Annotated in this window: 55 protein-coding genes (2 of these 55 running past the window's edge); 20 read left to right on the forward strand and 35 right to left on the reverse strand. The window is 65.4% G+C overall.

The genetic code is table 11. The features are described 5' to 3' along the window. The 5 genes in view from fliG to CUJ90_RS17335 are tightly spaced (at most 58 nt apart) and all read left to right on the forward strand, a layout consistent with a single transcriptional unit that may run on beyond the window. Positions 1 to 981, forward strand: partial view of a flagellar motor switch protein FliG gene (fliG, locus tag CUJ90_RS17315; protein ID WP_073427749.1) — the 3' portion only. It extends 15 nt beyond the left edge of the window; only the last 981 of its 996 coding nucleotides appear in the window; its start codon lies beyond the left edge, outside the window; the stop codon is at positions 979 to 981. Next, the gene (gene fliH, locus CUJ90_RS17320; protein ID WP_208645227.1) at positions 968 to 1,651 is read left to right on the forward strand and encodes a flagellar assembly protein FliH; all 684 of its coding nucleotides are present in this window, start codon (positions 968 to 970) and stop codon (positions 1,649 to 1,651) included. The genes fliG and fliH overlap by 14 nt, the downstream gene beginning before the upstream one ends. Then, positions 1,645 to 3,327: a flagellar protein export ATPase FliI gene (gene fliI, locus CUJ90_RS17325; RefSeq protein WP_114163282.1), complete on the forward strand. Its 1,683-nt coding sequence runs from the start codon at positions 1,645 to 1,647 to the stop codon at positions 3,325 to 3,327. The genes fliH and fliI overlap by 7 nt, the downstream gene beginning before the upstream one ends. A 2-nt stretch (positions 3,328 to 3,329) precedes the next feature. Beyond that, positions 3,330 to 3,779: a flagellar export protein FliJ gene (gene fliJ / locus CUJ90_RS17330; protein WP_073427752.1), complete on the forward strand. Its 450-nt coding sequence runs from the start codon at positions 3,330 to 3,332 to the stop codon at positions 3,777 to 3,779. Positions 3,780 to 3,837: 58 nt separating this feature from the next. Next, complete coding sequence (locus CUJ90_RS17335; RefSeq protein ID WP_073427753.1) at positions 3,838 to 5,337, forward strand: flagellar hook-length control protein FliK; 1,500 nt, start codon at positions 3,838 to 3,840, stop codon at positions 5,335 to 5,337. 134 nt (positions 5,338 to 5,471) lie between these two features. On the opposite strand, the gene CUJ90_RS17340 is transcribed toward CUJ90_RS17335, so the two are convergent. Together CUJ90_RS17340 and CUJ90_RS17345 are read right to left on the reverse strand one after the other, a co-directional pair. Then, positions 5,472 to 6,641: an IS4 family transposase gene (locus CUJ90_RS17340; RefSeq protein ID WP_244143167.1), complete on the reverse strand. Its 1,170-nt coding sequence runs from the start codon at positions 6,639 to 6,641 to the stop codon at positions 5,472 to 5,474. A gap of 1,050 nt (positions 6,642 to 7,691) precedes the next feature. Beyond that, a protein-coding gene (locus CUJ90_RS17345; protein ID WP_244219936.1) for an IS3 family transposase occupies positions 7,692 to 8,821 on the reverse strand; the annotation gives its coding sequence in 2 pieces (ribosomal slippage) (positions 7,692 to 8,563 and positions 8,563 to 8,821; 1,131 coding nt in all). Between the two features lie 304 nt (positions 8,822 to 9,125). Between CUJ90_RS17345 and fliL the strand changes: the two genes are divergently transcribed. From fliL to fliR, 7 genes are all read left to right on the forward strand, one after another. Then, positions 9,126 to 9,626 carry a flagellar basal body-associated protein FliL gene (fliL, locus tag CUJ90_RS17350; protein WP_073427754.1) on the forward strand — a complete coding sequence of 167 codons (501 nt, stop codon included), beginning with the start codon at positions 9,126 to 9,128 and terminating at the stop codon, positions 9,624 to 9,626. 65 nt (positions 9,627 to 9,691) lie between these two features. Further along, the gene (gene fliM, locus CUJ90_RS17355; protein WP_073427755.1) at positions 9,692 to 10,690 is read left to right on the forward strand and encodes a flagellar motor switch protein FliM; all 999 of its coding nucleotides are present in this window, start codon (positions 9,692 to 9,694) and stop codon (positions 10,688 to 10,690) included. Further along, the gene (fliN, locus tag CUJ90_RS17360; protein ID WP_073427756.1) at positions 10,683 to 11,114 is read left to right on the forward strand and encodes a flagellar motor switch protein FliN; all 432 of its coding nucleotides are present in this window, start codon (positions 10,683 to 10,685) and stop codon (positions 11,112 to 11,114) included. Before fliM ends, fliN begins: the two co-directional genes overlap by 8 nt. After that, positions 11,111 to 11,698 (forward strand): flagellar biosynthetic protein FliO, encoded by a 588-nt coding sequence (fliO, locus tag CUJ90_RS17365; protein WP_114163283.1) that lies wholly within the window; start codon positions 11,111 to 11,113, stop codon positions 11,696 to 11,698. The genes fliN and fliO overlap by 4 nt, the downstream gene beginning before the upstream one ends. Before the next feature lie 137 nt (positions 11,699 to 11,835). Then, entirely contained in the window at positions 11,836 to 12,546 is a 711-nt protein-coding gene (gene fliP, locus CUJ90_RS17370) for a flagellar type III secretion system pore protein FliP (protein ID WP_374709863.1), read from the forward strand. Between the two features lie 63 nt (positions 12,547 to 12,609). After that, complete coding sequence (gene fliQ, locus CUJ90_RS17375; RefSeq protein ID WP_011490196.1) at positions 12,610 to 12,879, forward strand: flagellar biosynthesis protein FliQ; 270 nt, start codon at positions 12,610 to 12,612, stop codon at positions 12,877 to 12,879. Between the two features lie 46 nt (positions 12,880 to 12,925). Beyond that, positions 12,926 to 13,708 (forward strand): flagellar biosynthetic protein FliR, encoded by a 783-nt coding sequence (gene fliR / locus CUJ90_RS17380; RefSeq protein WP_073427759.1) that lies wholly within the window; start codon positions 12,926 to 12,928, stop codon positions 13,706 to 13,708. A 79-nt stretch (positions 13,709 to 13,787) separates the two neighbouring features. On the opposite strand, the gene flgL is transcribed toward fliR, so the two are convergent. From flgL to flgB, 12 genes are all read right to left on the reverse strand, one after another. After that, positions 13,788 to 15,011 (reverse strand): flagellar hook-associated protein FlgL, encoded by a 1,224-nt coding sequence (gene flgL / locus CUJ90_RS17385; RefSeq protein ID WP_114163284.1) that lies wholly within the window; start codon positions 15,009 to 15,011, stop codon positions 13,788 to 13,790. A gap of 10 nt (positions 15,012 to 15,021) precedes the next feature. After that, positions 15,022 to 16,995, reverse strand: coding sequence for a flagellar hook-associated protein FlgK (flgK, locus tag CUJ90_RS17390; protein ID WP_073427761.1), 1,974 nt, complete (start codon positions 16,993 to 16,995; stop codon positions 15,022 to 15,024). Positions 16,996 to 17,163: 168 nt separating this feature from the next. After that, positions 17,164 to 17,937 carry a flagellar brake protein gene (locus CUJ90_RS17395; RefSeq protein WP_176035754.1) on the reverse strand — a complete coding sequence of 258 codons (774 nt, stop codon included), beginning with the start codon at positions 17,935 to 17,937 and terminating at the stop codon, positions 17,164 to 17,166. Between the two features lie 247 nt (positions 17,938 to 18,184). Then, a complete protein-coding gene (flgJ, locus tag CUJ90_RS17400; RefSeq protein ID WP_083085880.1) occupies positions 18,185 to 19,198 on the reverse strand; it encodes a flagellar assembly peptidoglycan hydrolase FlgJ in 1,014 nt (337 codons plus the stop codon). 12 nt (positions 19,199 to 19,210) lie between these two features. Next, the gene (locus CUJ90_RS17405) at positions 19,211 to 20,413 is read right to left on the reverse strand and encodes a flagellar basal body P-ring protein FlgI (protein ID WP_422879691.1); all 1,203 of its coding nucleotides are present in this window, start codon (positions 20,411 to 20,413) and stop codon (positions 19,211 to 19,213) included. A 2-nt stretch (positions 20,414 to 20,415) separates the two neighbouring features. Further along, complete coding sequence (flgH, locus tag CUJ90_RS17410; RefSeq protein ID WP_073427764.1) at positions 20,416 to 21,126, reverse strand: flagellar basal body L-ring protein FlgH; 711 nt, start codon at positions 21,124 to 21,126, stop codon at positions 20,416 to 20,418. A gap of 42 nt (positions 21,127 to 21,168) precedes the next feature. Next, entirely contained in the window at positions 21,169 to 21,957 is a 789-nt protein-coding gene (gene flgG / locus CUJ90_RS17415) for a flagellar basal-body rod protein FlgG (RefSeq protein ID WP_073427765.1), read from the reverse strand. 32 nt (positions 21,958 to 21,989) lie between these two features. Continuing rightward, positions 21,990 to 22,748 carry a flagellar basal-body rod protein FlgF gene (flgF, locus tag CUJ90_RS17420; RefSeq protein WP_073427766.1) on the reverse strand — a complete coding sequence of 253 codons (759 nt, stop codon included), beginning with the start codon at positions 22,746 to 22,748 and terminating at the stop codon, positions 21,990 to 21,992. Between the two features lie 20 nt (positions 22,749 to 22,768). After that, on the reverse strand, positions 22,769 to 24,280 hold the full coding sequence (locus CUJ90_RS17425) for a flagellar hook protein FlgE (RefSeq protein WP_114163286.1): 1,512 nt from the start codon (positions 24,278 to 24,280) through the stop codon (positions 22,769 to 22,771). A 43-nt stretch (positions 24,281 to 24,323) separates the two neighbouring features. Further along, entirely contained in the window at positions 24,324 to 25,046 is a 723-nt protein-coding gene (locus tag CUJ90_RS17430; RefSeq protein WP_083085884.1) for a flagellar hook assembly protein FlgD, read from the reverse strand. A gap of 10 nt (positions 25,047 to 25,056) precedes the next feature. Further along, positions 25,057 to 25,482: a flagellar basal body rod protein FlgC gene (gene flgC, locus CUJ90_RS17435; protein ID WP_073427769.1), complete on the reverse strand. Its 426-nt coding sequence runs from the start codon at positions 25,480 to 25,482 to the stop codon at positions 25,057 to 25,059. Between the two features lie 113 nt (positions 25,483 to 25,595). Further along, complete coding sequence (gene flgB / locus CUJ90_RS17440) at positions 25,596 to 26,090, reverse strand: flagellar basal body rod protein FlgB (RefSeq protein WP_114163287.1); 495 nt, start codon at positions 26,088 to 26,090, stop codon at positions 25,596 to 25,598. A gap of 217 nt (positions 26,091 to 26,307) precedes the next feature. Here flgB and flgA point away from each other — a divergent pair, with 217 nt between their 5' ends. The 5 genes from flgA (at position 26,308) to CUJ90_RS17465 (ending at position 29,924) form a co-directional block, all read left to right on the forward strand. Continuing rightward, entirely contained in the window at positions 26,308 to 27,948 is a 1,641-nt protein-coding gene (flgA, locus tag CUJ90_RS17445) for a flagellar basal body P-ring formation chaperone FlgA (protein ID WP_114163288.1), read from the forward strand. A gap of 162 nt (positions 27,949 to 28,110) precedes the next feature. After that, the gene (gene flgM, locus CUJ90_RS17450) at positions 28,111 to 28,464 is read left to right on the forward strand and encodes a flagellar biosynthesis anti-sigma factor FlgM (protein WP_083085887.1); all 354 of its coding nucleotides are present in this window, start codon (positions 28,111 to 28,113) and stop codon (positions 28,462 to 28,464) included. Between the two features lie 94 nt (positions 28,465 to 28,558). Next, positions 28,559 to 29,005 (forward strand): flagella synthesis protein FlgN, encoded by a 447-nt coding sequence (locus CUJ90_RS17455; RefSeq protein ID WP_083085888.1) that lies wholly within the window; start codon positions 28,559 to 28,561, stop codon positions 29,003 to 29,005. A 329-nt stretch (positions 29,006 to 29,334) separates the two neighbouring features. Beyond that, positions 29,335 to 29,517, forward strand: a complete 183-nt coding sequence (locus CUJ90_RS17460; protein ID WP_073427774.1) for a type II toxin-antitoxin system HicA family toxin — start codon at positions 29,335 to 29,337, stop codon at positions 29,515 to 29,517. Further along, on the forward strand, positions 29,514 to 29,924 hold the full coding sequence (locus CUJ90_RS17465; protein ID WP_073427775.1) for a type II toxin-antitoxin system HicB family antitoxin: 411 nt from the start codon (positions 29,514 to 29,516) through the stop codon (positions 29,922 to 29,924). Before CUJ90_RS17460 ends, CUJ90_RS17465 begins: the two co-directional genes overlap by 4 nt. 12 nt (positions 29,925 to 29,936) lie before the next feature. Here CUJ90_RS17465 and CUJ90_RS17470 read toward each other — a convergent pair whose 3' ends face one another. The 20 genes from CUJ90_RS17470 to flhD form a co-directional block, all read right to left on the reverse strand. After that, complete coding sequence (locus CUJ90_RS17470) at positions 29,937 to 30,671, reverse strand: RNA polymerase sigma factor FliA (RefSeq protein ID WP_073427919.1); 735 nt, start codon at positions 30,669 to 30,671, stop codon at positions 29,937 to 29,939. Between the two features lie 28 nt (positions 30,672 to 30,699). Then, entirely contained in the window at positions 30,700 to 31,569 is an 870-nt protein-coding gene (locus CUJ90_RS17475; protein WP_073427776.1) for a nucleotide-binding protein, read from the reverse strand. Continuing rightward, positions 31,562 to 33,511, reverse strand: coding sequence for a flagellar biosynthesis GTPase FlhF (gene flhF / locus CUJ90_RS17480; RefSeq protein ID WP_114163289.1), 1,950 nt, complete (start codon positions 33,509 to 33,511; stop codon positions 31,562 to 31,564). The genes CUJ90_RS17475 and flhF overlap by 8 nt, the downstream gene beginning before the upstream one ends. A gap of 338 nt (positions 33,512 to 33,849) precedes the next feature. After that, on the reverse strand, positions 33,850 to 35,952 hold the full coding sequence (gene flhA, locus CUJ90_RS17485) for a flagellar biosynthesis protein FlhA (RefSeq protein ID WP_114163290.1): 2,103 nt from the start codon (positions 35,950 to 35,952) through the stop codon (positions 33,850 to 33,852). Then, positions 35,949 to 37,169 carry a flagellar biosynthesis protein FlhB gene (gene flhB / locus CUJ90_RS17490; RefSeq protein ID WP_073427779.1) on the reverse strand — a complete coding sequence of 407 codons (1,221 nt, stop codon included), beginning with the start codon at positions 37,167 to 37,169 and terminating at the stop codon, positions 35,949 to 35,951. The genes flhA and flhB overlap by 4 nt, the downstream gene beginning before the upstream one ends. 514 nt (positions 37,170 to 37,683) lie before the next feature. Beyond that, positions 37,684 to 38,985 (reverse strand): DUF3443 domain-containing protein, encoded by a 1,302-nt coding sequence (locus CUJ90_RS17495; RefSeq protein ID WP_114163291.1) that lies wholly within the window; start codon positions 38,983 to 38,985, stop codon positions 37,684 to 37,686. A 14-nt stretch (positions 38,986 to 38,999) separates the two neighbouring features. Next, positions 39,000 to 39,533 (reverse strand): DUF2844 domain-containing protein, encoded by a 534-nt coding sequence (locus CUJ90_RS17500; protein WP_083085902.1) that lies wholly within the window; start codon positions 39,531 to 39,533, stop codon positions 39,000 to 39,002. A gap of 288 nt (positions 39,534 to 39,821) precedes the next feature. Next, positions 39,822 to 40,532, reverse strand: a complete 711-nt coding sequence (gene cheZ / locus CUJ90_RS17505) for a protein phosphatase CheZ (RefSeq protein WP_073427782.1) — start codon at positions 40,530 to 40,532, stop codon at positions 39,822 to 39,824. Position 40,533: 1 nt separating this feature from the next. Next, on the reverse strand, positions 40,534 to 40,929 hold the full coding sequence (cheY, locus tag CUJ90_RS17510; RefSeq protein ID WP_073427783.1) for a chemotaxis response regulator CheY: 396 nt from the start codon (positions 40,927 to 40,929) through the stop codon (positions 40,534 to 40,536). A gap of 238 nt (positions 40,930 to 41,167) precedes the next feature. Continuing rightward, positions 41,168 to 42,256, reverse strand: coding sequence for a protein-glutamate methylesterase/protein-glutamine glutaminase (locus CUJ90_RS17515; RefSeq protein ID WP_073427920.1), 1,089 nt, complete (start codon positions 42,254 to 42,256; stop codon positions 41,168 to 41,170). 5 nt (positions 42,257 to 42,261) lie between these two features. Then, the gene (cheD, locus tag CUJ90_RS17520) at positions 42,262 to 43,110 is read right to left on the reverse strand and encodes a chemoreceptor glutamine deamidase CheD (RefSeq protein ID WP_114163292.1); all 849 of its coding nucleotides are present in this window, start codon (positions 43,108 to 43,110) and stop codon (positions 42,262 to 42,264) included. Beyond that, on the reverse strand, positions 43,107 to 44,072 hold the full coding sequence (locus CUJ90_RS17525) for a CheR family methyltransferase (protein WP_114163293.1): 966 nt from the start codon (positions 44,070 to 44,072) through the stop codon (positions 43,107 to 43,109). Before CUJ90_RS17525 ends, cheD begins: the two co-directional genes overlap by 4 nt. A gap of 204 nt (positions 44,073 to 44,276) precedes the next feature. Continuing rightward, positions 44,277 to 46,193 (reverse strand): methyl-accepting chemotaxis protein, encoded by a 1,917-nt coding sequence (locus CUJ90_RS17530; RefSeq protein ID WP_114163294.1) that lies wholly within the window; start codon positions 46,191 to 46,193, stop codon positions 44,277 to 44,279. Between the two features lie 37 nt (positions 46,194 to 46,230). Next, a complete protein-coding gene (locus tag CUJ90_RS17535) occupies positions 46,231 to 46,761 on the reverse strand; it encodes a chemotaxis protein CheW (RefSeq protein ID WP_028198487.1) in 531 nt (176 codons plus the stop codon). A 42-nt stretch (positions 46,762 to 46,803) separates the two neighbouring features. Continuing rightward, a complete protein-coding gene (cheA, locus tag CUJ90_RS17540; RefSeq protein WP_114163295.1) occupies positions 46,804 to 49,092 on the reverse strand; it encodes a chemotaxis protein CheA in 2,289 nt (762 codons plus the stop codon). An 87-nt stretch (positions 49,093 to 49,179) separates the two neighbouring features. Next, positions 49,180 to 49,557 (reverse strand): response regulator, encoded by a 378-nt coding sequence (locus CUJ90_RS17545; protein ID WP_073427788.1) that lies wholly within the window; start codon positions 49,555 to 49,557, stop codon positions 49,180 to 49,182. Positions 49,558 to 49,641: 84 nt separating this feature from the next. Next, entirely contained in the window at positions 49,642 to 50,649 is a 1,008-nt protein-coding gene (gene motB, locus CUJ90_RS17550; protein ID WP_073427789.1) for a flagellar motor protein MotB, read from the reverse strand. Positions 50,650 to 50,670: 21 nt separating this feature from the next. Continuing rightward, the gene (gene motA, locus CUJ90_RS17555; RefSeq protein ID WP_073427790.1) at positions 50,671 to 51,531 is read right to left on the reverse strand and encodes a flagellar motor stator protein MotA; all 861 of its coding nucleotides are present in this window, start codon (positions 51,529 to 51,531) and stop codon (positions 50,671 to 50,673) included. Between the two features lie 273 nt (positions 51,532 to 51,804). Beyond that, positions 51,805 to 52,365 carry a flagellar transcriptional regulator FlhC gene (gene flhC / locus CUJ90_RS17560; RefSeq protein ID WP_073427791.1) on the reverse strand — a complete coding sequence of 187 codons (561 nt, stop codon included), beginning with the start codon at positions 52,363 to 52,365 and terminating at the stop codon, positions 51,805 to 51,807. Positions 52,366 to 52,416: 51 nt separating this feature from the next. Next, positions 52,417 to 52,737 carry a flagellar transcriptional regulator FlhD gene (gene flhD / locus CUJ90_RS17565; protein ID WP_013589958.1) on the reverse strand — a complete coding sequence of 107 codons (321 nt, stop codon included), beginning with the start codon at positions 52,735 to 52,737 and terminating at the stop codon, positions 52,417 to 52,419. A 712-nt stretch (positions 52,738 to 53,449) separates the two neighbouring features. Here flhD and CUJ90_RS17570 point away from each other — a divergent pair. Next, positions 53,450 to 54,514, forward strand: coding sequence for a glycosyltransferase family 4 protein (locus CUJ90_RS17570; protein ID WP_073427793.1), 1,065 nt, complete (start codon positions 53,450 to 53,452; stop codon positions 54,512 to 54,514). 291 nt (positions 54,515 to 54,805) lie between these two features. On the opposite strand, the gene CUJ90_RS17575 is transcribed toward CUJ90_RS17570, so the two are convergent. Continuing rightward, a complete protein-coding gene (locus tag CUJ90_RS17575) occupies positions 54,806 to 55,108 on the reverse strand; it encodes an H-NS histone family protein (protein WP_007179981.1) in 303 nt (100 codons plus the stop codon). A gap of 291 nt (positions 55,109 to 55,399) precedes the next feature. Between CUJ90_RS17575 and aqpZ the strand changes: the two genes are divergently transcribed. Continuing rightward, complete coding sequence (gene aqpZ / locus CUJ90_RS17580; RefSeq protein ID WP_073427794.1) at positions 55,400 to 56,140, forward strand: aquaporin Z; 741 nt, start codon at positions 55,400 to 55,402, stop codon at positions 56,138 to 56,140. 152 nt (positions 56,141 to 56,292) lie between these two features. Then, positions 56,293 to 56,401 carry the 5' portion of a hypothetical protein gene (locus CUJ90_RS33600; RefSeq protein ID WP_268801984.1) on the forward strand. Its footprint extends 17 nt past the window's final position, so only the first 109 of its 126 coding nucleotides appear in the window; it begins with the start codon at positions 56,293 to 56,295; the stop codon falls past the right edge of the window.

Below are 56,401 nucleotides of genomic sequence, written 5' to 3' on the forward strand. Positions count from 1 at the left end.
GTAATGAAGAGCGCGCTCCTGCTGATGTCGATCGGCGAGGAAGAAGCCGCGCAGGTGTTCAAGTTCCTCGGGCCGCGCGAGGTCCAGAAGATCGGCGTGACGATGGCCGCGCTGAAGAACATCACGCGTGAACAGATCGACGACGTCCTGCAGGAGTTCGTGCGCGAGGCCGAGAAGCATACGGCGCTGTCGCTCGATTCGAGCGACTACATCCGCTCGGTGCTGACCAAGGCGCTCGGCGACGACAAGGCCGGCGCGATCATCGACCGGATCCTGCAAGGCAGCGATACCAGCGGTATCGAGGGCCTCAAGTGGATGGATTCGGCGGCGGTGGCGGAACTCATCAAGAACGAGCACCCGCAGATCATCGCGACCATCCTCGTGCACCTGGACCGCGATCAGGCCTCGGAGATCGTCGCCTGCTTCACCGACCGGCTGCGCAACGACGTGCTGCTGCGCATCGCGACGCTCGACGGCATCCAGCCGGCCGCGCTGCGCGAACTCGACGACGTGCTCACGGGTCTTCTGTCCGGCAGCGACAACCTGAAGCGCAGCCCGATGGGCGGGATTCGCACGGCGGCCGAAATTCTCAACTTCATGTCGAGCAATCACGAGGAAGGCGTCATCGAGAACGTTCGCCAGTACGACGCCGAACTCGCGCAGAAGATCATCGACCAGATGTTCGTGTTCGAGAACCTGCTCGACCTGGAAGACCGCGCGATCCAGTTGCTGCTGAAGGAAGTCGAGTCCGAGGCGCTGATCATTTCGCTGAAGGGCGCGCCGCCCGCGCTGCGCCAGAAGTTCCTCTCGAACATGTCGCAGCGTGCCGCCGAACTGCTCGCCGAAGACCTCGACGCGCGCGGTCCGGTGCGGGTCTCCGAAGTCGAGACGCAGCAGCGCCGCATCCTGCAGATCGTGCGCAACCTCGCGGAAAGCGGCCAGATCGTGCTAGGCGGCAAGGCGGAAGATGCGTATGTCTAATCGCAACTCCACGGCGAAGGAACGGCTCTCGGCCTACCAGCGCTGGGAGATGGCCTCGTTCGATCCGGCGCCGCCCGCGCCGCCCGAACCCGAAGTCGACGACGGCGCGTTCGAAGCCGAACTCGAACGGCTGCGCGAGGCCGCGCACGCGCAGGGCATCGCGTCGGGGCACGTGGCCGGCCAGGCGCTCGGCTACCAGGCCGGTTATGACCAGGGTCATGCGCAGGGCTTCGAGCAAGGCCAGAGCGAAGCGCGCGAACAGGCGGCGCAATTGGCCGCGCTCGCGCAAACCTTCAAGGCCGCGCTCGACGGCGCGCAGGGCGCGATCTCCGAGACGCTGGTCGCGCTCGCGCTGGACATCGCGCAACAGGTCGTGCGCCAGCACGTGCAGCACGATCCGACCGCGCTGATCGCCGCCGCGCGCGAGGTGCTGGCCGCCGAGCCCGCGTTGATCGGCGCGCCCGCACTGATCGTGAGCCCCGCCGATCTGCCGGTCGTCGAAGCCTATCTGCTGGAAGAACTGCAAACGCGGGGCTGGACCGTGCGCACCGATCCGTCGGTGGAGCGCGGGGGCTGCCGCGCGCAAGCCGGCTCCGGCGAAGTGGACGCCGGCATCGACACGCGCTGGGAGCGCGTCGCCGCCGCACTCGGCAAGGTGAGCACATGGTGAAGCCGACGATCGAGGAAATCCGCGCCAGCGATCTGACGCCGCTCGAACGCGAGCTCGCGCTGGCGTCGTTCGGCGCCGAGGCGCTGGCGGAAGAACCGGCGGCGGCCACGCCCGCCGCGGCCGCGGTCGCGGCCATCGACGCCGCGTTGCGCGATGAGGCGGCGGGCCATCTCACGACGGGCACCTCGGGCGCATCGGCGCGCCGCGAATCCGCCACGTCGAACGTTGCGTTGAACGCGGCCTCGCGCGCCGCTTCGACCGTTGCCGCGCATGCGCCCTACGATCCCGCGCTCGACAGCAATCCGCACATGCAAGCCTGGCGCGGCAAGCTCGACGCGCTGCGCGCGCGCAACGCGATCGCCAAGCCGATGCGCGCCTGCGGGCGTCTGACGCGCGCCGCCGGCCTCGTGCTCGAAGCCGTCGGCCTGCGTCTGTCGGTGGGCGCCGAAGTGATGATCGAACTGCCGCCCGGCAGTTCGCTGCCGATGGCCGAAGCCGAAGTGGTCGGCTTCTCCGGCGACAAACTGTTTCTGATGCCGACCACCGAGGTGATCGGCCTTCTGCCCGGCGCGCGCGTCTATCCGCTCGAAAGCGCGCCGATCGCCGACCCGATGGCGGGCGCGAAGCGCCTGCCGGTCGGCTGGGAATTGCTCGGCCGCGTGCTGGACGCGTCCGGCCGGCCGCTCGACGGCCTGGGCCCGCTCGGCGCGCACGCCGACGCGCCGCTGTCCGCGCCGGTCATCAATCCGCTGAACCGCGAACCGATTCACAAGGTGCTCGACGTCGGCGTGCGCGCGATCAACGCGCTGTTGACCGTGGGCCGCGGCCAGCGGATGGGCCTCTTCGCCGGGTCGGGCGTCGGTAAATCGGTGCTGCTCGGCACGATGGCGCGCTACACCAGCGCCGAGGTGATCGTGATCGGGCTGATCGGCGAACGCGGCCGCGAAGTGAAGGAATTCATCGAACAGATTCTCGGCGAGGAAGGCCTCGCGCGCTCGGTGGTGATCGCCGCGCCCGCCGACGTCTCGCCGCTTCTGCGGATGCAGGCCGCGTCGTATTCCACCTCCCTCGCCGAATATTTCCGCGATCAGGGCAAGCACGTGCTGCTGCTGATGGATTCGCTGACCCGTTACGCGATGGCGCAGCGCGAGATCGCGCTCGCCGTGGGCGAGCCGCCCGCCACCAAGGGCTATCCGCCTTCGGTGTTCGCCAAGCTGCCGGCGCTCGTCGAGCGCACCGGCAACGGCCCGGCGGGCGGCGGCTCGATCACCGCGTTCTATACGGTGCTCACCGAGGGCGACGACCAGCAGGACCCGATCGCCGACTCCGCGCGGTCGATTCTCGACGGCCACATCGTGCTGTCGCGCTCGCTCGCCGAGGCCGGTCACTATCCGGCAATCGACATCGAAGCGTCGATTAGCCGGGCAATGACCGCGCTGATCGACGATAACCATCTCGACAAAACGCGTATGTTCAAGCAGATGCTGTCGCGCTATCAGCGCAACCGCGATCTGATCAACGTGGGCGCTTATTCGAGCGGGCGCGACGCGCTGCTCGACCGCGCGATCGCGCTGTATCCGCGGATGGAAGCCTTCCTGCAGCAAGGTTTTCGCGAGTGCGCGAACTTTGAACCGAGTCTCGCGATGCTGGACGCGCTGTTTGCCCAAGGAGCCTGACCATGGCGAAACACTTTCCGATCAAGACGCTCATCGGCCTCGCTCAGGACGATGTCGACGCCGCCGCGCAGCGGCTCGGCCGCGCGCAGCGCGAGCGCAACGACGTGGAGGCGCAGCTCGACGCGCTGGTGCAGTACCGCGACGAATATCACGCGCGCTTCACCGCGACCGCGCAGACGGGCATGCCCGCCGGCAACATGCGCAATTTCCAGGCGTTCATCGACACGCTCGACGCCGCCATCGAACAGCAGCGCAACCTGCTGGTGACGGCCAACGCGCGCGTCGAGGCCGCCAAGCCCGACTGGCAGCGTCAGAAGCAGAAGCTCGGCTCCTATGAAGTGCTGCAGGCGCGCGGTGAAGCCGCCGAAGCGAAAACCACGGCGCGGCGCGATCAGCGCGACGCCGACGAACACGCCGCCCGAATTCTGAGGATGCGCGCCGAAGGCGCATGACGCACGCGCGCCGCCTCGACTACTGAACACACCGTTTGACGGATTGACAGGATTTCCTATGTCGCTTCTCTCACAGATCGGCTCACCGATCGGATCGCTGCGCGGCCCCGCCGGCAGCTCGTCCGCCAGCGCGGCCAACAAGGCCGCGAGCGCGAGCGCCGCCATGCCGTTCGCGCAAAGCTTGCAGCAAAGCATCGACTTGCAGAACAACGCCGCCGCGCGGAGCGCGAGCCAGCAGCAGGCTTCGTCGTCGGCTTCCGCGTCGTCGGGATCGTCGTCGAGCGTGCATGACGCGCCGCCGCCGCCCGATGCTTCGACGCCCGATGCGGACGACGTGAGCAGCGGCAAGGACGATAGCGACGCGACGAAAACGGCGGCGTCCGATTCGTCGTCAGCCGACGCAGCCCAGCAGGCCGCGCCCGAGAAGAGCGCCGCCACGCCGCCGAAGTCCGGCGATACGAGCAGCCGGACCGACGCCGGCACCGCGGCGGCGGCTTCCGCCGCGCAGGCGCAGGCTCAGGCCGACGCGAACGCCGCTGCGCCGGTAACGGCCGCGCCCGCCACGGCCACGACCGATGTCGCCACCACGTTGGCCGGCTCGGCCACGGACGCCACGAGCGTCGGCGCGCCGGGCAAGAAAACCGCCGCCACCGATCCGAAGTCGGCGCAGGACGCGTTGCAGGCGGCGCTTGCCGCGCTGGCCAACGGCCAGGGCGTGGTCCCGCAGCAGGCGTTGGCGAGCGGCGCGGCGGCGAACGCGGCGACGGCGGCAAGCGGCCAGGCCGGCGCAACCGGAAAAGCGAGCGGATCGGCGGACGACAAGGCGCTTGCGGCGGGCCTGTTCGGCGACGGCAAGGGGGCGAAGAACGCCAAAAGCGCGCTGACGTCGGCGGCGACGACCGTGGCCGACCCGTCCGCGGCGACGAAGGCGGCGGCCGACTCGCTGACGGCGAGCGCTGCCGGCGGCGGGCAAGCTGGCGATCCGGGGTCTTTCAAGGCGGCGGCCGATGCGGCGACGGCGGCGCTGGCCGCCACCCAGGCCGCGGCGAGCGCCGCGAGCACGACGGCGGCCGTCCAGACGACGGGTAACGCGGGCGCGGCGCAAGCGGCGAATGCGTTGGCGCCGCAGGTGGGCACGGCCGACTGGGACGAGGCGTTGAGTCAGAAGGTGGTGTTTCTGTCGAATGCGCATTCGCAGAGTGCCGAACTCACGTTGAATCCGAAGGATCTCGGGCCGTTGCAGGTGGTGTTGCAGGTGGCCGATAACCATGCGCATGCGTTGTTTGTTTCGCAGCACCAGCAGGTTCGGGAAGCCGTCGAGGCGGCGTTGCCGAAGTTGCGGGAGGCGATGGAGGCCAATGGGATCGGGCTTGGCAGCGCTAGTGTCAGTGATGGGTTTGCCCGGCAGGGCGGGCAGCAGCAGAGTGCTGATTCTGGGCGGTCAGGTGGGCGTGGTGGTCGGGGTTCGTTTGCCGGCGGCGCTGAGTCTGGGGCCGTGGGGACGGTGGGTGATATCGCCGTTCGGCGGAAGGTGGGGTTGGTGGATACTTTTGTTTGATGGATTGGGCTGCTCGGCGGGGTTTGGGTTTGGTTTGGTTTGCTCCTGGATTTGTTGGCCTTTGCTTGATTTGTTAGTGGTCTATTGGCGTTGCCCCTGTGCGGGGCAATGCTCTCAACTTAAGCCCCGCTGCATCAAGCGAGTTTGTACGCGAGATGGAAGTGGGGCTTGGCTTTTCTGGGTGGTCTTGGATAGGAGCGTGAGGGCTGTATCCGGCATCGGGTCTGGTGGATCATTTCCAGCACACCGGCGAGGCCGTCCAGACAGCGCTGGATGCGCAGAAGACACGCGCCGAGGATGGGCTTGAGTGCGCCCAGTGCATACACCCGGTTAGGACGGCTGGCATGTCTGTCGTCGTGCGGCGCATCGAGATCGCTGAGCAGTGTGCACAGGTTGTCGGCGAGGATTTTTGCGCCGAAGTCCTGCTGTAACGCCAGGTAATCGAGGCCTGTGACGGCTTCCAGCCGCAGCCGGTGCTTGAGTCGTTTGAATGCTTCCTCGACCCGCCAGCGCTGGTGATAGAGCGCGCCGAACGATGCCGCCGGATAACGCCCGCCATCGAGCAGCGAGGTCATCAGCACACGCACGCGACCGCCCGGCGTGACGTCGCGGATCAGGCGCACAGTCGTGGGCGTACGCGCCAGTTCATAGGCGCGGGCATCCGGTTCGCTGGGCGCTTCCAGTGTCACCACATGCTCGGCTTTACCGCTGCGGGTAAAGGCGCTGACGCATTTCCAGTTACGCGCATCGACGCGCATGCAGAACGGGATTTCGCGCTGTGCGAGCGCCGCCACCATCGCGTTGCCGATATAGCCGCGATCGAGCAGCAGCAGGTCGGTATGCGGTTGCAGTACATCGAGGGCTTCGAACAGCATCTGCCGCTCGCCGCCGTCGGCGGGATGAAGTGCAGCGTGCAGGGTCAGTTCGGAACCCGGCAGGAACAGCGCAAACGCGTAGTGATCGGCGCGCAGTTCATGGCCGCGACGCGTGCCCACACGCAGGCGGCTACCGTCAGCGGCGACCAGCCTCAGGCCGTGCCAGCGCATCGAATCGATATGGGGTTGGGCCAGCGAGATCAGGCGGGCGCGGGCCAGTTCGAACAGTTCGGCAGACACTCCCCGTCGCGCCTTGCTGAAGGCCTGTGCGCTGACAGCGCGGGTGCGCCCGCCGCTGCTTCCCAGTGCGCCGAATAGCGCGTCAAGTTCGGCCTGCACACTGGCGCACATGCCGGACATCATCAGCGCGGCCATGCGCGGCAAGGTCAGTGTGCGATTGCGGGTAAAGGCAGTGGGAGAACGACGCACGCGATCGGCGAGCGCCGGATCGAGCAGGAAATCGGAGAACTCAGCCAGAAGCCGCGAGGACGCTGGTATTTGAGTTCATATCGTTGATTTATCAGTGAGTTATGCGATGAAGTTTACAGGGGCAATGCCTCGTTTACAAGCTCTTTGAGGCTTAAGTTGAGAGCATTGCTGTGCGGGGCGGCACCTACTTTCTTTGCCGCCGCAAAGAAAGTAGGCAAAGAAAGCGGCTCACACCGCCAGCTTTGAAGCGGGTCCCCTGGCTTGGAGGGGGCAGTGGTGCATCTGGAATCCGTGCCCTCGCACATTCGACGCCCGTGACAAGGCAGTCATTCTTCCGGCGGCGCTGCGCGCGCCGTCGCGGTGCTTCATTAAACCGCTCCTACGGTTCGGGCGCCCGGCATCGTTGCCGCGCAAAGCGCTGCGTTCCCGTCACGGCGCGAGATCCCATTTCGGCGGGGCCGGCCGATGGTCCAGTGCCGCACTTCCAAACCCGTGGGGCGCCCCGGCGCGCCGCCGACGCGAAGCAGAGGGCCCCACCGCACACAAACGAAGCCATCGGTTTTCGCGTAGCCGCTTCGGACGACGGAACCCGCCGCTTTTCATGCAACCCCTTCCGGCAACCGAAACCGCAGGTTTTGAAGCAGCCTCTTCCGGCGACTGAAACCGCAGGTTTTGAAGCGGTCCCTTCCGACGATCGAGCCCGCCGTTTTTCATGCGCCCCCTCCGGCGACTGAAACCGCAGGTTTCGAACGGCTTCTCCCGCGGACCGAACCCACCGCTTTTCATGCCCCCTCCGGCGACCAAACCCGCGGGTTTTGAAGCAGACCCTTCCGGCGAGCACGCAGTGCGAGGCGGGAAGTATGACGGCCTTGTCACGAGCGTCGAATGTGCGAGGGCACGGATTCCAGATGCACCACTGCCCCCTCCAAGCCAGGGGACCCGCTTCAAAGCTGGCGGTGTGAGCCGCTTTCTTTGCCTACTTTCTTTGCGGCGGCAAAGAAAGTAGGTGTGTAGTGGTCAAGCAAACCTGGACACCCCAAAGGCGAATTTTTAAAAAAGTGAAGCTTCGCACCGTGCCGGTGGCAGACCGCCTGCCGCCGAATGGATGCGCCTGTAGTTATAAAAGTTGTCGATGTAGGCCCCGATGTCGCGCTCGGCCTGCGCGTGATCCGGGTACCCTTTCTCGTCGATCCACTCGTTCTTCAGGCTTCTGAAGAACCGTTCAACCGGCGCGTTATCCCAGCAGTTTCCCTTTCTGCTCATACTCTGAATGATGCCGTTTGCCTTCAGTTCGTTCACGAAATGCGCGCTGGTGTACTGGGCGGAGTGGAACATCAGGCCGGGCGGCGGGCGTCGATGCTCGCGCGCCTTTTGCAAGGCCCGGATAACCAGAACCGTATCCGGCAACAGCGCGAACGCCCAGCCGACGATACGGCGCGAATACAGGTCCATCACGATCGCCAGATAGGACCAGCCCTGAAGCGTTCTCACGTACGTAATGTCGCCCGCCCACACCTGATTGATCGCCGGCGGCTGGAACCGGCGCTCAAGCAGGTTGGGCGCCACCAGCGCTTCACCGTCAGCCCTGCGGTAACGGTGCGTTCGTCGTCGCGTCACGGCCAGTTGCGCCTCACGCATCAACGACCGCGCGCGGTAGCGTCCGATCGCATGGCCCTGGTGCTGTAACGCCTGAGCCATCCTGCGGCTGCCATAGCTGCCGCGGCTTTCGTTGTGAATTTCACGCACGGCCCTGAGCAGGGCCGGCGAAGCCGCAGCCCTGGCGGGCCGCCGCGCGGCAAAGGTGTAGTAGCTGCTTCGCGGCACCTTCAGCAACCGGCACATCACGCTGACTGGCCAGGCCTTCTTCAGCGAACGGATCACCTCGAGGAGCGATCCAGTTCCTTGACGAAGAAGGCCGTGGACTTTTTTAGTATCTCGCGCTCCCTTTCGAGCTCGGTCACGCGTGCCTCCAGCTCCCGGATACGTCGCTGGTCGGCCTTGAACTGCACCTCGGTGCGCGGAGGCTCAGCCTGCTCGGCCCGCCATTGCGCCACCCACCGCCGCAACGCGGTATCGCCAACGCCCAGCGCCTCGCAGGCCCTGGCAAATGAATAGCCCTGCGCGACAACCAGCTGCACCGCTTCGGCCCTGAATTCGTCGGTTATGTTCCGTCTGCTCATTTCTCACCTCGGTTGGAGATTATCCCCTTTAGAGGTGTCCAGAGTCATTGGACCACTACAGTGCCGCCCCGCACAGGGGCAACGCTAATAGACCACTAAGCCAGCAAGGAAAGGCCAAAAAATCCAGGACCAAACCAACCGAACCAACCGAACCAAACCCCCAAACAAAAACCCGCGCCGCCAGGCGCCGAAAGCCAAAAACAAGAGATAGCCCGCATTAACCCTTCTTTTCGACCCATCGCGCCGCAGGCAAATCAACAACAATCACCATCACCAGCACTAACGGCAAGCAACCGCAAACCTCATGGCATCCACGACCGCAAACCAGCAAGCCGCGCCCGCATCGCCGGGCCCGTTGAAGCGCATCATCCTGATCGTCCTCATCGCGATCATCGCCGCGGGCGCAGCCGGCGCGGGGGTGTGGTTCTTCATGTCCAAACGCGCCCCGGCCGGCAACCCGGCTCAAGCCGCGCCCGCCCCGGCTCCGGCGCCGATCTTCTTCCCGCTCGAATCGATGACCGTCAATCTGCAATCGGACGACGGCCAGCAGCACTTCCTGCGCATCGGCCTGACGCTCAAGCTCACCGACGCGAAAACCCAGCAGGAACTCACCGAACACATGCCGGAAGTGCGCAGCCGTCTCCTGCTCGCGCTGTCGAACAAGCACCCCGACGAACTCGCGCCGCTCGAAGGCAAGCACGCGCTCGCCGCCGAACTGAAGACGCTGGTCGAACAGCCGACCGATAAAGGCGCCGCGCCGATGCACGTCCAGGACGTGCTGTTCACCGAATTCGTCGTGCAGTGACGTCCCCAGTGACGTTGTCTAGCGCCGCCATCATCAACCGCCACGGGACGCACGAGGAATAAGCAATGGGCCACGAAGAGTTCATGTCCCAGGAGGAGGTCGATGCCCTCCTCAAGGGCGTAACCGGCGAGTCCGATTCGGAAGCCGAGCAAAGCGATCGTCCGGGCGTCCGCCCGTACAACATCGCGACGCAGGAACGCATCGTCCGCGGCCGGATGCCCGGCCTCGAAATCATCAACGACCGCTTCGCGCGTCTGTTGCGCGTCGGCATCTTCAACTTCATGCGGCGCTCGGCGGAAATCTCCGTCGGCCCGGTGAAGGTGCAGAAGTACAGCGAGTTCACCCGCAACCTGCCGATCCCGACCAACCTGAACCTGGTCCACATCAAGCCGTTGCGCGGCACGTCGCTGTTCGTGTTCGACCCGGATCTGGTGTTCTTCGTGGTCGACAACCTGTTCGGCGGCGACGGGCGCTTTCATACCCGCGTCGAAGGCCGCGATTTCACGCAGACCGAGCAGCGCATCATCATGAAGCTGCTCAACCTGACGTTCGAGCATTACGCGGCGTCGTGGAAGAGCGTGCGTCCGCTGCAGTTCGAATACATGCGCTCGGAGATGCACACGCAGTTCGCCAACGTCGCGACGCCGAACGAAATCGTCATCGTCACGCAGTTCACGATCGAGTTCGGCTCGACGGGCGGCACGCTGCACATCTGCATGCCGTATTCGATGATCGAACCGATCCGCGACATTCTCTCGTCGCCGATCCAGGGCGAGGCGCTCGAAGTCGACCGCCGCTGGGTCCGCGTGCTGTCGCAGCAGGTGCAGGCGGCGGAAGTGGAACTGACCGCGGATCTCGCGCAGATGCCGGTCACGTTCGAACAGATCCTGAACATGCGCAAGGGCGATGTTCTGCCGATCAACATTCCCGAACACATCACGGCCAAGGTCGATGGGGTGCCGGTCATGGAATGCGGCTACGGAATTTTCAATGGTCAGTACGCGCTGCGGGTCCAGAAGATGATCAGCGCAGCCGACACGATGAAGGAAGGTGGATATGAGTGACCTGAACGCAAAGCCCGAGACTGAAGCGGTCAGCGCCGAGGACGAAACGGCGATGGCGGACTGGGCCAGCGCGCTGGCCGAGCAGAACGACAACACGGAAGTCGACGCGACCACGGCCGGCGTGTTCCAGCCGCTGTCGAAAGTCGAGCCGACCTCGACGCGCAACGACATCGACATGATCCTGGACATTCCCGTTCAGATGACCGTCGAGCTCGGCCGCACCAAGATCGCGATCCGCAACCTGCTGCAACTCGCACAAGGTTCGGTGGTGGAACTGGACGGCATGGCGGGCGAGCCGATGGACGTGCTCGTCAACGGCTGTCTGATCGCACAGGGTGAAGTGGTGGTGGTGAACGACAAGTTCGGTATTCGTCTGACCGACATCATCACGCCGTCCGAACGCATCCGGAAGTTGAATCGATGAAACGCGTGGTCCGTCGCGCCGTGTTCGCGGCGAACGTGGCAGCCGCCTCGGCGCTCACGTTCGCACTGGCAACGGCGCCGCTCGCCGCGCAAGCGGCCGACATGAACGCGGTCAACAACGCCGCGAAAATGGCCTCGGGCGTCGGCGCGGGCACGGCTGTGCCGGCGCTCGGCGTCGGCGCGGTGTTGCAAACGATCGTCGGCCTGCTGGTGGTGATCGGTCTGGTGTTCGGCTGCGCGTGGCTCGCGCGCCGCTTCGGCTTGCAGCCGGCGAACCGCGGCGGCCTCGTGAAGACGATCGGCGGCGCCTCGCTCGGCGGCAAGGAACGCGTCGCGGTGGTCGAGATCGGCGATACGTGGCTGGTGCTCGGCACGGCGCCGGGCAACGTGCGTCTTTTGCATACGATGCCGGCGGGCTCGGCCACGGCCGATGCGGCCGGCGGCACGCCAACCGGCGAGTCGGGTGGACCTGGCATCGCCGCAGCGCGCGCGGCGTTGCCGGGCACCTTCGGTCAACGCTTTCGCGACGCCTTGAAAGGCGAAGTCGGCAAACGTTTCAACGGGCAAGGCGGCGGAGTTCGGTAATGCAGTTCAGTCTTCAATCAGCGCGTGAAGCGTCAACCTCGGTGTCACGCCCGGTGCGATCCATCGGTCTCTCCCGCGCCGCCTCCACCGTGCTTGCGGTATTGCGCCGTGTCGCGCCCGTGGCGCTGCCGGCCCTGATGCTCGCGCTGCCGGCGCTGTCGTTCGCGCAAACCGCCGGCTTGCCGGCCTTCAACACGAGCCCCGGCCCGAACGGCGGCACGACCTACTCGCTGAGCGTGCAGACGATGCTGCTGCTCACGATGCTGTCGTTCCTGCCGGCCATGGTGTTGATGATGACGAGCTTCACGCGCATCATCATCGTGTTGTCGCTGCTGCGCCAGGCGCTCGGCACGAGCACCACGCCGCCGAACCAGGTGCTGGTCGGCCTCGCGATGTTCCTCACGCTGTTCGTCATGTCGCCGGTGCTCGACAAGGCCTATACCGACGGCTACAAGCCGTTCTCCGAAGGCTCGATGCCGATGGAGCAGGCGGTCAACCGCGGCCTCGCGCCGTTCAAGACCTTCATGCTGCGTCAGACCCGCGAAAGCGATCTCGCGCTGTTCGCCCGCATCTCGCATGCCGCGCCGATGCAAGGCCCCGAAGACGTGCCGCTGTCGCTGCTGGTGCCCTCGTTCGTGACGAGCGAGCTGAAAACCGGCTTCCAGATCGGCTTCACGATCTTCATTCCGTTTCTCATCATCGACATGGTGGTGGCGAGCGTGCTGATGTCGATGGGCATGATGATGGTGTCGCCCGCCACGATTTCGCTGCCGTTCAAGCTGATGCTGTTCGTGCTGGTCGACGGCTGGCAGTTGCTGCTCGGCTCGCTTGCGCAGAGCTTCGTTTAAGCGCCGCGCGCCACGTTACCCGAGCGCGCCTCCTCACCTTTCAACGCTTCAGGTCGAATCGCCATGAATCAGGAATCCGTCATGACGCTCGCGCACCAGGCCATGTATGTCGGCCTGCTGCTCGCCGCGCCGCTCTTGCTGGTCGCGCTGGTGGTCGGTCTGGTGGTGAGCCTGTTCCAGGCCGCCACGCAGATCAACGAAAGCACGCTGTCGTTCATTCCGAAGCTGCTGGCGATCGCCGTCACGATGGTGATCGCCGGGCCGTGGATGTTGACGACCATGCTCGACTATCTGCGCCAGACGCTCACCAACATCCCGACGCTCGTCAACTGAGCGCCGCGCCGGTCCTTAACCTGCTCCGCCCACCCTCGCCGCCGCCATGTTTTCCGTCACCTACGCGCAACTGAACGCCTGGCTCACCGCGTTCCTGTGGCCGTTCGTGCGGATTCTCGCGCTGGTCGCGACCGCGCCGGTGTTCGGCAACCGCTCGCTGCCGATGCGCGTGAAGATCGGTCTCGCGGCCTTCGTCACGATCATCGTGGCGCCCACGCTCGGCGCGCTGCCGCAGGTCACGGTGTTTTCCGCGGAAGGCGTGTGGATCATCGTCAACCAGTTCCTGATCGGCATCGCGCTCGGCGTGACGATGCAGATCGTCTTTCAGGCGATCAGCGCGACCGGCGATTTCGTCGGCCTCGGCATGGGCCTCGGCTTTGCGACCTTCTTCGACGCGCAGGCGAGCAGTTCGAGCCAGGTGCTGTCGAGCTACATGAACACCATCGCGATGCTGGTGTTTCTGGTGATCGACGGTCATCTGCAAATGATCGGCGCGCTGCTCGCCACGTTCCAGTCAGTGCCGGTAGCGGCCAACATCCTCGGCGCATCCGGCTGGCGCACGCTGGCGAATTTCGGCGGCACGGTGTTTTCGGCGGGCCTGCTGCTGTCGCTGCCGGTGGTCGCCGCGCTCCTCATCACCAATCTTTCGCTCGGCATTCTGAACCGCGCCGCGCCGCAAATCGGCGTGTTCCAGATCGGCTTTCCGCTGACCATGCTGATCGGCATGCTGCTGTTGCAATTGATGATCCCGAACATGATTCCGTTCTTCACGCGCCTTTTCGACGTCGGCATCGATCAGATGGGCCGCGTGGCGGCGGGCTTCAGGTAGCGAAGCTTTCCGCAGCCACCGCAAAAGGAAAAGGGCGGATCCGGCTTGCACCGGCTCCGCCCTTCTTCGTTCCCGCGTGTTAGCTCAGGTACTGGAACAGCGACATGTTCTGGATCTTCACGAAAGCCTGCTGCGCCGCTTGCAGCGCGTTCTGCGTCAGCGTGTACTTGCCGACCGTCTTGACCAGGTCGGTTTGCGTCAGGTCGGAAAGGTTGCTCGCGGTTTGCAGCGTGTTGGTCTGCGTGACGCTCTGCAATGCCTTCACCTCCTGCTCGCGACCGCCCACCGCGGCCTGCGCGGTCACGACGTTGTTCATCGTGTTCTCGAGCTGGGTCATGCTGGTGGTCAGCGCGCTCTGGAAGCTCGCCGTCGAGGCGCCGCCCGACACCGGCGTTTGCAGCGTGGCGATCAACTGGCTCAGATTGGCGAACACGTCCATGCTGCCTTGCGTGGCGGGCGTCACGCTAAAGCTGTCGCCCGCGTTCGGCGCGCCGGTGAGCGTCACCGACTGGCCGCCGAGCGCGATCGCCGAGCCGGCCGTGTACGTCTGCGGCGTGCCGGTCGTGACCGCGCCGGTGGCCGGATCGGTCGCGCTGATCGTGTAGGTGGTCGCCGACGAAAAGTTGATCTGATACTTGTCGGCGTTGGCCGGATTCGTCGGATTGGTCAGGCTCACGCTGCTGATGACGCCGGTGCCGGTATTGCCGGTGGTCGCGGCCGGCACCGCGCTGGTGCCGATCGGCGCGACGCTGCCGAAGATCGAGAGCCCGTTGTCGCCGGTCTGAACGAGGTGCGAGTCGGTGACCTGCACGACTGGCGTGCCGGTGTCGCCCGAATACGTCACCACGCCGGCCGCATTCGTGGTGTACGGCTGCGCGCTGCTTTGATAGCCGGCGAACAGGTAGTTGCCCTGCGGGTCGGTCGAATTGGCGAGCGTCATCAACTGGCTGCGCAAGCTCTGCAATTGCGTCGCGATCGCGCCGCGGTCGCCGTCGTTCAGCGACCCGTCGCCGGCGCGCAGCACCAGCGTGTGAACGGTTTGCAGCACGGTGTTGACGTCGCCGAGCGTGGTGTCTTCCTGCTGCAGCGACGCCAGCGCCGCGGTCTGGTTGGTCGTGAACTGCGCGAGCGTGGTGGCCGTCGAACTCAACTGCACGGCCTGGGCCGCGCCGAGCGGATTGTCGGACGGCGTCGAGAGGCTGACGCCGCTCGAAATCTGCGCGTACAACTGCGACAACTGAGCTTGCTGGTCGCTCATCGTCGCGACGTTCATGCTGAAGTACTGCGTGCTGGAGATGCGCATGTTCAACGCCTCACTGGAAGATGCCGAGCAACGTCTGGAACAGGGTCTGCGCGGTCTGAATGACCTTGCTGTTGGCCTGATAGAGCTGCTGATACTGAAGCAGGTTGGCTGCTTCCTCGTTGATGTTCACGCCCGAGACGGACTGCTGCGCGGTGGTGATCTGCGTCACCAGCGAAGCCTGCGCCGTGCTCGAGGTCTGGAGCTGGTTGGTCTGGTTGCCGATCTGGTTCACGTAGTTCGCATACGCGCCCGTCAGCGTGACCGTGCCGCCCGCCAACGCCTTCGCGGTGGACAGGTTCGACAGCGCGAGCGCGTTGCGCCCGTCGTTGGTCGCGCCGGTGTTCGGGCCGATGGTGAACTTGTCGCCGGCAGCGGGCGCGCCGCTGATCGTCACCGAGACGTTGTTCATCTGGCCGGCGGTCGTATTGTTGATCGTCAGCGTCGCGCCGGTGGCGGACGAATACGGCACCACGGTCGTCGCGCTGGTGATCGGATAGGTGGTCGCGGGCGAGCCCGCCACCGTCACCGTCGAACCCGCCGGGAAGCCGGACAGGCCCGTGCCGTCGTATGACAGCGTGGTGGTCGAATTCGGCATGGTGTAGCCGGCCGTTACGGTGCCTTGCGTGATCGTGCCGGTGCCCGTGTTGGTCGACGCGGCCGCGCCCAGCACCGGCGCGGCCGCGGCGATCGCGGCGGCGTCGGTGGTCGCGGTGGCGAAGCTGTTCAGCGCGCCGCGCGTCGGCTCGACCGTGAACGAGTCGCCGGGATTCATCGTGCCGGTGGTCGAGAAATTCAGACCGTTGATCGGCTGGCTCAGGTTGGTCGCCGAGCCCACCACCGTGCCGCTCGAATTGTCGGTCAGCGTGTAGGTGGTGCCGTTGAAGGCCAGCGTGTAGTCGCCGGTGGTCGGCTGCGTGGGATCGGCGAACGACACGTTCAGCGACGCGTTGCCGGTGTTCTGCGTGTTCGCGTAGACGGTCGGGCCGCCCACCGAAAACAGCGCGCCGCCCTTGGCGCCGGCGAGCGTGATGCCGAGCGCGTTCTGCGCGTTGACCTGCGACGCGAAGCTCACCGCGATCGCGCCGAGTTGCGCCTCGCCCGGATCGAGCGTCTGGCTGCGAAACGCGACCAGACCGCCGAGCGTGCCGCCTTCGATCTTGCTGTCGGGCAAATTCTGCGGCACGGCGGCCGGATTCGCGCCCGCCTGGCCGAGGTACTGCACGGACAATTCGCTGCTGTCGCCGGTCGACTGCGCCGTGCCCAGGTTGTAGCTGTTGCCGGACGACACGAGCGGCTGGCCGTTGCTCATGAACACGCTATAGCTGCCGTTGCTGTTGACGACGTTCACGCCGATCAGTTGCGACAGATTCGACACGGCGAGGTCGCGCTGATCGAGTAGCTGGTTCGGCGGCTGTCCTTGCGTGCTGGCCGCCTGGATCTGCCCATTGAGTTGAGCGATCTGCTCCGAGTAGCTGTTGATCTGCGAAACGGTGTTGGACAGTTGCGTGTTGACGCTCTGGCGCAGCGCGTCGTACTGCTCGCCGGCGGCGTTGATCTGGTTCGCAAGCGTCTGCGCGCCGCTCATCGCCGTCTGACGGGTAGCGAGACTCGACGCGTTGTTCGAGACGTTCTGCAAGCCGGTGAAATAGCCGGTGATCGCGCTCGCAATCCCGGACGTCGGGCTGCCGATCAGATTGTTCAACTGCGAGATCAGCGTGTTGTAGGTCGACAGCGAACTGCTCGAACTCTGCGCGTTGTTCAGCTCGGTGGTCAGATACTGGCTGTACTGGCGCGTCACGGTGACGGTCGAGACGCCCTGCGGCAGATAGCCGGAACCCGTGTACTGGCCGCCGCTTTCCGCGTAGACCGGCGTTTCGATGCTATAGCCCGGCGTCGACGCGTTGCTGATGTTCTGGCCGGTCGTCGTAAGTCCCCATTGGGCTGCGTTCAGTCCGCTGAGGCCGAGATTGATGAGATTGGACATGCGTCATCCTGAAGGGCGACAGCGTACACATGCCGCCGCGTTACTTGAACTTACTGTTTAACGGCCCCGGTAAGGAAAAATTGAGGCCGTTGCGATGCGGGTTCGACGTTTGTTGCAACGTTTGCGAGGCGTGCTTCGCGAGACAGGTGCCGCGACGCTCGCGCCCATTCACCGCACCAGCGAGCGGCGCTTCATTTCGAGTTGGGTGATGAGCCGTTGCAGCGTGTTTTCGGCGCTGCCCGGCAGCGTCAGGAAACGGAAGCCGAGTTGATAGCGCTGGGTGCCGTTCGGCAGCGCGATGGAGCGGTGCGACACCAGTTGCAGATCGAGCAGAAGCCGGCCGAGCGCGCCGAACGACAGCTCGCAATCCTCGAGGTGCGTGCCCATCGGCAGTTCGGCCACGCGTTCGTCCGCGGTGCGCATGCCGACGCCGCCGAGCGACAGATCGTGTACTTCGAAGCGGAACGTGTCGCCCTCGGGCAAACGGCCGCTGCAGGTGTAGGGGTCGAGAATCGGTGCGTCGACGCGGAAATACTCGCGGCGCTGCACGTAGAACAGCACCTCGGGAAAGTCGGCCTCGAATGCGGGCAGGCCCTCGAAACGGGTCTCGCGCGGCGCGGCGGTGACGAATTCCATCCGCACGCCGTCGGGCGCGGCGTGGAACTGGCAGTGCGGCGCGGCGAGCAAGCCCCTGTTCTGCTCCGGCAATGCGCCCCAGTCGAAGGTGAAGGTGCGCCCGCGCACGTCCACATCGAGCAGGCGCGTGACGAGCTGGCCGCCGGCGTATTGAACGGTGAGGAAGTCGCCGCGATTGACGAGGTTGCGCAACTGAACGCCGATTTCGAGCGGGTTGCGACGGCCGAAATCATTCGCACTGTCGTCTAGCGGGGCGTGCGGCTGGCCGGGTGCGTCGGTATGGCCGTTCGACTGGTTAGTATCCATGGGCTTGCCGGTGTGCATGTTCTTGCGGGCGCGTGCCAGGGCTCCTGCCGGGGCTTTCGCGCGGTCTTCGTCGAAGCCGCGGCACGCGCGTTCAACCGGACTTTAAAGCGTATTCCGGTCTCGGGTCTAACTGATTAGCGGCAGCATGCGCCCAAAATTTAGGGGCGTGTCATGAATTATTTGCCGCAAACGTTAAAACCGCGCCAGCCGCCACGCGGCCGGACCGGGCCATCGCATCAGCGGCGCTTCAGGCCATCTTCTGCATGATGGACATCAGCTTTTTCGCGTAATGCGGATCGGTTGCGTAACCCGCGCGCTGCATGCCGTGCGCAAAGCCGCTGACGTCATGCGACGAGTTGATCACCTGCGCGTAACGCGGATTGCTCTTGAGCAGATTCGCGTAGTCGGTCATCGCTTCCTGATACGAATCGTACGCGCGGAATTTCTCGACCACGCGTTGCGGCTTGCCGTTCACGTACTCGGTGGTCAGGGTGGAGACGGTCTTGCCGGCCCAGTCTTTCGACGCCTTGATGCCGAACACGTTGTGGCTGGTCGAACCGTCCGCCTTCTTGATCTCGCTCTTGCCCCAGCCCGATTCGAGCGCGGCCTGGCCGATGATGAAGCGCGCCGGAATGCCCGTGGCGGCGCTCGCGGCTTGCGCCGGTCCGGCGAGCTTGTCGACGAAGGCGTCGACCTTCGGCGAGCTGCCGTCGCCCTTGAGCGGCGGCGTGAGCGCGTTGTTGGCCGAGTAGCCCTTGCCCGTCGCGAGCTGGCCGTTGGCCTGCGCGTTGCCGTAAGCCTTGGCGAGCGCGTTGAGCGCCGCGGTCTGCCCTTCGTCGCCGCCGCTGCCGCCGCCGAGCGCGTTCGCCATGCCGGCGAGACCGCCCGCGCCGCCCGCACCATTCGCGGCATTCGCGCCGCTCACCTGCATGCCCTGATTGCGCATCAACTGCTTGAGCATCGCGTCGGCGACGCCGATACCCTTCTGCGAAAGATGCTGCGACAACTGCTGGTCCATCATCGACGTGAAGGTGGCGCTGTCGTGCGAATCGAACGGGCCGTCGTTGGGCGTCGCGTCGCGCATGCTTTTGAGCATCATCTGCGTGAACACCGCGTCGAACTGCTGCGCGGCCATCTTCATGCCGGCTTGCGGCGACGCCTTGGCCTGCGCGCTCAGCTTCGCGAAGCCTTGCACGTCGAGCGCGAAGCGCTGCGTCAGATCGTTCGCCGAAGCGGCGGAGTGGGTCGTATCCGAATTCATCCTGTGTCTTCCTTAGATGATTTCCAGGTCGGCGCGCAGAGCGCCCGCCGCTTTCATGGCCTGCAGGATCGACATCAGATCCGCGGGCGTCGCGCCCAACGCGTTGAGCGCCTTCACCACTTCGGCGAGGTTCGCGCCGGCGGTCACCAGCTTCAATGCGCCGTTGTCCTGCTTCATCTGAATCTGCGACTGTTTCGCCACCACCGTCTGGCCGTTCGAGAACGCGCCCGGCTGGCTCACCACCGGCTGGGTGTTGATCACCACCGAGAGGTTGCCGTGCGCGACCGCGCAGCTTTGCAGCGTGACCATCTGGTTCATCACGATCGAGCCGGTGCGCGCGTTCAGGATCACCTTCGCGGCGGCTTGCGCGGGCTTCACGTCGAGGTTCTGCAATTGCGCCATGAAGGCGACCTGCTGTTCGGGATCGCTCGGCGCGCGCAACTGGATCGTGCGGCCGTCGAGCGCGGACGCCGTGCCGCCGCCGAAGGCGTTGTTGACCGCCGCCACCACGCGCTGGGTGGTGTCGTAGTCCATGTCGTTCAGTTCGAGCTGCATGGTGCCCGCTTGCGATACCGAGGTCGGCACCGCGCGCTCGACGATCGCGCCGCCGGCGATGCGGCCCGCGGCCAGCGTGTTCACCTGCACCTTGCTGCCGTTCGCGCTCGCGCCCGCGCCGCCGACCGCGAGGTTGCCCTGGCCGAGCGCATACACCTGGCCGTCGGCGCCCTTGAGCGGCGTGAGCAGCAGCGTGCCGCCGCGCAGGCTCTTGGCGTTGCCGAGCGAGGACACCGTCACGTCGATCGCCTCGCCGGGACGCGCGAACGGCGGCAGCACCGCCGTCACCATCACCGCGGCGACGTTCTTCAACTGGATGTTCGACAACGACGATTGCGAATTGCTCGAGCCCGCCGCCTGGTTGTTGATCGAGATGCCGAGGTTCGCCAGCATGTTGGCGAGCGTCTGCGTGGTGAACGGCGTCTGCGTGGTCTGGTCGCCCGTGCCGTCGAGGCCGACGACGAGGCCGTAGCCGATCAGCGGGTTGTCGCGCACGCCCTGGATCTGCACGAGGTCCTTCAGACGTTCGGCATGCGCGGACGTCGCCGCCGGCAGCGCCGCGCAGGCGAGCGCGACGAAGGCCAGAGCACGGCCGACGTGGCCGAGGTGGCCGAGGCGCATGGACCGCGCGAGGCGGGAGACGGAAAAGACGGTACGCATGATCACCACGGCGACACGTTGAGGAAGAAGCGTTGCAGCCAGCCCATGTTCTGCGCCTCGTCGAGATAGCCCTTCGCGGAATATTCGATCTTCGCGTCGGCCACCTGGGTCGAGTACACGGCGTTCAGGTTCGAAATCGTGTTCGGATTGACGATGCCGGAAAAGCGCACGAATTCGTTGCCCTGGTTGATGAGCATCTGCTTCTCGCCGCTCACCATCAGATTGCCGTTCGGCAGCACGCCCGTCACCGTCACGGTGATCGTGCCGTTGAACGTGTTCGACGCGTTCGCGCCGCCGGTCGCCTTGAAGGTGTTGCCGCCGGTCGCGCTCAGGTTGACCTTGCCGAACAGGCCGCCGAGAAAACCGGCGGTCGGCACGTCGAAGTTGGTGTCGCCGCTGCGGTTCGCGCCGGTGCCCGAGGACTTCGTCGCGTTGACGTTTTCCTGGATCACGATGGTCAGGATGTCGCCGACATTGCGCGGACGCTGGTCTTCGAACAGCGGCCGGCCCGCGTAACCGGGGTTGTAGATCGAGCCCGGCGATTGCATCGCGGGCGGCATCGGCGGCAGCGCCGTCATCGGCTGCTGCGTGATGGGCTGCTTCGGCACGAGGCCGCAGCCGCCCAGCGCGGCGAGCAGCGTGAGCTGCGCGAGCGCGAGCGCGGTGCGCGAATGAACCGGGTTACGCGTGAAATGCGGAGTGAAGTGCGACATGCTGATTACCGCCTGTGCTTGCTGCTGTTAATTCCCAGTTCCTCAAACCTGCATCTGGCTGAGCGTCTGCAGCATCTGGTCGGACGTGGTCACGGCCTTGCTGTTGATTTCGTAGGCGCGCTGCGTCTGGATCATGTTCACCAGTTCCTGCACCACGTTCACGTTCGAGGCTTCCACGTAGCCCTGATTCAGCGTGCCCGCGCCGTTCAGGCCCGGTTGCGCGATGTTCGGCGCGCCCGACGAGGCGGTTTCCGCGAACAGGTTTTCGCCCTTCGCATCCAGACCGGCCGGGTTGATGAAGGTCGCGAGCTGCATGGAGCCGAGCTGCTGGCTGTTGGTCGAGCCGGCCACGGTGATCGACACCACGCCGTCGCTGCCGATCGTGACCGAGGTCGCGTTGGTCGGAATCGTGATGGCCGGAATCACCTGGTAGCCGCTCGACGTGACGAGCTGGCCCTGCGCGTTGGTCTGGAACGAGCCGTCGCGGGTGTAGGCGGTCGTGCCGTCGGGCATCTGCACCTGGAAAAAGCCCTGGCCGTTGATGGCCACGTCTTTCGAGTTGCCGGTCTGCTGCAGGTTGCCCTGGGTGTACAGACGCTCGGTGGCGACCTGTTGCACGCCGGTGCCGAGCTGAATGCCGGACGGCAGTTCGGTTTGCTGCGTCGAGTTCGCGCCGGGCTGGCGCACGGTCTGGTACAGCAGATCCTCGAACACCGCGCGCGAGCCCTTGAAGCCGTTGGTGCTGACGTTCGCGAGGTTGTTCGAGATCACGTCCATCTGCGCCTGCTGCGCATTCATGCCGGTGGCGGCGATATAGAGTGAGCGATTCATGATTCTTCTCCGGGGGCTGCCTGAGCAACCCGTTAGCTAAAGCTGAGCAACTGGTTGGCGGACTGGTCGTTCTTGTCGGCGCTTTCCAGCAGCTTGGTCTGCATCTGGAACTGGCGCGCGTTGGTGATCATCGCGACCATCGCGCTGACCGGATTCACGTTGCTGCCCTCGAGCGACGCGGGCGCCAGCGCGACGGCCGGATCGGCGTCGGCGGGGTTGCCGTCGGCGGTGCGAAAGAGGCCGTCGTCGCCGCGCGAGAGCGTCTGCGGATCGGGATTCACCAGCTTCAACTGATCGACCACCACCACGGCGGTGGGCGGATCGCCGGGCGTGAGCGCGGTGACGGAGCCGTCCTTGCCGATGGTGATTTCCGCGCCGGGCGGCACCGAGATCGGGCCGCCGTTGCCGAGCACCACCTGATTGATGGCGTTCACCAGTTGACCGTTTTCGTCGACGTGCAGGTTGCCGGCGCGCGTATAAGCCTCGCCGCCGTCGGCGGTCTGCACCGCCAGCCAGCCCGGACCCTGGATCGCCACGTCGAGCGGATTGCCCGTCTGCTGGATCGGCCCCGGCGTGTAGTCCGCGCCCGGTGTCGACGACAGCACGAAGGTGCGCGTGGTGTCGTCGTTGATCGAACTGCCGTCGCCGAACGACATCGGCACGGCACGGAAAGTCGCAAGCTGCGCGCGAAAGCCGGTGGTCGAGGCGTTCGCCAGGTTGTTCGCGACGATGGCCTGCTGTTCGAGCGCTTGCGTGCTGCCGGACATCGCGGTGTAGATCAGCCGATCCATGATGAGTGGGTCCCGGTCGCTTACAGGTTGATCAGGGTCTGGTCGACGGTCTGCTGGGTCTTGATCGTCTGCGCGTTCGCCTGATAGTTGCGTTGCGCGGTGATCAGATCCACCAGTTCGCTGGTCAGATCGACGTTCGAGTTTTCCACCGCGCCGCCTTGCAGCACGCCGTGGTTGGTCGAGCCCGGCGCGGAAATCTGCGCGACGCCCGACGCGGAGGTCTGCTGGAACTCGTTGTTGCCGAGGTTCACGAGGCCGTTCTGGTTCGAGAAGTTCGCGAGCGCAATCTGCCCGAGCGCGGCGGTTTGCTGGTTCGAGTAGTTGCCGGTCAGCGTGCCGTCGGCGGCGATCGTGAAGCTGGTCAGCGTGCCGGCCGCGTAGCCGTCGGGCTGCAGCGAGTTCACGCCGTTCTTGCCGCCGTACTGCGTCGTGCCGGAGATGTTCAGCGTGAGGCTTTGCGGCGTCGCCGAACCGTCGGTGTTCGGAATCGAGAAGTCGAACACGTAGGGCGTGGTGGTGGCGGTGCCGGACGCGTCGGTCGTGCCGAGCAGCGTGCCCGACGAATTGAAGTTCGCGTGGCCGACCAGGCTCGCGGCGCCGGTCGAGGTGCCCGCGTACACGTTCCACGTGCCCGCCGAGGTCTTGGCGAAATACATGTTGACGGTCTGCGAGCCGCCGAGCGTGTCGTAGACCGTCGTGCTGGTCGAGTAGTTATACGTCGACGAGCTGTTCTGGTTGAACGCCACCGGGGTCGGCGCGATCGTGTAGCTGTCGCTCGCCGCCGGCACGCCGTTGAACGTGATGGTCTGGCCGTTGCCCAGCGAGATCGCGCTGCCGGCCGTGTACGTGGCGGCGGCGCTCGTCGTGCCGAGCGTGGTGTCGGTGACCGTGTAGGTGGTCGGGCTCGTGAAGTTGACGGTGTACGTGTCGTTGTTCGTGCCCGACGCGGTGTTCGTGATGGTCGCGCCAGGCGTGGTGAGCGTGCCGGTGTTGGTGCCGCCGGCCGTCACGGTCGGCGTGCCGAGCATCAGCGGGTCCTGCGCGTTCAGGTTCAGGCCGGCGGCGATGTTGGTGGTCGCTTTCGGTGCGATGTTCGCGGTCGGCACGCTGAGCGGCACGGTCTGCGCGGTGTTGATGATGCCCGCGCTGTTGGCGGCGTAACCCATCAACTGCAAGCCTTGCGCATTGGTGATGAAGCCGTTCTTGTCGAGCTGGAACACGCCGTTGCGCGAGTACACGAGCGAGCCGTTGTTCGACAACTGGAAGAAGCCGTTGCCGTTGATCGCGACGTTGAGCGCCTGGTTGGTGCTCGTGATCGTGCCTTGCGAGAACTGTTGCTGCACTTCCGACAGCTTGGTGCCGATGCCGACCTGATTGCCGACCGCGGTCGCCACCGAATTGGCGTACATGTCCGCGAACTGGGCGGTGCCGCTCTTGAAGCCAACCGTATTCGCGTTGGCGATGTTGTTGCCGATCACGTCGAGATCGCTCGACGAGGCGGACAAACCACTCAAACCTTGTTGGTAACCCATGACGGTCTCCGTATCTGGAAAGTCGTAACTAACTGAACTTGAATCAGAGGATCGCGGCGACGCTGGTCAGCCCCACCGTCGTGCCGTTCGACAGCACGAGGCCAGGCGTGCCGCTGCTCTGCGTGACGACGCTTTGCACGGTCGCGCCCGAGAGCGTGGTGGCCGTCGCCTGCTGGCCGTTGATCGTGCCGACCGCGCTGATCGTGTAGGTGCCGTCGGGGAGCGTGTTGCCGGCGGAGTCGGTCGGCGTCCAGCCCACCGGAATCGTGCCGGCCGACTGCTTGCCGAGGTCGAGCGTGTTGACGATCTGGCCGGCGGAGTTCTTCACCACCACCTGCAGATCGCTCACCGGGTTGGCGAGCTGCACGCCGAACGCGCTGGCCTTGCCGCTCGCGACGCTCACCGAGCTGCCCGGCGCGAGCACGGTCGAGCCGATCAGCAGCGCGGCTTGCGACTGCTGGCCCGCGGAAAGCTGCGTCGCCAGCGAGCTGAGCGTCGTGTTCAACTGGCCGATGCCCGAGACCGTGTTGATCTGCGCGAGTTGCGAGGTCATCTGCGAGCTGTCCATCGGACTCGTCGGGTCCTGGTTCTTCAACTGCGTGACGAGCAGTTGCAGAAAGGTATTCTGCAAATCGCTCGCCGAGGTGCCCGAGGTGCCCGTCGTCGAGCTCGTCGAACTGCTGGCACTGCCCGTGCCGTTCATCGTATCGAGCAGCGTCTGCGACACGTTCGTGCCGTTGCTGCCGATGGAGGTATTGGTGGTCAAGGAGCTCTCCTCAGGTTCCGATCGTGAGCGTTTTCAGCATCAACGTCTTGGCGGTGTTCAGGGTCTCGACGTTGGCCTGGTACGAGCGCGACGCCGAGATCATGTTGACCATTTCCTGCACCGGATCGACGTTGGGCAAGGTGACGTAGCCGTCCGCGTTGGCCGCCGGGTTGCCGGGGTCGTAGGCGGTCTTCATCGGCGTCGGATCGTCGACCACGCCGGTGACCTGCACGCCGCCGACCTGCTGGCCCGAGCCCGAGCGCGCGCCGCCGATCGGGCTCACCGCGAACACGACCTGCTTGGCCTTGTACGGCTGGCCGTCCGGGCCCGTCGTGCTGTCCGCGTTGGCGAGGTTGGACGCCGTCACGTTGAGCCGTTGCGACTGCGCGGACATCGCGGAGCCGGCAACGCCGAAAATATTCATCAGGGATGGCATGGTTGCTGACCTCTCCTTAAATCCCGTAGCGATTGTTTTTTGCCCGGTTGCCGCGGCGGCACGAGTCGTCTCGCCGCCGCGTTACATCCGCGCGTTGAATCTGCCGATGCGGATCACGAACCCGACTGGATCGCGGCCAGCATCGTCTTGATCTGGCTCGACAACACCGTCATGCCCGATTCGAAATGCAGCGTGTTGTCCGCGAACTGCACCCGCTCGGTGTCGATGTCGACCGTGTTGCCGTCGAGCGCGGGCTGCGTCGGAATGCGGTATTGCAGCTTGCTGTAGTCGTCGGGCGTGCCGCCGCTCGGCGCGAGCGTCGTCTTGCCGGACATGTGGCCCGGCGTGGTCGCCGCCATCGACATGCCGCCCGTCACGCCTGCGGGCTGCGCCATCGCGAGCGTCGAATGGTTCGACGCGGCCACGCCGGCGCCGCCGCCGGTTTTCTTCAGCGCGCCGGCGAGCGACGTGGCGAAGTCGACGTCGCGCGCCTTGTAGCCGGGGGTATCGGCGTTGGCGATGTTCGACGACAGCAGTTCCTGCCGGTAAGCGCGCACATCGAGCGCTTCACGGCCAAAGGCGAATTCGGCATCGAGTTTGTCCAGCATAAGCATCTCCGGAGTACGTTCCCGAGGCTTCCCGTGCATGCCTCGCGTGAGGACTGCATCAGGCGGGAAGACCTTTTTGCATGAGGTGCATCTTATGGGCCGAACGCAAGCGGCAATCGGACGAATAACCGGGAAAGGGGGCTTCTATTCAACGTTTGCGCAAAGGGGGCGCTCACTAGAATGCAAGGCGTACCGATGCATTCGATGGAGAAACGCAATGCCCCAACCCACTTTCGATCCGACGCGCCGCGCGAGCCGTGCGGCGGCGCATCGCGTGGGCCGGGGCGCGGTTCGCCTCGGCGCGCGCCTCGCGACGCGGCTCATCGTGAGTTCGGCGCTGTGCGTGCCGGCCGGCGCGCTATTGATGGCGCATGCCGCGCAGGCTGAGGAAGCCGGCGGCCCGATCGTGATTCCCGGCCCCGGCGAAAAGAATCCGGCCGCGCTCGCGGAACTCGCCGAACACATGCAGACGACGCCCGCGAAACGCGCGGGCACCGCCGCGACGCTCGCCGCGGCCACCGCGCAATCACTCAAGGCAGGCCCGGCCGCGCGCGACGCCGATCAATTCACGCGCGCCGCCAACGCGAGCGGCTCGATCGTCATTCCGGGCGCGGGCGAAGCGCCGGCCGCGCCGCAGATGATCCGCACCAGTTTCAAGCCCGACGCGAATGGCGTCGTGACGATTCCCGCTGCGGGCGGCAATGCGGGCGCGCGAGAAGCGCCCGCTGCGCCGCAAATGGTCCGCACCGGTTTCAGGCCCGACGCGAATGGCGTCGTGACGATTCCCGCTGCGGTCGCCGATCCGGCGGCTGGCCTCGCCAAGCTCAACGTCGCGCCGGGTTCGCGCCAGCTCGTGCCGGTGGTCGTCACCCCGGCGCCGAAGGCAAACAGCGCACGGCAAGCCGCTGGCGTGCAGCCGGTGGCGGCCAATGCGCCGGGCAAGGCGTCGCTCGATGTACCGGCTGGCGCGCCCGCGCCCGCCGGCTTCGACACCTTGGCCTCGCGCGGCGAGCCGCCGCAGTTCGGCGCGAACGGCAAGCCGATCGTGACCAGGACGGCTGCCGTGCCGGCACCGGCGTCGATTCCAGCGCCGATGCCCGCCGCGCTCGCGCGCACGCCGGCCACGCGCCAGGCGACCGCGTCCGCCGCAGCGCGGAATCCGCGCGCCGCCCAGCCCATGCAAGTCGCACAAGCCGCCCAAGCCGCGCAGCCCATGCAAGCCGCGCCGCTGCCCGGCCAGCAGGACCCGGAGGCGATCCGCAACGCCGCGCTCGCGTTCTTGCAGCAGCAATCCGCCGGCTTGCCCGGCAAGGTCGAGATCACCGTCGCACCGGCGTTTCCGCGCGGTCTCGCCGCCTGCTCGATGATCGAGCCGTTCATGCCGAGCGGCGCGCGCCTGTGGGGCCGCATGACCGTCGGCGTGCGCTGCGCCGGCGAGAAGCCCTGGACCATCTACCTGCAGGCGCGCATCTCGCTGCGCGCCACCTACTATCTGGCCGCCCGCGCGATGGCGCCGGGCGAAGTGCTCAACGCCGCCGACCTCGTCGCGCGCGACGGCGATCTGACCGGCTTGCCGCAAGCGATCGTGACGGACCCGTCGCAGGCGGTCGGCTCGGTCACGCTCACGCGCGTCGCGGCCGGCATGCCGCTGCGCCGCGACATGCTGAAGAGCGCGTCGGCGGTGTCGATCGGACAGACGGTGCGGGTCGTCGCGGCCGGCGAGGGTTTCGCGATTTCGGCCGAAGGCAGCGCGATGAACAACGCGTCGCCGGGTCAGCAGGTGCGGGTGAAGACGGCCAACGGCCAGGTGATTTCCGGCGTCGTGAAAGACGGCGCGACCGTCGAGATTCAGCTATGAACCGGCGCCGCATCCGCTCGAACGCGGCGGGGTCCACGACAGGCGGCAGGTCCACGCCGGGGCCGGATCCCCTTGAAAGACAAGGAAAAAGATCGAGCGATTGCGCTAAAGTTTTGATCTGCGATTGCCGTTATCAGGATCAAATCGTTCAGGAAGCCAATCGTGAAAGTCGATTCCACAACCAAGTCCAGTCTGCCGACGTTGAAAGACGCCCTCTCCCGTTCGCAAGCAAGCGACGCGACGGCCGCGAACAGCAGCGCGCAGAGTGCGGGCACCGCCCCGCAGACCTCCACCAGCGGTTCCGGCGACGCCAGCGTCAGCCTGTCGGGTCTGTCGCAGCATCTGCGCAGCCTCGCGGCGACCGGCTCGGCCGACATCGACACGGCGCACGTCGAGTCGATCAAGCAGGCCATCAAGGACGGCTCGCTGCAGATCGATTCCGGCAAGATCGCCGACGGCGTGCTGAACACCGCACGCGAACTGCTGCAAAACAAAACCTCGTCGACCGGCAACTAATCGACGCATCGAAGTACGGTGACGTGCCGGGCGGCATTCGACCAACCCGGCTCGCGGCATCCGCGCGAGCCCTCGTGTTCAGCGAGTTGTTGACATGAAAGACGCCCTGCTTGCCACCCTCACCGAAGAATATTCGGCCGTCGAGGCGTTCGCCTCGATTCTGACGCTCGAAACCAGGGCGCTGACGGCCTTGTCGCCGCTGGAATTGCTGCCGCCCATCGTCGAGAAGAAAACCGAGCTGATCGGCGTGCTCGCCAAGCTCGAAACCACGCGCGACGCGCTGCTCGCCGAGATGGGCTTTCCCGCCGGCTGGTCCGGCATGGAACTCGCGGCCAGCACCGACGCGCGGATCGCCGGCCAATGGTCGCTGCTGCAAAAGGCCGCCGATCGCGCGCGGCGCTCGAACGCGAGCAACGGCGAACTGATCCGCGTGCGCATGGACTACAACCAGCGCGCGCTCACGGCGCTCCAGGTGGCCATGCCGCAGAAGGCCGGTTTTTACGGACCGGACGGCCGGATTCCCGCACGCGCCGCCGTGTGACGCGATTCGCGGGACCCGCGCGCGGCTGACGCGCGGTTGCATTGCGCTTCGATAGAACCACCGCATTGAATGAACGCAAAAGGGCTCGTCTTTCGGCGAGCCCTTTTGCTTTTCCGCCGTGCCCGCCATGGGCACCGCGCGTTTTCGCGCTGACGTTAGCCATCCGGCCAGGTGGCGCGAACGCATCTGCCGACATCAAAATCACCACGTCCCCTACTGAGGTTCTCCGCCGTCACCCGGAGCGTTTTTACGCCACTTGAGACGAGCCACGCGGAGCGTTAACCACTAGCGAGGTTGTGTAATGGTGTGTATGCTTCAGAGAGTGCGATATGAACAGTGCCGAGGTCGTCAAACTGCTTCACATGGATGGGTGGCGGCTGGTCCGCATATCGGGCAGTCACCATCATTTCCGGCACGCGGTAAAAGCCGGTCTCGTGACCATCCCGCATCCAAGGCGGGATCTTCCGCCCGGCACATTGAACAGCATCTTGAAACAGGCGGGTCTGAAATGAAAAACCTGATTTTCCCGATCGCGATCGAACCGGGCGACGCGCACCACGCGTTCGGCGTGGTGGTTCCCGACATTCCGGGTTGTCATTCAGCGGGCGATACGCTGGAAGAGGCCTACGCGAACGCGAAGGAAGCGATCGAGGCGCATCTGGACACGCTGCTCGACGAAGGCTTGCCGATCCCCGAACGGCTCGCGCTCGAAACGCATCGGCGTAATCCCGACTACGCGGGTTTCACATGGGGTTTCGTGACCACCCGGAACATTCCCGCGTTGAAGAAGGCGGTGCGCATCAATATCTCGCTGCCCGAGGCGCTGGTCCACGACATCGACATCTATGCGCGGGCGCGCGGCATGTCGCGCTCCGCATTTCTCGCGCTGGCCGCCGAACATGAGATGGCTAACGCGTGAGAAAGCCGGCGCTCAGGATGCCTCGGCGTTCGCCCAGGCCATTTCCCGCAGGCGCGTGCGCAAGCGCGCCACGGCCTGGCTGTGCAACTGGCACACCCGCGATTCGCTAACTTCCATCACCGCGCCGATTTCGCGCAGGTTCATGCCGCGTTCGTAGTAGAGCGACATCAGCAGCTTCTCGCGTTCCGGCAGGCGGTCGATCGCCTCGACCAGCGCCGAGCGCAGGCTGTCATCCAGCAGCGCCGAGAGCGGATCCGAATGATCGACGCAATAGCGGTCGAGAAACGGCTCGTCGTCGGCGGAACGGTCGAAGTCTTCGTAATAGATCAACTGGCTGCCGTGCAAGTCCTGAAGCATCGACTGATATTCGTCGAGCGGCATTTGCAGGTGTTCGGCAATCTCGGTTTCGCTCGCCGAGCGGCCCAGATTCTGTTCGACCTTGTGCACCGCGGTTTCCACTTCGCGCGAAGTGCGCCGCAAGCTGCGCGGCAACCAGTCGTTGCTGCGCAATTCGTCGAGCATCGCGCCGCGAATCCGCTGGCTCGCGTAGGTCTCGAACTGCGCGCCCTGGTCTTCCTTGTAGCGGCTCGCCGCGTCCAGCAGACCAATCATGCCGGCTTGAATCAGATCGTCGAGATCGACGCTCGCCGGCATTTTGGCAACGAGCTGCAAGCCCAGGCGCCGCACCAGCGGTGCGTACTTCGTCAGTACCTCGGCTTGGGAAATCTTTCCCTGAGCGTTATACATCGTGCTCCCCTTGTCCATGTGCCGCCTCTCAGGCGTGCTGCGCAGACGGTTGGTCGGCGTGTTGCGCCGCTGTAACTGCCGCAGGCGCCCTCCAGGGCGTCTGCGACGACATCGCTGGCCGCATCGGCCAGTACTGCAATTCGGCGGCGAGGTGCCGGAAGTCGCGCGCAGCCGGTGTCGATGGGAACGCATCGACGACACAACGCGACAACGCCAGGGCTCGGGCCATCCGCGCATCGGCGGCAATGCAACCGGCGTCTTCCAGCGCCACCGTCAGGTAGCGTCCGGCCACGCCGGCCAGGTTTGCAAAAGCGGTGCGGGCGTCGTCCACGCTTTGCACGTGGTTCACCAGCACGCGAAACTGCGCGGTGGCGTGCGCGTAGTGCAGGCGCTTCATGCACGCGTAGGAATCGGTGATCGCCTGGGCGGCGACTCGCGTGACGATCATCACGTCGTGCGCCTGCATCGCGAGCGGGGACAACTGGCCGTGCTCGTCGAGCTGCGCGTCGATCAACACGATGTCGGCGGAACCGTGCAACACCACGTCGAACCGCGCGCTCGCGTGGGCTTCGCGATTCAGACGCGAGGCGGCCAGCAGCGAGAAACCGAGCGCGTGCCGCGCGGCGGCGTCGTCGAGCGTCATCTCGCCGCGCATCACGGCGGCCAGGTTGCCCGCGCCGCGCACGCCGCCGAGCATCGCGCTCACCGACCTCGCGCCGAGGCATTCGTCGATCACGAGCACGTCCTTGCCCTGCTGCGCGAGCGCCGCGGCGAGGTTCACCACCGTCGTCGTGCAGCCGACGCCGGCCGAGCCGCCGGCCACCGCGATCACGCGCGAGCCGCTGCGCGCCAGCAGGCGCCGCAGTCCTTCCGCCTGATCCTGGATGAGCTTATCCAAAGCGGACCTCGTGCAGTTCGGCCGTCGAGCGTGCGGACAGCGCGGACAGCAGCGCCGGAATGTCGTCGTCGTGCGGCACGAACGGAGAGTGGTCGCGCGGAATGCAGAACGCGCTCTTGATCAGGAATTTCTTCGTGGCGACGTACAGGTTCTCCGGCACCTTCTGACCGGTCGACACGTAGTGCACGGGCAGCTTGTAGCGGATCACCGTGTCGAGCACGCCGCCGAGATTCGTGGCTTCGTCGAGCTTGGTCAGAATGCAGCCGGCGAGCGGCTGTTGATCCGGCGCGCGCTGATACGCCTGCACGACTTCGTTGAGCGTGTCGCCGTGGCTCGTCGCGTTGAGCAGCAGCAGGCGCTGCACCGGCTGACCGGCGCGGCACAGCATCGCGATCTGGTCGGACACGAGCCGGTCGCGCTGGCTCATGCCGATCGTGTCGATCAGCACGATGTGCTTGTTGCGCAGTTCGGAGAGCGCGAGTTGCAGGTCGGCGCCGTCTTTCACCGCGTGAACCGACACGCCGAGAATCTTGCCGAAGATGCGCAGTTGTTCGTGGCCGCCGATCCGGTAGCTGTCGGTGGTGAGGAGCGCGACCTTGCTGGCGCCGAAGCGCATCACGCAGCGCGCGGCGAGCTTGGCGGTGGTCGTCGTCTTGCCGACGCCGGTCGGGCCCATCAACGCGAACACGCCGCCGCGCTCCATCAGCGTGTCTTCGTCTTCCATCACCGGCAGATTCGAGGCGAGCACCGAGCGCACCCATTCCATGCCGCCGTCCATGTCCTCGACGTCTTGCGGCAGGTTGTCCACCATCATCTGCACGAGCTGCGCGGAGAAACCGGCGGCGAACAGATGCTTGGTGAGCGCGGCGCGCGCCGGGTTGCGGCGCTGGCGGTCGCCCCACAAGAGACCCGCGAAGTGTTCTTCCATCATGTCGCGCATCGACGAGAGTTCGCTCATCACGGTCTCGTTGACGACCTGCTCCATGCGCAGCTTGATCGCTTCGGCGACGGCGGCCGGGGCGCGGGCGTCGTCGCCCGAGGCCTGCGACGGCGCGATTTTTTGAGCGGCGCGGCGCGCGGCGACTTGCGCGGCTTCGCGAGCCCATTCGGGCGCGTCGGCGGCTTGCGGCGCGGCCGGCCGGGCGGCGGCCTTGACCGGTTCGACGGCGGCGCCCAAGCCTTTCGCCATCGCGGCGGCCGGCGTCATCGTCGCGGGGCGCGCGCTGTACGCGCCTTGTTCCTGCTGCTCGGCGGCGATGCGGCGAGCGTGGTCGATCAGCCAGGGATTCGATTCGGCCATCGTGCGCGGCGCTTGCGCTTCAGACGCCGACGCGGCGGCGGCCTTCAACATGTCGGCGCGGATGTCTTCGGTGAGACGCGTCGCCGCGGCGCGGGCGCTCGGCTGTTCGATGCTGATGGGTTGCGACTGCGGCGCGGCGGGCGACGCTTTGGGCGCGCCCGGCAGCGCCGCTTTCAGCAACGGAGCCGCAGCCGGTTTGGCGGCGGCAAGCGGCGCTTCGTCGGCCGGCGCGTTCGCGTTCAGCAAGCCGCTATCGGCCGCATTGCCGCCCAGGTTCTCGGCCCCGGCTTCCGGGCTTGCGCCGAACACCGACGAGAACACATCGGGCATGCCGCTCGCGTACGGATTCGGCTGCATCGGCTGTGCGGTCGGCATGGCGCGCGGTGCGACCGGGGCGCTTGCCGATGCCTGCTGTCCCGCCGCTGCATTCATCGACACAGCTTGCGGCGCGCCCGCGCTTGCGCTTACGCGCGGCGCTTTCGGCGTGATGGCGGCGAGGTCGCTGTCGGCCAGTGCGACGATCTCGACGCTGCCGTCGTCCATCGTGCGATTGGACAGGACGACCGCGTCCGCGCCCAAGGCTTCGCGCACCAGGCGCAAAGCATCACGACTGTTGGCACCGACAAATTTACGAATGTTCAAGCTGGACCCCCGATGAGGTAAACGGACGAACGGACCGGCGATATACCGCTTCCCATTGAGATCATTATTGCGAAACCCGTCACCTCACGATCGATGGATAAAGACCGTTAAAGGCGGGCAATTCGGACGATGGACACGCGCCGCGCTTCACGTCTGCGGCGGTGTCGAACGGTTCGTTCAGCGCCGAAGTGAGCGGAGCTTTCGCGCATGGAGCTTGCACCGAGCAGGCCGCTCGCCGCATGAAAAGTCAGGCGCGGAAATGAAAACCGGCGCTCGATGAGCGCCGGCTGATTGCAACGGGGGTGATCGGGCCGCGGTCGACTATCGCTACAACGGGCTCAACCCTGCGCGCCGATCAGATTCACCACCTTGATGTTGCGCGTATCGGGCACTTCCGCATACGACAACACCTTCAACTGCGGCAGGCTGCGGCGCAGGAAGCGCGCGAGCATCGGCCGCAACGCATGCTGCACCAGCAGCACGGGCGCGAGCCCGAGATTCTGCTGACGCGTCATCGCCTTCTGCGTTTCATTCATCAGCGTATGCGCGAGGCCCGGCTCGAGACCCGGATTGGAACCGGTGGAGAGCGCCTGCGACAGCACGCGCTCCAGGTTCGAGTCGAGGCCCATCACCTGCATGTCGCCGGTGCCGGGGAACCACTGCTGCGTGATCGCGCGGCCGAGCGCGAGGCGCACGGCGGCGGTGAGATCGTGCGCGTCGGTGATCTTCGGCGTGTGCTCGGAGAGCGCCTCCAGGATCGTGCGCACGTCGCGGATCGGCACGCCTTCTTCCAGCAGGTTTTGCAGCACCTTTTGCAGCGTGGTGAGCGGCAGCGTCTTCGGCACCAGATCGTCGACCAGCGACGGCGTGTCCTTCTGCATGCGTTCGAGCAGCGCCTGCACTTCGCGGCGGCCGAGCAGTTCGGACGCGTGCGTCACGACGAGATGATTCAGGTGCGTCGCCACGACCGTGCTCGAATCGACCACCGTGTAGCCGTACACCTGCGCCTGCTCGCGCAGATTCGTATCGATCCAGATGGCCGGCAAGCCGAACGCCGGGTCCTGCGTGGGCGTGCCCGGCAGCGCGGCCGACACCTGGCCGGGATTGATCGCGAGCCACTGGCCCGGATACGCTTCGCCGACGCCCACTTCCACGCCCTTCAACGCGATCCGGTAACCGTTCGGCCGCAATTCGAGGTTGTCGCGGATATGAATGACCGGCGGCAGGAAGCCGATTTCCTGCGCGAACTTCTTGCGGATGCTCTTGATCCGCTTGAGCAGTTCGCCGTCCGAGTTCTTGTCGACGAGCGGAATCAGCCGGTAGCCCACTTCGAGGCCGAGCGTGTCGATCATCGTCACGTCGTCCCAGCTTGCTTCGGTGTTTTCGACCGGCGCCATCGCGGCCGGCGCGACATCGACGAGCGCGGTGGTGTTCTTGCGTTCCTCGGCGCGCTTCTTCATCGTGCGGCCAAGCTGGATCAGGCCGCCGCCGAGAATCAGAAACGCGAAGTGCGGCATGCCCGGAATCAGGCCCATCAGCACGAGAATGCAGCCGGTGATCGCCAGCACGCGCGGATTCGTGAAAAGCTGGCCGGTCAACTGCGTGCCGATGTCTTCGTTGGTCGCCACGCGCGAGACGATCACGCCGGCCGCCGTCGAAATCACCAGCGACGGAATCTGCGCGACGAGGCCGTCACCGATCGTGAGCAGCGTGTAGTTCTTGCCCGCGGACGCGAAGTCCATCCCATGCTGCACCATCCCGACGATCAGCCCGCCGAAGATGTTGATCACCATGATCAGCAAACCGGCGATCGCATCGCCGCGCACGAACTTGCTCGCGCCGTCCATCGAGCCGTAGAACTCGGCTTCCTGCGAGACTTCCGAGCGGCGCTTGCGGGCCTGTTCCTCGTTGATGAGGCCGGCGTTCAGATCGGCGTCGATCGCCATCTGCTTGCCCGGCATCGCGTCGAGCGTGAAGCGCGCGGACACTTCCGCGATCCGCCCCGCGCCCTTGGTGATCACCATGAAGTTGATCACCATCAAAATGATGAAGACGACGATACCGACCGCGAAGTTGCCGCCCACGAGGAAGTGGCCGAACGACTCGATCACCTGGCCGGCCGCGTCCGGGCCGGTGTGGCCCTCGAGCAGCACGACCCGCGTGGAGGCCACGTTCAGCGACAGGCGCAGGAGCGTGGAGAACAGCAGCACGCTTGGGAACGCGGCGAAGTCGAGCGGCTTCATCGTGTACATGCTGACGAGCAGCACCATCACGGAAAGCGCGATGTTGAAGGTGAACAGCAGGTCGAGCAGAAACGGCGGCAACGGCAGGATCATCATGCCGAGGATCATGCAGATCAGCACCGGCCCGGCGAGGGCGCGCAAATTGGTGCCGCTCAAGGCATCGGGCCTTCGGGCGAGGAAACCGGCGCGAGCGTTCATGCGGAGGCTCCTGAAGCGTCGTCGTTATCTGGGTTGAGGGGATTGAGCGCGTCGGCGGCTTCCTGCGCGGCTTCTTCGGCCGGCACACCGCCCTTGTCGAGTTCGGCGGGCACGTCGAATTCGGTCGGCGCGACCGGCGCGACGCCGCCTTCGGTCTTGAAGCGCCGCAACTGATACACCCACGCGAGCACTTCGGCGACCGCGCCATACAACGGGCCCGGAATCTCGCGGTTCAAATCGACGTTGTGATACAGCGCCCGCGCGAGCGGCGGCGCTTCCAGCAACGGCACGTTGTTTTCGGCGGCGATCTCGCGAATCCGCGCGGCCACCAGGTTCACGCCCTTGGCGACGACCTTCGGCGCGCGCATCTCGCCGTCGGTGTACTGCAGCGCGACCGCGAAGTGCGTCGGGTTCGTCACGACCACGTCGGCCTTGGGCACGTGGGTCATCATGCGGCGGCGGGCGATCGCGCGCTGCTGCTGGCGGATGCGGCCCTTCACGTGCGGGTCGCCTTCGCTTTCGCGATGTTCGCGCTTCACTTCTTCCTTCGTCATGCGCAGTTTCTTGTGGAACTGCCACAGTTGATACGGCACATCCAGCGCGGCCACGACGAACATGCCCGCCACCGTCATGCCGCAGCAGACGGCGATCAGATGCATGGCGTTGGAGAGCGCGAGGTGCAACGGCTGGGTCGCCAGCGCGAGAATCTCCTCGCGGCGGTTCCAGATCGCGGTGCCGCCGATGATGCCCACCACCAGCGTCTTCGCGAGCGACATGCCGAGCTGGATCGGTCCGTTGATCGAAAATATCTTGCCGAGGCCGGCGATCGGATTGAGGCGGTCGAACTTGGGTTCGAGGCCTTTCGCCGACAACTGCCAGCCGCCCAGCGCCATCGGCGCGAGCAAGGCGGCGGCGCCGGTGAAGCCGAGGATCGGCAGCAGCGCGTACAGCCCCTCGCGGCTCGCCGCGCCCGCGCCGATCAGCATGCGGCGGGTCTCGAACACCGCGCCGTGATCGAACGTGAAGGCCGCGCGCAGCATGCCCTGCAGATGCTCGCCGATGCTGCCGGACATGCCCCACACGCCGAAGAACCCCGCCGCCAGCAGCGCGAACGTCGACAGTTCCCGTGAGCGCACGATCTGCCCTTCCTCGCGCGCCTTTTCGAGGCGCCGGGGCGTGGCTGATTCGGTTTTTTCGAGGTCGCTATCCTCTGCCACAAAAGCTCTCCAGTCGGGCGAGGCACGGCGCCTCTTTCCAGTGAGAGCGATTATTCACGCTGGGCGCAAGGGCCGATCGGCGGATAAGGGCGGAGAAAGGGGGGTATTTCGGCGGATGACGCCGTCGGGAAACGGCGGAGAAGCCGTGCGGACGCGGGGGTGAAGCGGCGAAGCGGCGGGTGTGAAGCGACGAAACAGCGGCGGTGAGCGACAAGCCAGCGGCGGTGAAGCGACGAAGCAGCGGCGGTGAAGCGACAAGCCAGCGGCGGTGAGCGACAAGCCAACGGCGGTGAAGCGACGAAACAGCGGCGGTGAAGCGACAAGCCAGCGGCGGTGAGCGACAAGGCAGCGGCGGTGAAGCGGCCAACCAGCGACGTTGCAGTGGCAAGGCAGCCTTGGTGAATCATGGCTAAGGCCGCACGCCATCGATGGCGAAACAGCACTGAAGCAAGCCCGGCGCCCGCGCGCTTTCGCGCGCGGCGCCGGGCCGTTTCTCACATTTCAGCGCAGTGCGTTAAAACGCCACGTAAGGCGCCTGGCCGCCGCTCGCCCTCTTATCGAAGCCGTGGTACACGTAGCGGCCGTAGAAAAACGGCAAACCGAGATCGAAGGCCGTGCTGCTGCCGAGCTGCCCGGCCAGGTCGTTGTACGCGAACTTGTTGCCGCTGCCGAACAGCGTGGACGCGCTCAGAATGCCGATGTTCGCGGTCGCTTGCACGTTGTTCGCTCCGACCAGCGTGATCGACCGGGTTTGCGCGGACGACGGGCAGTAGAAGCCCGAGAAATTGCTGCCGCACAGGGTGAGCGAGCTATCCGCGAAGAAGTAGCCGTTCGAGCCCGAATCGAGGAACGCCGTCACCGTCGCGCCATTAAAGACGCTCCTGGTGAGATCGCCGAAGGCATCCGTGGTGAACGTGTTGGCTGCGGCAAGCGCGTTGTTCGACTGCGTGCCGATGCCGAACACCAGCGTGCCGGTGGCCGACGCCGCGCCGGTATCGGGAATCGGCGGCATCTGCACGATCACGCCGTTGTTGTCGGTCGGGAAGTTGGCGACGGGATTGGCCACCTGTTGCGCGACCGGCACCGCGGCGCGCGTGCACGAAGTACCGCCCGGGCACGCGAAGTAATTGCTGCTATTGACGGCAGTCGCCGGGTTCGCACAAGTCGAGCCGCAATCCGTGAGCGCCGTGCCGATACCGAGAATGCCGTTCGCGCCGAGATCGCTGACTGTGTTTTCCGCCGAGCCGCCGGTGTTCGAGCAGGCCGCGGGCACGGTGCTCGCGTCCTTGTCGCCGATGATCTGCACCGGAATCGCCGTGCTCGTCGTCTCGCCGCCGATCTTGATGGTCGCGGTGCGCACCGTGCCCCAGGTGTAGCCGTCCGCGAACGTCGCGCACTCGGCGAGTTGCGAGCCGCTTATGGTGCTGGGCTGCAACGCGCTCTGCATCGTCGAGTTCAGCACCGAGTTGACCACGCGCAGACCGAACGAACCGGTGTCGACCTGGACGTTGTTGATGGTCTGACAGGTGGTCGTGCCGGGCACGCAGAGCGTCACGCTCACCGTCGGAATATTGATGACCCCGGTCGCACCGGGGCCGACCGTGATCGCCACGGTATTCGCGGCGGTCGCGGCAATCGGCTGCTGGGTGGGGCTGGCCGGCAAGCCGCTCGTCGAGCCCGACGTGCCGGAACCGGAACTGGAGCTGGGACTGTCGTCGCCGCCACCGCCGCAAGCGGCGACCGCCGACAGCAACGCCACGGCCAGGGCGGCCTGCACCCACCCCTTGAGCTTCTCGGCAATACGCATGGTTCGCATCGTTCGTCCTCGCATTACTGGATGTCGGAACCGCTGACGCCCGCAGGCAAAGCGGGGGGCAGCCACGCCTGACCGGAGAACGAGCCCATGTGGCCGCCCGAATGCACGACGAGGCCGCTCTGGTCGACCGTGACGGGGCCGTGGCCGCCGCCGCGCGCCGCGCGCACGGACTTCACGCCGGCGACGTATTGCGGGAAATAGCTGCCGAGCAGATCGTTCAGATCCGGCATTTGCGGACCGCGCCAGGCAATACCGAACACCGAACCGTCGGCGGCAAGGTATTCGCGCACCAGGGTGCCGTTGCCGAACGTGGTTTCACGCACGGTGTAGGAGGCGGAAGCCGAGCTTGAAGAAGCGGCGCCGGATGCCGAGCGCATCACGCCCTGCGCGCCGCCGGCGGGCTGCACGGTGCGTGAAGAGACCGACGCATCCGCGGGTGGGGTGATCGGCGTGCCGCCAAGTCCCGCGTGAGCGGGCTGCACGGCTGCGAACGACCAGGGTAAGGCGAGTGCCGCAACGTACATGGCACGACGTACACAACTCAACATGTCGAGGCTCCTCCCGAGCTGCTGCCCGGTCCGCATCTCGCGCGAACCGGCCGCATTTATACCAATCATAGGCACCGTGACGGCCGCATTCTGGAGGGGTTCCTCACCATGCCGCCGGCCGGCGCCTGTTTCTCAGCAGCAAGCCAACGCCGCCGCCTGAAGCCCTAGTATGCCTGTGGTTTGTGTCGGCAGACAGCACGCAAATCCGGGCCTGCGGCTTGCTGCGCATACTCATTCATCCGGCGTGCCGACGCGCTCCGATGCACTCGAAGCACGTTAAAGGGCGCCTTAAAAGCCGAGGCTCGCCAGCAGGTCGTCGACTTGCGACTGGTCCTGCACCACGTCCGCCTTGCCTTCGGGGTTGATCTGCGGTCCGTTCAGCAGGTGCTCGGGACTGCCGGTCGACGAGACCTCGGCCGCCAGTGCAGCCGCGTTCGCCGCGAACTGCTCGCGCCGTTCGAGCGCGATGTTCTCGACCAGCACGCCGAGCAATTGCTGCTCGATCAGATACACGACGTCGGTGATCTTCTTGATGACCTGCCCGGTCAGATCCTGGAAGTCCTGCGCCAGCATGATCTCCATGAGTTGCGAGTTGGTGGCGCTGGTGGCTTCGGGCACGCCGCGCAAGAAGCTGCGCGTGTCGTTCATCAGCGCGCGTACTTCCTCGCGCTCGATCGGCGCCGCGTACCACTGCTCCCAGCGCGCGTCGAGTTCGCCCGCGTCTTTCTGCAACTGCTCCTGGATCGGCTTCGCGACATCGATCGAGGACAGCACGCGCTCGGCGGCCTGCTCGGTCATGTTCGCGATGTACTTCAAACGGTCGCGGGCATCGGGTACGGCTTCCGCCGCGCGCTCGACATGCTTGTCGAGCCCGAGTTCGCGCATCGAGTCGCGCAGCGTGCGCGTGAGTTGTCCAATGCGGGCGAGGATGCGGTCGGACGCGAAGTCGCCGCTCTCGTTGACCGCTTCGGCGCCATGCGCATGGGTCGGCTGGTCCACATCAGCTCCCGGCTTTCGCCATCTTCTCGAGAATCTTGTTGAGCTTCTCGTCGAGCGTCGCGGCCGTGAACGGCTTGACGACATAACCGCTCGCGCCGGCCTGGGCCGCCGCGATGATGTTTTCCTTCTTCGACTCGGCCGTCACCATCAGCACCGGCAGATGCGTGAGGTTCGCGTCGGCGCGGATTTCCTTGAGCATGGCGAGACCGTCGAGGTTCGGCATGTTCCAGTCGGAGATCACGAAGTCGTAGGTGCCGCCGCGCAGACGCGCGAGGCCGGCCTGACCGTCTTCCGCTTCGTCGACGTTGCCGTAGCCGAGCTCCTTGAGCAGGTTGCGAACGATCCGGCGCATCGTCGGAAAATCGTCAACCACCAGAATCTTCATTCCCTTATCCATTTCATTCCCTTTGCTTGATCCAAGGTACGGCGCACGTCCGCCCGTCCAACCGTCCAACCCGATCTGTGTCGACCGGAGTTGGCGCTTTAGCGCCTTACTCCGGTCCCATGCCCTGTGCATCGACCGGAGTTGGCGCTTTAGCGCCTTACTCCGGTCCCATGCCCTGTGCATCGACCAGAGTTGGCGCTTTAGCGCTTACTCTGGTCCCATGTCCTCCGCTCGCTCGTCACGCCGCGCATCACACGCGCTGAACGCGATCGCCCATCAACGACAGACGCGCCATCACCCGTCGGCTCATCTCCGGCAGCGATGCGATCTCGTCGGCCGCGCCGAGCGCAATGGCTTCGCGCGGCATGCCGAACACGATACAGCTCGCTTCGTCCTGCGCAAGGGTGTAAGCCCCTGCTTTCCTCATGTCCAGCAATCCCGCCGCGCCGTCGCGCCCCATGCCCGTGAGGATCACGCCGACCGCGTTCTTGCCCGCATGCTGCGCGGCGGAGCGGAACAGCACGTCCACGGACGGGCGATGGCGGTTCACCGGCGGCTCGTCCGAGAGATGCGCGATGTAGTTCGCGCCGCTGCGGGCCAGCAACAGGTGAGCGTGGCCGGGCGCGATGTAGGCATGTCCCGGCAGCACGCGTTCGCCATGCTCTGCCTCTTTAACGGTAATCCGGCACAAACCATTGAGGCGTTGCGCAAAAGATTTTGTGAAACCCGGCGGCATGTGCTGCGCGATCAGCACCGCGGGCGCATCCGGCGGCAGCGGCACCAGCACTTCGCGGATCGCTTCGGTGCCGCCCGTCGACGCGCCGACGATGATCAGCTTCTCGGTACTGAGCAGCGGATTGTTGAAGAGCGGCGCGGCGCCGACCGGCGCATGCGCGGCGTGGGCGGCCGCGTGCTGCGCCGGCGCGGCCTGGCGCACGCGCGCGCGGGCCGCGGCGCGAATCTTGTCGGCGAGCTTTTCCGAATAGTCGAGCATGCCGTCGCGAATGCCGACCTTCGGCTTGGTGACGAAGTCGACCGCGCCCAGTTCGAGCGCGCGCAGCGTGATTTCGTTGCCGCGCTCGGTGAGCGACGACACCATCACGACCGGCATCGGCCGCAGGCGCATCAGCTTCTCGAGAAAATCGAGGCCGTCCATGCGCGGCATTTCGACGTCGAGCGTCAATACGTCGGGGTTGTGCTGCTTGATGAGCTCACGCGCGACCAGCGGGTCGGGTGCGGTCGCCACCACCGTCATGTCCGGCTGGCCGTTGATGATTTCCGTCATCAGGCTGCGGATCAGCGCCGAATCGTCGACGCACAGTACCTTGATTTTTTGCACAGCGCTCACGCCTCCTCTATCGTTCTGGCGTTGTTTGAATTAATCACGCGCGAATTCATGCCGTTCGCGGCGTTCGCGCCGAACAGTTCCACGCGCGGCTTCACCGCCGCGCCCGAACCGCCTGCCGCTGTGCCCGCCGCGCCGCCGGAAGCGGAGCCGAACAGCTCGACCTTCGGCCGCGCCGCGGCGGGTGATGAAAACAGTTCGACCTTGGGCTTCGCGGCGGCCGGGGCCGAAAACAGTTCGACCCGCTTGCGCGCGGCCGCGAGCCGTTCGGCGCGCGCCTCGGCGCTTTGCCGCACGAGCGCCTGTTCGCGCTCGGCCACGCCCGCTTCCTGCTGCACGCGCAATTTCTTCACCATCACCTGGCCGGTGCGCGGCATGAAGGCGACCTTGCGCGGGTGCGAGCCCTGCAAGTCTTCGGCGACGATGCGGATTTTTTCCAGCGCCAGGTAGCGGCGCACGAATTCCGAGTTGCGGTCGCCGATGTTCATCGTCGTCATGCCGGCGAGCACCGCGCCGCCGCCGAACACCTTGGCCTCGAAGCGCTCGCGCCGGCCGCCGGCCTTGATGAGTTCGTTGATCAGCACTTCCATCGCGTAGGCGCCGTAGCGCATCGAATCAGATGCGGCCTGGCCGACGTCCGCGCCGTCGTCGGGCAGCATGAAGTGGTTCATGCCGCCGATGCCCGCGGTGCGGTCCTGGATGCAGGCCGCGACGCACGAACCCAGCACGGTGACGAGCACCATGTCTTCGTGGGTCGTGTAGAACTCGTTCGGCAGCAGCTTCACGCCGGGGCGTTGAAAGTGATTGTCGAAATACAGATTGGTGGCGATCGGCAAGCGGCTGCTCATGCTGTCACCCCGCTCGTCGAAGCATTGCTCGCGGTTCGCGCCGGCGTGGCCTCGCGAGCCGGGGCGGCGCGCGCGCCGCCCGCCGTGTCGCGCGTCAGCTCATAGACGGTCTGGCCGCGCAGCTTGAACGCCTGCGTGACGTACGTGAAGTTTTCCGAGTGGCCCGCAAACAGCAGGCCGCCCGATTTCATCAGCGGCTCGAAGCGCGCGAGCACCTGCGCTTGCGTCGGCTTGTCGAAATAGATCATCACGTTGCGGCAGAAGATCGCGTCGAACTGCGAGCGCAACTGGTAATCGCGGTCGGTCAGGTTCAATTGCTCGAAGCGCACCAGCGAGCGCACTTCAGGGCGCACCTTGACCATGCCCGCATGCGCGCCGGTGCCCTTCAGAAAGAAGCGCTTGAGCCGCTCGGGCGACAGGTGCTTGACCTGTTCGAACTGGTACATGCCGGCTTCGGCTTTCGCCAGCACTTGCGTGTCGATGTCGGTGGCGAGCACGCTGGCGTGACGCGCGCCGCTCTCGCCGAGCGCTTCGATCAGCGTCATCGCGATCGAGTACGGCTCTTCGCCGGTCGAGGCCGCCGAGCACCACACCGAGACGGGCTGCGCGCGGCGCGGCACGAATTCGGCAAGGATCGGGAAGTGATGCGCCTCGCGGAAAAACGCGGTCAGGTTGGTGGTGAGCGCATTGGTGAACGCCTCCCACTCGGCCGGATCGTTTTCCGCCTCGAGCAGATCGAGATACTGCTTGAAGGTGTCGAGGCCGCGTGCGCGCAACCGGCGCGCAAGGCGGCTGTAGGCCATGTCGCGCTTGTGGTCCGATAGCGAGATGCCCGCGCTGCGGTGAATCAGGTCGCGAATGCGAGCGAAATCCGCGGACGTGAATTCGAAATCCCGTCCCTGCTCGCCGGATCTAGCCGGTTCCGCCCGCTCGGGGCGTTGCTGTGCGCGCGTTGCCATCATGTGAGTTCCTGCCTGCGATACGAGCCATCCCGCTTGCCGCCAAGGCCGTTGCCTCGCGGAGAAGGGATTGGGTTCGCGGGGTCGCGCACTCCCGCGAGTTTTACCAACATGCAGTCGGCCCGCGACACGCCGGTAAGGCGTGCTTCGATGATTCGCCCCTCAGGGAGCGAGATGCCGAATGACTGCATGTTTTTCCGCCATGTCCTAGAAAGTTTCCCAGTCGCCATCCGAGCCCGCCGTGGCCGCGCTCGCGGCCGGACGTGCCGGGGCTTCGCTCGCCGCGCGGGTCGTCTTCGGCTTCAAGGCCGGTTCGACGCGCGCGGTGGATGCGTCATGGTTGGCCGATGCCGGTGCTGCTTGCGTTGCGGTGTTTGCGGTGTTTGCGGTGGCTTGAGATGCCGAATGCGCCGCGCCATGTGCGCTCGCTCGCGGTGCCGCTTTCGCGGCCTGGGCGCCGCCGGCGCTACGCGCGCTGACGTGCTTGCCGCCGCTCGTGCGCGCCGTTGCCGGCGCCGCTGTCGCCGCCACTGCGCCGCGCGCCGCGAGCGCGCCGCCGTGCGTCGGGCCGCCGGCCACCTTCCAGCCGCTCACCACCGTTTGCAACTGGCGCGTCTGGTCTTCGAGCGAGGCGGCGGCTGCCGCGGCCTCTTCGACCAGCGCCGCGTTCTGCTGCGTGACTTCGTCCATCTGCACGACCGCGCGATTCACCTGCTCGATGCCGCCCGATTGCTCCTCGGACGCCGCGCTGATCTCGCCCATGATGTCGGTCACGCGGCGCACCGCCTGGACGATCTCGTCCATCGTCGTGCCCGCCCGGCCCACCAGGGCCGAGCCGCTTTGCACCTTGTCGACGGAGTCGCCGATCAGTTCCTTGATTTCCTTCGCGGCGCTCGCGCTGCGCTGCGCGAGGCTGCGCACTTCGCCGGCCACCACGGCGAAGCCGCGGCCCTGTTCGCCGGCGCGCGCGGCTTCGACCGCCGCGTTCAGCGCGAGAATATTGGTTTGAAACGCAATGCCTTCGATCACGCCGATGATGTCGACGACCTTGCCCGAGCTGGCCGCGATGTCCTGCATCGTCGTGACGACCTGGCTCACCACGTCGCCGCCGCGCGTCGCGATGTCCGACGCGTTGACGGCCAACTGGCTCGCCTGGCGCGCGTTCTCGGCGTTCTGGCGCACGGTGCCGGTGAGCTGCTCCATGCTCGACGCGGTTTCCTGCAGCGAGGCGGCCTGCTGTTCGGTGCGTTGCGACAGATCGGTGTTGCCCATCGCGATTTCGCGCGCGCCGGTGTCGATCGATTCGGTGCTGCTGCGAACCGCCTTCACCATCGTCGCCATGCTTTCCTGCATCCGCTTGATGCCGCTGAACAGCCGGCCGATCTCGTTGCTGCTCGACACCGCGATCGTCTCGGACAGGTCGCCCGACGCGATGCGCTCGAAGCAGGCGGTAGCGTCCGCGAGCGGCTGCACGATCAGGCCGCGCAGCGCGAAGCGCAAGCCGACCACCAGCAGCAAGGCAAGCGCGCCGAAGCCGGCGATCAGCGTCGTCATCAGGGAGATGTTGGACTGCGCGGCTGCCTGCTGGTCGACCGCCTGCTGCTGCAGGCTCTTGACCACCGCCGACGCCACGTTGTCGTAGGCGACGAACATCGGGCTGATCTTCTTGTCGGCGATCGCGTGGTACGCGGCCAGGTCGCCCGCGCGCAACGCGGCGAATTCGGGCTCCAGGCCGTCGCGCACGACCGTCGTGCGGCGAGCCACCAGTTCGTCGAGCTGGGCCTGATCGATGCCGCTCTTCGGCGCGTCGAGATAGGTCTGCCAGCTCTTGCTGCTGAAGCCGTGCAGCTCCACCGCGCGGTCCAGCACCTTCTTCGCCGTTTCAGTGTCGCCGGCGGCGCTCAGCGCGGTGAAACGATCGAGCGACAGGCGCGAGCGCAGCAGATAGGCCGACGCATCGTCGAGCGCGTGAATCGCCACCAGATCGCCGCGCGCGATTCGGTCGAGCGACTGGCGGGCGCTGCTCAGCGCCGTCAGCCCAAGTACGCCGACCACCACGGTGAGCGCGACGAGAATGATCCCCACCAGCGTGAGGGAGGTCCGAATCGACCACCTGCTTAGCATTTCAATGCTCCTTCACAAACTCTGAATGCCGCAGCCGTCAGGCGCCGAGCGTTTCGATCAGCGCCATTTCGCGGCTGGTCATCAACTTCTCGATGTCCATCAGGATCAGCATGCGGCCGTCGACGGTGCCGAGCCCCGTGAGGTACTCGGTCGTCAGCGTGGCGCCGAATTCCGGCGCCGGCATGATCTGGTCGGTGGCGAGCGTGAGCACGTCGGACACGCCGTCCACCACCATCCCGACCACGCGATGCGCGACGTTCAGGATGATCACCACGGTCTGGTGGTCGTACTCGACGCGACCCAGATGGAACTTGATACGCATGTCGACGATCGGCACGATGATGCCGCGCAGATTGATCACGCCCTTGATGAACTCAGGCGCGTTCGCGATACGCGTCACGTTGTCGTAGCCGCGGATTTCCTGCACCTTGAGAATGTCGATGCCGTACTCTTCGGCGCCGAGCGTGAAGACGAGGAATTCCTGACCGCCGGCGTCAGCCTGCTGCGCGTCGCGGCGACCATTCGTCGCGTTCGCGACGCTCGAATTGATGGATTGGACTTCTGCCACGTTAGCCCCCAAACGGTTGGGATGAAATGAATTGAGTGAATGTCATGCGAGGCTCATCGCGCCATGCGCGTTGCGCGTCTCGCGGTTCAGCGCCGCCACGTCCACGATCAGCGCGACACTGCCGTCGCCGAGAATGGTCGCGGCGGAAATGCCGTGCACCTTGCGATAATTGGTTTCGAGATTCTTCACGACCACCTGCTGCTGGCCCACCAGCTCGTCGATCAGCATCGCAAAGCGGCGCCCCTCGGTTTGCATGATGGTGACGATGCCCTGCGTCGGTTCCTGCTTCGCGTCCTCGACGTTGAACACTTCGTGCAGCGCGACGAGCGGCAGGTATTCGCCGCGCACCCGCACCACGCGCTCGCCGTTGGCCACCGTGTAGATGTCCTCGGCGCGCGGCTGCAGCGACTCCATCACGAAGTTCAGCGGCAGAATGAAGATCTCGTTGCCGACCTTCACCGACATGCCGTCGAGAATCGCCAGCGTGAGCGGCAGGACGATGCGCGTGGTGCTGCCCTTGCCGGCGTGCGACGTGATTTCCACGTGACCACCCATCGACTGGATGTTCCGTTTCACCACGTCCATGCCGACGCCGCGGCCGGAGACGTCCGTCACCTGTTCCGCTGTCGAGAAGCCCGGCAGGAAAATCAGGTTCCACACTTCCTCGTCGGTCATGCTTTCGCTGACCTGCATGCCCTGCTTGGCCGCTTTCGCGAGAATCTTGTCGCGGCGCAGGCCCGCGCCGTCGTCGCTCACCTCGATCACGATGTTGCCGCCGTGGTGCGCCGCCGACAGCACCAGCTGGCCGGTCGAATCCTTGCCCGCCGCGCGCCGCGCTTCCACGGTTTCGATGCCGTGGTCGAGGCTGTTGCGCACGAGGTGCGTCAACGGATCGATGATCCGTTCGATCAGGCTCTTGTCGAGTTCGGTCGCCTGACCGAAGGTGACGAGCTCCACCTGCTTGCCGAGCTTCGCCGCGAGATCGCGCACCAGACGCGGGAAGCGGCTGAACACGTAATCCATCGGCATCATGCGGATCGACATGACCGCTTCCTGCAGATCGCGCGCGTTGCGCTCGAGCTGCGCCATGCCGTTGAAGAGGCGATCGTGCAAGGCCGGGTCGAACGTGCTGGTGGTTTCCGCGAGCATCGCCTGCGTGATCACGAGTTCGCCGACCAGGTTGATCAACTGATCGACCTTTTCGACGCCGACGCGAATCGAGCTGCCTTCCGCGCCGCCTGCCGCCGCGGCCGGGCGCGCCGCCTTGCGGTCGTTCTCGGCCGGCGCGGCGGCGCTGGCCGCCGGCGCCTGGCCGGCGGCGGGTGCGCTGCTCGCCGCCGCGGGTTGAGCGGCGGTGGCGGCCGCTGTGCCTTGCGCGGACGATTGGGCGTGCGCGGCGCTCGTCTGAGTTGCCGGCGCGGCTTGCGTTACCTCGACTGCTTGTGCCGCCTGTGCTGCTTGCGCCGGGGCCGAATCGGCAGCGTCGGGCGTTCCAGGTTCGCCTTGCTGCGTCTCGCCCGCCGGTGCGGTGCCGCGGCCGATCGAAATCTGACTTTCGTCGATCACGAAACAGCACACGGCGATGATGTCGTCGGAGGGCACGTCGCTCGAGAGCCACAGCGTCAGATCGCCGCCGCTCTTGACCTGCCCCACGATGTTGCCCAGGTTGCCGAGCTCCTCAGCCAGCAGTGCCTGGTCCTTCTCTCCCACGCCCCGTAGCGTAATTTTCAGATGTGGGCCGGCGTTGTCGTTTGCATCGCCTGTGCCCGCGGCTTGCCCGGTCTGCGCCGGTTCGCCGTCAATCCATTCACCCGCCGCCTGCACCGCCTGTTCGACGACATGCTCCGGCGGGGTGCCGCCTTGTACTGCCTGCGTTTCCAGCGGCGCCGCCACGGCGACAGCCGCTGCCGGCGCCGCTTCGGCCGGCGCGCCGCCGAAGCGGCTTTCCGCGTGCAACTGTTCGAGCTTCGCGCAGATCGCCTTCGCGACCGCGGTATCCGGCTCGGCGCTCGCGCGGTAATCGGCGAGCTGGCCCGACAACACGTCCTTGGTTTCGAGGAACGTGTCGATCATGTCCTTGCGCAGCACGAGTTCGTTATTGCGCGCGCGGTCGAGCAGCGATTCGAGAATGTGGGTCGTTTCCGTCAGCGCGGTGAAACCGAACGTCGCCGCGCCGCCCTTGATCGAATGCGCCGCGCGGAAAATCGCCGCGAGGTCTTCGGGATCGGGGTGCGCGATGTCCAGATTGAGCAGCAACTGCTCCATCTGCGCGAGCAGTTCGTCCGCTTCGTCGAAGAACGTCTGATAGAACTGAGTGATGTCGAGTGTCATGCCTGTGTCACCGCGAGAGTTCCTGTCTAGGCTTGGGCTGCCGTGCCGCCGCGTCGAAAGCTTCTATAACCTGTGTATGAATGGGGCTTAGGCGGGGTCCGGTTCGGCGAGCGCCGCCACCAGTTCCGTCAGCATGTCGGGGTCGAGCGGCTTTTCGATCCAGCCGGTCGCTCCCGCAGCCCGCGCCGCCGCCTTGAAGGAGTCGCCCGATTCCGTCGTGAGGACGAGGATGGGGGTCGCCTGGTAAGCCGGGTTGCCGCGTAGTTCGGCGATCAGATCGAGGCCGGTCTTGCCCGGCATGTGCTGGTCGGTCAGCACGAGGTCGAACGGGATGGCGAGGGCGTTTTCGAGCCCTTCATTGCCGTCCGCCGCGAGCGTCACTTCGTAGCCGGCCGTCGTCAGCGTCGCGGCGAGAATCTGCCGCATCGATGCTGAATCGTCGATTGCCAGGATGTGCCTGATCATGAAAAACCTCGCTGCGCTTACGCTATGGATCGCCGGGCTGTTCGCGCCAGTCGGGCGCGTGAACGGTCAGGCGATCGCCGTTTGTTACTGGGTCGCCCGCGTCGCCGCGGACACCTTCGGTGCAACCGTCACCGGTTGCGCAAGTCTTTGCAGCAGCGGCTTGGATCCGGCTGCGTCGTCCGACAGGGTGGTCGTGGTTGAGTCGTCATGGTTGAGCGCCTCCTCCGACTTCCTGTTCAGCACGATGATGCTGATGCGGCGGTTTTCCGGATCCATCGGGTCCGCCTTGTTCAGGTTCTGCGTCGACGCGAGGCCGAGCACGCGCATCACCTTCGCTTCGTCCATGCCGCCGGCGATCAGCTCGCGGCGCGACGCATTGGCGCGGTCCGCGGACAGTTCCCAGTTGCTGTAGCCCTTCTCGCCGCCCGCGTACTGCGCGGCGTCGGTGTGTCCCTGCACGATGATGCGGTTCGGCACGTCGTTCAGCGTGTGACCGATTTCGCGCAGGATGTCGCGCATGTACGGCTCCACCTGATCTCTCGCCGTGGCGAACATCGGCCGCTTCTGCGAGTCGACGATTTCGATGCGCAAACCGGTCAGCGTCGAATCGATCCGGATCTGCTGCTTGAACTGGCGCAGCACCGGGTTCGCCTCGATCGCGGCCATCAGCTTGACCTGCAGATCGTGCAGACGGACCTGCTCGCGGCGCTCCAGCTCGCCCTGCAACTGCTTGAGCGAGTCTTCCGGCGCATGCGACGCGGTGCGCTCGGCGCGGTTGTTGGTGCCGTCGGTGGAGCGCGTCACGCCCTGCGCGTCGGTCGAGATGTCGCGGCCGCCGCCCTTCAGAATGCTCGAATCCTCGGCGCTGCGGTCGCCGCCCCACAGCGTGATCTTCAACGGCTGGTTGAAGTACTCCGCGATGCCCTTCAACTGCACCGTGGAGGCCGAACTCAGCAGCCACATCAGCAGGAAGAACGCCATCATCGCGGTCATGAAGTCCGCATACGCGAGCTTCCACGCGCCGCCGTGATGGCCCGCCTTCTTCGGCGCGGCGCGTTTGACGACAATGGCGCGGTCTTTGTCCTTGCTCATCGCTTCGGTCCCCGGCGCCCGTTACTTGGCCTTGACCCGGCGCACATGCTCTTCCAGCTCGGCGAACGACGGGCGTTCGGTCGAGAAGAGCACCTTGCGGCCGAATTCGACGGCGATCGCCGGGGCATAGCCGTTCAGGCTGGCGAGAATCGTCACCTTGATGCACTGGAACATCTTGGTCGACTCGGTCACGCGCTGTTCGGCGACGCTCGCGAGCGGCCCGATCAGTCCGTACGAAAGCAGAATGCCGAGGAAGGTGCCGACCAGCGCCTGGGCGATCATCTCGCCGAGCACCGCGGGCGGCTTGTCGGCGGAGGCCATCGTGTGCACCACGCCCATCACCGCGGCCACGATGCCGAACGCCGGCATCGCGTCGCCGACCTTGTTCAGCGCGTGCGCGGGCGCCTCGCCTTCCTGGTGATGCGTTTCGATTTCCTCGTCCATCAGGCTTTCGATCTCGAACGCATTCATGTTGCCGCCCACCATCAGACGCAGATAGTCGGTGAGGAACTCGATAATGTGCTTGTCGGCGAGGATCTTCGGATACTGGGTGAAGATCGGGCTCTTCGACGGATCGTCGATGTCGGCTTCGAGCGTCAGCGTGCCTTCCTTGCGCGCTTTCGCCAGCAGGACGTAGAGGAGCGCCATCAGCTCCATGTACACGTCCTTGTTGTACTTCGCGCCCTTGAACAGGGTTGGAATGACGCGCAGCGTCGCCTTGATCGTCTTCATCCCGTTGCCGAGAATGAACGCGCCCACCCCGGCGCCGACGATCATCAGCACTTCAACGGGCTGCAGCAGCGCGCCGAGATGACCGCCTTCCAGCGCGTAACCGCCGAAAACGGACAAAAGCGTCACGAGTGTTCCCACGAAAATCAGCACTGCGGAGCCCTCACAAAGAAGCGACGGTGACCGTCGTTAAACTGGTTTACGGCAAGCGGGCAGAAAACTTTGACGGAAAAGCGGCCTGCCGCTCCGGTGTAAACCAGAGGCAAGTCACAGCGGCGCAGTTGGGGCCGGCGCTAGGTGGCCTGGCGGAAGGACGCGTCGGGACGGGGTGCGCTCGGGTGCCGGGGCACGCGGGCGGCGGATGACGGGCGCTAGGCGGCGGGCCACCGGCGATGCCGGCCCGCGCGCTGGCGGCCGGGCCGCGACTCAGGCTTCGAGCGCGGCGAGACTCTCGCGGGCCCGGGCGTCGGCGAATTTCTTTGTCTTACCGGCGCGCGAGGGCGGCTGGCAGAGGCCGCAGACGAACGCATGCTGCGGATCGTGCGCATGCGCGACAAAATGCCCGCCGCAGCGGCAGCAGGGCGTCATTTGCAGCATCCCGGAGTCGAAAAAGCGCACCAGGGTCCAGGCGCGCGTGAGACTGAGCACGGGCTCGTCGTCGTGCAACTGGACGTGCTCCTGATAGAGCCGGTAGCTCTTCACGATCGACTGGATCGTCTCGCAGCCGCCATGGCCGGCCATGAAACGGTAGATGTTGTAGAACAGCGACGAGTGAAAGTTCGGCTGCCAGGTCATGAACCAGTCGGTCGAGAACGGCAGCATGCCCTTGGGCGGCGACACCCCTTTCAGTTCCTTGTACAGCTTGATGAGCCGGTCGCGCGACAGGCTGGTTTCAGCCTCCAGCAATTGCAGCCGCGCGCCGAGTTCGATCAGTTCGATCGCGAGGGTGATTTCCCTCACTTCGAGCACCACGCTTTTATAGGCCATCCGCTTGCATTGCCCCCGTCCTGATCGCTTCGTGTGAGGTGCGGGCTGTCATCAGCCGAGTTGCTCGACGGGCTGGCTTGCCATCAGGATCGCGGAATGCGCCTGAGCCACGGCGCTGGATTTGCCCTTGTCCGCCAGAGCGGACAGCACGGCATGGTCATCGAAACGGAAACGGCACAGCACCTGATTGGACGCCGCCAGCTTGACGGTCTGCGCCAACGACAGATTGGCAAGTACGTCGGCTAGCTGGTCCGAAATCCCCATGCGAAACATGCCCATCGGCTTGTCTTCGCGCAGCAGCCGCTGCGCGAGCAGGAGATAGGACAGGTTGACTTCTCTGATCTCATTGAGCATATCGCTTGTCGCGCTCATGATTCCCCCGGGGTGTATCTGGCTGGTCAGGCCGTTACGGAAACGTTTGCTCGAACGCGCGCACTTAAACGCACGAATCGGCTCGTTTCTGGTCTTGCACGCATTGTCTCGAATGGGGGCGCGGACGAAAATCGGACAGACACCCAGCCTGTTTGACGGATTAATCCGCCATTCATGTAGGAATTTTTCCTACACCGCACGAGTGGGAAATGAAGTGAAAGGAAAGTGGGGCAATTCGCTTCAAGCCGCTATGCCATTTGAATTTTTCTTTGACGGCGATGCGAGGGACTCGGGTATCCGAGTGCTTCGCGGCGCGCCCCTCGGATGGGTGAAAAACAATTATAAGACGTTTTCACCTCTGCGTAACACGCCCGATATAGGCGCCTTTCGCGTGTCAGGCGCGCTCCTTGCTACTGGCCTGCGCGGCTTTGACAGCGTGCGGGCAAGGCGGCCGCGAATATCGCCGAGTCGCTGGTACGGTCTTTCGGATAAACCTGTAACGGCCCATGTTTCCCGCTGTAACAACATTAAGCGTTTGAAAAATAACTCGAATTGGCGCGGCCAATCCCGATAATGAAGCTAAGGGATTACCCGATGCAGGTTCGGAGCACCCCCGGGCGGCGGCTAACCGCGCCCAACCGTCCGTCAGGCATTCGCTCCTCGCTCTACTCGAGCGCCGCTGTGCGAAGCCGTTCTGAATAGGAGAATACGCATGCGAATCGCACAAATTGCGCCGTTGTACGAAGCCGTCCCGCCGAAACTGTACGGCGGCACCGAACGCGTGGTGTCGTACCTGACCGAAGCGCTGGTCGACCTCGGCCACGACGTAACGCTCTTTGCGAGCGGCGACTCGGTGACTTCCGCGAACCTCGACGCCTGCTGGCCTCGCGCGCTGCGCCTCGATCCCACGATCCGCGACGCGCTCGCTCCGCACGTGCTGATGATGGAGAAGGTGCGCAAGGTGGCGCACGAATTCGACGTACTTCACTTTCACCTCGACTACATGCCGTTCCCGCTGTTCACGACGATGGACACCCCGTTCGTGACCACGCTGCACGGTCGGCTGGACCTGCCGGAGTTACAACCGGTATTCGACGCTTTTTCAAATGTGCCGGTGGTGTCGATTTCCGATTCGCAACGCGTGCCGCTGCCGCAGGCGAACTGGCTCAACACGATTTACCACGGCTTGCCCGACCAATTGCTGACGCCGCAGGCGCACAAGAAGCCGGAGTACCTGGCGTTTCTCGGTCGTATCTGTCCGGAGAAGCGCGTCGATACAGCTATCAAGATCGCTGCACAAAGCGGTTTGCCGCTGAAGATCGCCGCCAAGGTGGACAAGGTCGACCAGGACTATTTCAAGCGCGAGATCGAGCCGCTGCTGTCGCAGGCGCACGTGGAATTCGTCGGCGAGATCAACGAGGCGCAGAAGCCCGAGTTTCTGTCGGGCGCCAAGGCGCTGCTGTTCCCGATCGACTGGTCGGAGCCGTTCGGCCTCGTGATGATCGAATCGATGGCGTGCGGCACGCCGGTGATCGCGTTCAACCGCGGCTCGGTGCCGGAAGTGATCGACCACGGCGTGACCGGCTACATCGTGGAGGACGTCCAAGGCGCCGTGGCCGCGCTGCAGCGTCTGGACGAACTGTCGCGCACCGAAATCCGCGCGCAGTTCGAACGCCGTTTCAGTTCGACGACGATGGCGCAGAACTACGTCGACAGCTATTCGGCACTGATCGAAGCGACGCGCCGCCCGGTGCTGCGCCAGGTGGCGGTTGGCTGACAGGCGAAGCGCGAGCGGTTGATGCGTTTTTGCAATGAACAGGCGGCTATTATTTCTGCCGCCTGTGCCGCTTTCCTTTTCGCCGGTCAATTCGCAGGGAATTCACGATGTGAATCGTTTGCGCGCCCGGCAACTCGGGAGTTTCGCTCCCTTTCTCCAGAAAAAAGCCGCCCTTAAGGGTGGCTTTTTTTACGCGGCATGGATGCGCTTCCAACGTTCGATTAGAGCGAAGCGAATAAAGATCGAGTACCGCCAACCTTCATTCAGCTTTCGCACCGGCGGCCAATCGGCTTAAGCCGCGCCAATCAGAAAACGTTCGCGATTCTTGCCGACGATCCACTTGGGCGGCTTGCCGCGCCCGCTCCATGTATTTCCCGACTTCGGATCCTGGTACTTCGCCGGCAGCGGCGCCTTCTTGGGCGGACGGCCGCGCTTGGCGGCCACGGCGAAGCCGAGGTCCTGCGCGGTGAGACCGTATTCGGCGATCTTTTGGCGGATGTCGGCGACAACATTGTCGATTTCCGTACGACGGGCTTCTTCAGCCTGTGCCTGTAATTTGGCGATCTGCGCCTTGAGGTCTGCATATTGAGACATTGTGGTTCTCCCCTTTCTGAACTCATTCGCTCGAAGATTAACTGCAATTATGCGGATTCGCAATGGCGAACAATACCGATTTAGGACGATATCATCTGATAATAATTAAGCGTCGTTGAATTGTTAAACGACATCTTTATTCGCCAATAAGAGGTAAAGCCGGTCTCGGTATTGACAATTCTTGACACCTGCTTTGTCCGGCTTTCCCTAGAATTGCGCATTCCCAAGATGCGCGGGCGCACGTAGCCGTCCGTGTCCCCAAGAGCGTCTGTCTTTTTAGGATCACCAATCATGCAGTTGTCAAAGCGCCTCGCGGCCGAACTTTTCGGCACTTTCTGGCTTGTGCTCGGCGGGTGCGGCAGCGCGGTTCTCGCCGCCAACTTCGCCGGCCCGGTCCACGGTTTGGGCATCGGCTTCGTGGGCGTGTCGCTTGCCTTCGGCCTGACTGTCCTCACCATGGCTTTTGCGATCGGCCACATTTCCGGCTGCCACCTGAATCCGGCGGTGAGCGTCGGCCTGACCGTCGCCGGGCGTTTTCCGGCTCGCGACCTGCTGCCGTACATCGTCGCGCAAGTGATCGGCGCGGTGCTGGGCGCGCTGGTGCTGTCGTTGATCGCCTCCGGCAAGCCCGGCTTCGATCTGATCGCCAGCGGCTTCGCCAGCAACGGCTATGGCGAGCGCTCGCCGGGCCATTACTCGCTCGCGGCCGCGTTCATTTGCGAAGTGGTAATGACCGGCTTCTTTCTGTTCGTCATCCTCGGCGCGACCGACAAGCGCGCGCCGGCTGGTTTTGCACCAATCGCGATCGGCCTGTGCCTCACACTCATTCACCTGATCTCGATCCCGGTCACGAACACGTCGGTCAACCCGGCTCGTTCCACCGGCCCGGCGCTGTTTGTCGGCGGCGCGGCGATGGATCAGTTGTGGATGTTCTGGGTCGCACCGATCATCGGTGCGGTGATCGCAGGTGTGCTGTACCCGCTCATCGCGGAAAGCCGCAGCGGCAAGTCGCAGAAACTGGCAATCGACTAACCGGCGAGTGCATTTGCGAGACTGTTGGAACGGGCGCTAAGGCGCCCGTTTTGTTTGGCGCCAGAGCTCGGCCGTTTGACCGTGGCCGGAATCACAACGATCGTCATTGGGGGCCGCGATGGTCGAGGCGACTACGGCGATCGCCGCGGCGGATGGCACGGCTGATCGTCAGGCCCGGCAAGGCGCGGCGGACGCGGCTTGATGGCCCGACGCTCGTTGCGGCTGCTCGCGAAGGCATCAAGGCACAGCGCGCGCCGCAGC

The organism is Paraburkholderia terricola (assembly GCF_003330825.1).
Taxonomy (GTDB): Bacteria; Pseudomonadota; Gammaproteobacteria; order Burkholderiales; family Burkholderiaceae; genus Paraburkholderia; species Paraburkholderia terricola.

Bases quoted from the DNA above. Each gene is read 5' to 3' on its own strand.
- CUJ90_RS17395 (WP_176035754.1), bottom strand. From the start codon at position 17,937: ATGGATACTAACCAGTCGAACGGCCATACCGACGCACCCGGCCAGCCG.
- cheA (WP_114163295.1), bottom strand. From the start codon at position 49,092: ATGACACTCGACATCACTCAGTTCTATCAGACGTTCTTCGACGAAGCG.
- cheY (WP_073427783.1), bottom strand. From the start codon at position 40,929: ATGGATAAGGGAATGAAGATTCTGGTGGTTGACGATTTTCCGACGATG.
- fliP (WP_374709863.1), top strand. From the start codon at position 11,836: ATGCTCGCGCTGCCGGCGCTGTCGTTCGCGCAAACCGCCGGCTTGCCG.
- CUJ90_RS17495 (WP_114163291.1), bottom strand. From the start codon at position 38,985: ATGCGAACCATGCGTATTGCCGAGAAGCTCAAGGGGTGGGTGCAGGCC.
- fliM (WP_073427755.1), top strand. From the start codon at position 9,692: ATGGGCCACGAAGAGTTCATGTCCCAGGAGGAGGTCGATGCCCTCCTC.
- CUJ90_RS17570 (WP_073427793.1), top strand. From the start codon at position 53,450: ATGCGAATCGCACAAATTGCGCCGTTGTACGAAGCCGTCCCGCCGAAA.
- flgL (WP_114163284.1), bottom strand. From the start codon at position 15,011: ATGCGCATCTCCAGCACGCAGTACTTCAGCATGAACGTCGCGACGATG.
- CUJ90_RS17460 (WP_073427774.1), top strand. From the start codon at position 29,335: ATGAACAGTGCCGAGGTCGTCAAACTGCTTCACATGGATGGGTGGCGG.
- CUJ90_RS17525 (WP_114163293.1), bottom strand. From the start codon at position 44,072: ATGATGGCAACGCGCGCACAGCAACGCCCCGAGCGGGCGGAACCGGCT.
- cheD (WP_114163292.1), bottom strand. From the start codon at position 43,110: ATGAGCAGCCGCTTGCCGATCGCCACCAATCTGTATTTCGACAATCAC.
- CUJ90_RS17465 (WP_073427775.1), top strand. From the start codon at position 29,514: ATGAAAAACCTGATTTTCCCGATCGCGATCGAACCGGGCGACGCGCAC.
- fliI (WP_114163282.1), top strand. From the start codon at position 1,645: ATGGTGAAGCCGACGATCGAGGAAATCCGCGCCAGCGATCTGACGCCG.
- flgB (WP_114163287.1), bottom strand. From the start codon at position 26,090: ATGCTGGACAAACTCGATGCCGAATTCGCCTTTGGCCGTGAAGCGCTC.
- flgJ (WP_083085880.1), bottom strand. From the start codon at position 19,198: ATGAATTCGGATACGACCCACTCCGCCGCTTCGGCGAACGATCTGACG.
- CUJ90_RS17575 (WP_007179981.1), bottom strand. From the start codon at position 55,108: ATGTCTCAATATGCAGACCTCAAGGCGCAGATCGCCAAATTACAGGCA.
- flgH (WP_073427764.1), bottom strand. From the start codon at position 21,126: ATGTCGCACTTCACTCCGCATTTCACGCGTAACCCGGTTCATTCGCGC.
- fliL (WP_073427754.1), top strand. From the start codon at position 9,126: ATGGCATCCACGACCGCAAACCAGCAAGCCGCGCCCGCATCGCCGGGC.
- fliH (WP_208645227.1), top strand. From the start codon at position 968: ATGCGTATGTCTAATCGCAACTCCACGGCGAAGGAACGGCTCTCGGCC.
- fliQ (WP_011490196.1), top strand. From the start codon at position 12,610: ATGAATCAGGAATCCGTCATGACGCTCGCGCACCAGGCCATGTATGTC.
- CUJ90_RS17405 (WP_422879691.1), bottom strand. From the start codon at position 20,413: ATGCGTACCGTCTTTTCCGTCTCCCGCCTCGCGCGGTCCATGCGCCTC.
- flgG (WP_073427765.1), bottom strand. From the start codon at position 21,957: ATGAATCGCTCACTCTATATCGCCGCCACCGGCATGAATGCGCAGCAG.
- fliO (WP_114163283.1), top strand. From the start codon at position 11,111: ATGAAACGCGTGGTCCGTCGCGCCGTGTTCGCGGCGAACGTGGCAGCC.
- flhC (WP_073427791.1), bottom strand. From the start codon at position 52,365: ATGGCCTATAAAAGCGTGGTGCTCGAAGTGAGGGAAATCACCCTCGCG.
- CUJ90_RS17455 (WP_083085888.1), top strand. From the start codon at position 28,559: ATGAAAGACGCCCTGCTTGCCACCCTCACCGAAGAATATTCGGCCGTC.
- fliN (WP_073427756.1), top strand. From the start codon at position 10,683: ATGAGTGACCTGAACGCAAAGCCCGAGACTGAAGCGGTCAGCGCCGAG.
- flhD (WP_013589958.1), bottom strand. From the start codon at position 52,737: ATGAGCGCGACAAGCGATATGCTCAATGAGATCAGAGAAGTCAACCTG.
- CUJ90_RS17335 (WP_073427753.1), top strand. From the start codon at position 3,838: ATGTCGCTTCTCTCACAGATCGGCTCACCGATCGGATCGCTGCGCGGC.
- CUJ90_RS17530 (WP_114163294.1), bottom strand. From the start codon at position 46,193: ATGCTAAGCAGGTGGTCGATTCGGACCTCCCTCACGCTGGTGGGGATC.
- flgK (WP_073427761.1), bottom strand. From the start codon at position 16,995: ATGTCCAATCTCATCAATCTCGGCCTCAGCGGACTGAACGCAGCCCAA.
- fliR (WP_073427759.1), top strand. From the start codon at position 12,926: ATGTTTTCCGTCACCTACGCGCAACTGAACGCCTGGCTCACCGCGTTC.
- aqpZ (WP_073427794.1), top strand. From the start codon at position 55,400: ATGCAGTTGTCAAAGCGCCTCGCGGCCGAACTTTTCGGCACTTTCTGG.
- CUJ90_RS17545 (WP_073427788.1), bottom strand. From the start codon at position 49,557: ATGATCAGGCACATCCTGGCAATCGACGATTCAGCATCGATGCGGCAG.
- flgF (WP_073427766.1), bottom strand. From the start codon at position 22,748: ATGGATCGGCTGATCTACACCGCGATGTCCGGCAGCACGCAAGCGCTC.
- flgC (WP_073427769.1), bottom strand. From the start codon at position 25,482: ATGCCATCCCTGATGAATATTTTCGGCGTTGCCGGCTCCGCGATGTCC.
- flhA (WP_114163290.1), bottom strand. From the start codon at position 35,952: ATGAACGCTCGCGCCGGTTTCCTCGCCCGAAGGCCCGATGCCTTGAGC.
- CUJ90_RS17470 (WP_073427919.1), bottom strand. From the start codon at position 30,671: ATGTATAACGCTCAGGGAAAGATTTCCCAAGCCGAGGTACTGACGAAG.
- CUJ90_RS17500 (WP_083085902.1), bottom strand. From the start codon at position 39,533: ATGTTGAGTTGTGTACGTCGTGCCATGTACGTTGCGGCACTCGCCTTA.
- flgA (WP_114163288.1), top strand. From the start codon at position 26,308: ATGCCCCAACCCACTTTCGATCCGACGCGCCGCGCGAGCCGTGCGGCG.
- fliJ (WP_073427752.1), top strand. From the start codon at position 3,330: ATGGCGAAACACTTTCCGATCAAGACGCTCATCGGCCTCGCTCAGGAC.
- CUJ90_RS17425 (WP_114163286.1), bottom strand. From the start codon at position 24,280: ATGGGTTACCAACAAGGTTTGAGTGGTTTGTCCGCCTCGTCGAGCGAT.
- motB (WP_073427789.1), bottom strand. From the start codon at position 50,649: ATGAGCAAGGACAAAGACCGCGCCATTGTCGTCAAACGCGCCGCGCCG.